This window comes from Lactobacillus sp. UMNPBX1 (genome assembly GCF_002554085.1).
Taxonomy (GTDB): Bacteria; Bacillota; Bacilli; order Lactobacillales; family Lactobacillaceae; genus Lactobacillus; species Lactobacillus crispatus.
The window spans coordinates 1-57,671 of sequence record NZ_PCZI01000003.1 but is presented as its reverse complement, the minus strand read 5'-3'; the positions used below and the strand labels follow the sequence as shown (position 1 = coordinate 57,671).

Here is a 57,671-nt window from a genome sequence, read left to right as displayed (position 1 = left end):
ACGACATATCTAAGTGATAAGAGAGTAGCGAGACGGGACGACCATAGTTTTCTCAAAGATGATTACGAGATGGTCGTCAAGGAAAATAAGGAATTACGAAAAGAAAACGAGAGACTCAGAAAGGAGTTAAACGAGAATGAATGATTTTTGGGCTACATTTTTAGTTAAGTGTGTTGGGTTGCTACTAGGTTTTGTATTTACTGGCGTAGTAGGCTATTTTTCTAAGCACCACATCAAAATCAAGTTACAAGGTCAAGAAATTGATGCTACACAAGCCATTCAAACTGCTATTGAATTAGCGGTTAAGTGGGGCATTCACAGCGCCGACACTAATCAAAATTGGTCAAGTCAAGACAAGGAAAAATATGTCGAGAACTTAGCTGTACACTTCCTTGAAACTTTACCAGTGCCTGTTAAAGATGCTGACAAGTATCGTCCTGAAATTCGGGCTTGTATTGAAGCAACTTTAGCTGGCGTTAAGTTAGCTAAGAGTGAAGCGAATGCGGCCAATGCTACACAACCTATGCCTGAACCAGCTAAGGTAGACGGTAATATTGAAGCTGTAACCGATGAAAAGCCTGCTACTGATACAAAGGGTGATAAATAATGACTCTAAATATTGTTGATTTATCCAGCAATAATGGCCCTGTAAATCTAGCTACTTTAAAACATGCAGGCTGTGATGGCGTGATTATCAAAGCTACCGAGTCAAACTATTACGTTAATCCTTACTTTGCTGGGCAGGTAAAGCAAGCTGCACGACTAGGCATGCTGATTGGTGCATATCACTACTCAGATGGTGGCAGCGTATCAGCAAACATTAACCATTATTGGAATACAGTTAAGCCTTACGCTAAGTACATTGACTTGCACATTCTCGATTATGAGGGACGCAATATTGTTCGTGGCAGTGTTGGTCATGCTAGTGCTGCATTAGCTATGCTTAAAAAGCTAACAGGAAAGACACCTATGATTTACATGGGCTTATCTGATGAAAATTCTTATAACTGGTCAAGTGTGACTGCCTATCCATTATGGGTAGCACAATACAATGACATGAACAATCATTATGGATTTCATCCTCGTTCACTGTATGGAAGTTTGCGTCACTGGAAGAATATGGCGATGTTCCAGTACAGTGCTACGTCTTACATTGGCGGTATTGGCCAAGTTGATGTGTCTGTTTACTATGGTAGCAAGTTGAGTTTTAGCAACAAAGGAAGTGTTGAAATGGCAGAACATTGGAAAGCACCGGTTGAGTTTGATGACTTGGGTGCTTTTAAAGTAATGCAAAAAGAAGCTACATTTTGGAATGATGCCAACAATGATAAAAAAGTTGGCACAACTAACGCTGGCAAAATTTACCGCATTACAAAGGAAAAGAATGGCTTTTACAAGATTGCAAATCATGATATGTGGCTAGATGGTAGAACAGGAGACTTCCATGCCAATCCTGTTGCCTATAGTGACAAAATTCATGCCAAAATCGTAGTTGTAAAGCCAACGTCAGGTCATAAAGACCTAACTACTAAGGTAGTGGGCAAAACTTTCAAAGTTGGGTCAACTTGGAAGATGTTCGGCTATAAGACTTTTAAATCTGCGTCAGGTACTACATGGCATTGGGCACAGGTTGGAGCAGGAGATAACAAGTACATCAACTTAGATAAGTGCCGTGTACTTGTTTAAGTAATTAATATATTGGACAAAAGAGCCACTCGAGGAGAAATCCTCGGGTGGCTCTTTTTTGTGTTATAATTATTCATGAGAAGTTTTTAATTCAAAGAGGTAGAATTAATTGCTTATAACTTATTGCTCGTAACTATTGGCGTAGTTACGGGCTTTTTTTGTGTTATAATGATAAGGAAGTTGCATAATCATGCAATCGTATCATTGCGATACGTGGATTGAAATTCTTTTTAACCTTGAATGCAAATTCAAAGAGAGCCTCTTCGGGGGCTTAAACCAAATGATAGCTTATATAACTCTAACAAAGATGTTTTGAAAAAACAAAAAAGGGAGGAACTACTAAAGTTCTTCCCTTAGATTTTTCCACTGAAATTTCACTGAAAAAGCACTGAATAAAATGATATATTATTCTGTGTTATTGATCTTTTTAGCCTGTGACAAGCCTATCCTATAGACTATAAAACACTATTGATATTACCTTTCCCTCCTCCTTAGAAGTGATAAATACCATTTTCTTCATTGATAATCTTGCTACATATTGCAGTGACGCTGTATTTGTGCCGCTGCTTTTTTGTTATTATTGGTAATAAAATACGTAAAAAGTACGTAAAGTTTTTTCGATTAGCATTTAACAAATAACTTAAATAGAACTACCATATAGGTGGCTGGACGAGAATCTTCTCTCGTAGAAGCAATTAATAAACCAATTTTCTTCATTTATAATCTAACCGAAAAGGACAGGGATGCTCAATTGCATTGCTGTCCTTTATTTTTGATAATCTTCGCCGTAAATATAACGATGTAATTTTAGGTATTGCTCATATAATCTGCGTTCATTTTGATTGTCTTTTGGAAAATAATATTGTTTGCCTTTGAGTCCCTTGGGCATATAATTTTGCTTGGCGATTTGATGCGGAGCTTGAAAAGGTGACTCAGCTAGGCCAGCTCCCGTGATTTCTTTAGCGTGTTTATAATGAAAGTCACGCAAACTATTAGGCATGGGATACCGATTGGGATGATCACTATCTTGATCAAGTCTTTCCCAAATTTCCTCAAATGCTCCTGATTTTGGCGAAATACACATTAACATTGTTGCAAACATTAGTGGATATTTAGCTTTAGGCATTCCTATCTTTTCAGCTTGATTAGCTGCAGTAACAATTTGAGTTACTTGTTGCGGATTAGCTAAGCCAATATAAGTATATGGAATCTCACGCAGACGCCGTACAACCGAAGCTAAATCTCCATTTTTTAGCAAAATAGCAAGATAATAAAGTGCAGCATCTGTGTCAGAGCCAGCCATAGAGTCAGAATATGCAGCTAAATAATCGTAATGTTTAGTGGCTTTCTTATCATAGCTAAAGAATTGCTGCTTAGTAAACGATTTAACATTTGCTAAGGTGATCTTTTTAGGATTAAGTGCATGAACAGTCTCTAAAATGTTTAAAGCAATTCGTAGGTCGCCATCAGCTGCAGCTGCTATCAAATTTAACGAATTTTTTTCAACTTGGTGATCTACTAATTTAAGGACCTTAGTACATGCCTTGTTCAAAACAGCTGCAATATCGTCTTCTGTTAGAGGATTGAACTCAAAGATTTGACAACGTGACCGCACAGCTGGCACAATCGACATAATTGGATTTTCAGTGGTAGAGCCAACAAGTAGAACGTGACCATTTTCTAAATAAGGTAATAAAAAATCTTGTAGATTTTTGGTCATACGGTGGATTTCATCAATTAAAAGAACGAAGGTCTGATACTTATAAGCATTAATAATGTTGTTCAACTGTGCTTTATTATCAATTGAAGCATTAAAGGAAGCAAAGGGATAATCATTCTCTTTAGCAATAATTTGAGCTAAACTTGTCTTTCCGGTACCAGGAGGCCCCCAGAGAAGTAAAGAAATATTAACATGCTGCTTGATAATATTTCTTAAAGCCTTTCCTGGTCCCAGCAATTCACTTTGGCCTACCATATCCGCCAGTGTTTGCGGCCTCATTTGTTCGGCAATTGGTGTTTTAAAATTCATCAAATTCCTTCTTTCAGTAAGGTAAGTATACTATTTTCTACAATTTTTTTGTAAAAATAGCTTGCACTATCAAAAAGTAAGTTATACAATAGAACTAATGTACGAGAAGTTAACGAGTTTTTTTAGAAAGAGGCGTATTGTATGATTACTCTTTATATGTCAACAAGTAGTGCATCTTCACGTAAGGCGAGAGCATGGCTTAACAAATATCATCTTTCTTTCAAGGAAAAGAACGTCTTTAAGGAATTATCTAAAGAAGATGTCCTTCATCTGTTGTCTTTAACTGAAAATGGAACTGAGGATATTTTATCTACTCGTTCACAGTCTTTCAAACAATTAAAGAATAAGTTGAATGAAGACTTGTCATTGTCTAAAATGGTTGATCTAATTACTCAGAATCCAGGATTATTAAAGAGACCTATTATTGCAGACGACCATCGGATGCAGGTGGGCTATAATGAAGAAGATATTCGTCAGTTCTTGCCTCGTGATATCAGAAAAGCTGAATTAATTGAGGCACAACGGATTGCTGATGCTGCTTAAATAAGACAAAAAACGATGAATTTACCTTTGTGGGTGATTCATCGTTTTATTTTGCTCTAAATTTTTATTTAGCTGAACCTGGGCGTTGCTTCTTGGCTACTTTTTTACCCATAGTCATGTTGTCATTATATCCCCATACCCAAACTGCAATAAATGAAACTATAATTGAAACAGCACTGGCAATTAGGAAAGTATAGAAACTATTTAGTTGAGTAGGATGGGCCGGGTTGAAAAAGCTTGAGAAGCCAATTAGACCACCGGTAAAGCCATACATAGTACCATGCATTAAACCAGTAACTAGGCCACCGAAGGCTGAGCCAATACAACCTGAAGCAAAGACCTTCTTATATCTTAAGTTAATCCCATAAATAGCGGGTTCAGTAACACCGCAGAAGGCTGAAATAGCTGCTGCAATTCCTAGCTCTTTTATGTCTGCTTTCTTTGATTTGATTGCGACTGCAAGAACAGCTGCACCTTGAGAAACCATTGTTGCGCAGATAATTGCGTTTAATGAGCTTTGACCAGTTGAGGCAATTTGTTGAGCAACTAGTGGCACAACGCCCCAGTGAAGACCAAAAATAACCAATAACTGATAAAAGGCACCGATTATTAAGCCGCCAACCCAGCCAGATGCAGATACTAGCCAGTTAATAAAGACTGCGATACCATTTGCGGCTCCTTGAATGATTGGACCGGTAATAACTAATGTGATAGTTGAAACTACAAGGATAGTAATTAATGGGGTAAAGATCATTTGCAAGTAACTAGGCAAAACTTTCTTTAACCACTGTTCACATTCTTTAGCTAGCCAAGCAGCTAAAATCATTGGAAAGATAGAGTAGGAATAGTTTAAGAATTGGAAGTTCCAAGATCCAAGACTAAACATTGTCGTCATACTCTTGCCCCAAGTAATCATTTGTGGATAAACTAAGAAACCGCCAATTACTGCAGCAATCATTGGATCGGATCCTAACCGCTTAGCGGCTGCAAATCCTACTAGAACTGGTAGAAAGAAGAAAGCAGAGTCGGCCATAGCACTAACTGTGACATAGACCGGACTCTTGACGCTAAGTAAAGCACCAAGTTGTGGAAGGGTGAGTAGTGCAAGTAAGCCTTTGATGATACCCGATGCTGCAATAACACCGATTACAGGACTCATTGAGCCGGTAATAAAACCAATTAGATTACTAAAGGCTCTAGAAACAGGATTTTTACCATCATCCTGATTATTAGTTTGAGGTGCAGGATTGTCACTAAGACCAGGCAATTGTTTCATAACTGCATCGTAAACATTGGTAACCTCATTACCGATTACGACTTGATATTGACCACCAGCATGCATAACGTCAAGTATGCCACGTTGATTTTTTAAAATATCATCATTGGCTTTAGACTCATCTTTCAAATAAAAGCGCAAACGTGTGATACAGTGAATCAGGTTATTTATATTATCTTTACCACCAACATTCTTAATAATGAAAGTAGCTAATTCATCATACGAAAGTTTCTTGTCTGAACTATCTTCTTTTGACTCCTTTAAATAAGCTCGAGCAACTGTATCGCCAGCTTCTGCTTTACCTTCAGTTACATCTAAGCCATCAAGTTTCATAGATGAATTGGTGATTAAAGTCATAATCGTAGTATCAAGATCTTTTGCTTTAATCATCTCTATATTCATCGTGGCAATTTGGTCACCAGCTTTAACTTCCTGACCATTTTTAATTACTACATCAAACGGTTCACCTTTAAGTCCAACCGTATCAACTCCCATGTGGACCAATACTTCTAGACCATCTTTAGTAGTAATTCCGATCGCATGCTTTGTTTCAGCAATCATTGAGATAGTGCCGCTAACTGGTGCAAGAACTATATTATCAGTTGGTGTTAAACCAAAACCATCACCCATAGTTCCTTTGCTAAAGATAGGATCACTTGTTTTACTTAGTGCAATTACTTGACCATTAGCAGGAGCAAGTAATGCAATTTCGTTTTTATTCATAAGTGTTATTCTCCCTTTCCTATAAAAGCGTTTTCACAAAATTCATTTATTATGATATTCCTGTACGTACAAGTTGTCAATAGATTTTTATGAAAATGATTACATGCCTGCAATATAGTTTTTAGATATATCTATTGACATGTACGTACATCAAAAATATAATGAACATGATTTTAAGAAAGGACAAGGTCAAGATGACTAAAGCAAAATCTGAACTGATCGCTCAAGACTTAGCTTCTAAGATTAAACATCAACAATTTAAGGAAGGCGAGCGCTTGCCTAGTGAAAATCAATTGACAGAGCTTTATGGCGCGTCACGCGAAACAGTCCGTAAAGCTTTGCAGCAATTGACCTCGTTAGGATTAATCCAAAAAATCAAGGGCAAAGGTTCGATCGTCCTTAATTTGGAAAAGTTTTCGTTTCCTATTTCAGGAATTTCTAGCTTTGCGGAATTAAATAAATCATTAGGAATGAATGCAAAAACTAAGCTACTTAATGATGAAATGGTTGATGATTTGCCGGCAATTTTCAAGAAATTCTTCCCTGAACAAAAGAAGCATGCAGGGATCTATGTTGAACGTTTAAGAATGATTAACGATGAACCAGAAGTGCTGGACTGTGATTTCTTATTTAATCCACCAATTACTGAGCTTCCGTCAGAAGAAGCAGAAAAATCAATCTACAATTATTTAGAAAATAAATTAGGGCTAGATATATCCTATGCAACTAAGGCAATTACGGTAGAAGAAATCGATGCTGATTTACAAGAGAAATTGCAATTGGATAGTAAGGAAGCAGTACTAGTAGCTAGTCATAATTTTTTAGCAGATACAACGCTGTTTCAGTTAACTTTATCCTTTCATAATCCTAAAAAGTTTAAATTTATTGACTTTGCTCGTAGACAGAAAATTAAGTTATAGGAGATAAAAATGACAGATTTAGGCAAAAAAGTAATTTACCAAATTTATCCCAAATCTTTTTATGATTCTAATGGCGATGGAGTAGGTGATATTCCAGGGATCATCGCTAAAATCGATTACATCAAGAAGCTTAACGTTGATATGATCTGGTTTAATCCCTTTTTTGTATCCCCTCAGAATGATGGCGGTTATGACATTGCGGATTATTACCGAATTGATCCTCGCTTTGGCACAATGTCTGACTTTGAGGAATTAACTAAAAAGCTAAAAGAAATAGGCGTTGGCGTCATGTTGGATATGGTGCTAAACCATTGTTCAACCGAAAATATATGGTTTAAAAAAGCTTTGGCAGGAGACGAAAAGTACCGCAAATTCTTTTACTTAAGGAAAGCTAAGCCTGACGGCTCCTTGCCTAATAATTGGCAAAGTAAGTTTGGTGGACCAGTTTGGGCAAAATTTGGTGATACGGATTATTATTACCTACATTTATATGATCCAACTCAAGCAGATCTCGATTGGCATAACCCAGAAGTTCGTCAAGAATTGTTCAAAGTAATTAACTTCTGGCGTTCAAAGGGAGTACATGGTTTCCGTTTTGACGTAATTAACGTGACCGGTAAGGATGAAAAGTTAGTTGATTCAACTGGTGATCCAAGTCAGGAAAAGAGTCTTTATACTGATACAGCAGTAGTGCATCAATATTTGAAAGAAATGAATCGCTCTACTTTTGGTCAAGATCCTGACTCAATTACGGTGGGTGAAATGTCTTCAACTACTATTGCTAATTCGATTGAGTACTCTAAGCCGAGTGAGCATGAATTGTCCATGGTCTTTACTTTCCATCATTTAAAAGTCGATTATAAAAATGGTGAAAAGTGGTCTAAAGAGCCGTTTGATTTCATGAAATTAAAGCACTTATTTACTGAATGGCAAGAAAAAATGGATCAAGGTGGCGGTTGGAATGCTTTGTTCTGGAACAATCATGACCAGCCGTGGGCCCTTAACCGTTTTGGTGATACTGGTAAATATCGAGAGAAATCTGCCGAAATGCTTGCTACTGCGACACATTGTATGCGCGGAACTCCTTACATTTATATGGGCGAAGAAATAGGAATGATGGATCCACATTATTCTTCAATTCATGATTATGTAGATGTTGAAGCTAAAAATGCTTTTGCGGCATTGAAACAAAAGGGAATAAGCGATGATGAAGCATTTGCAATAGTAAAAACTAAAGCACGAGATAACTCTCGTGTGCCGATGCACTGGGATGATAGTAAATTTGCTGGCTTTAGTGAATCAAAGCCATGGCTTTTACCAACAGATCAAGATAGAATTAATGTTGAAAAAGAATTACACGAGGGTGAAATTTTTGCTTACTATCAAAAATTGATCAAGTTGCGTAAGCACGAACAACTGATTTCTGACGGTCATATTAGAATGTTTTTAAAAGATGATCCACAAATTTTTGCCTATGAACGTTTTTTGAAGGATGAAGCTAAAAAAATATTAGTTTTCACTAATTTCTATGGTACTGATCATGTAGCACCATTGCCTGAACAATATCAAAATAAGAATTATCAACTCGTATTGAGCAATTATTCTGCACAAGATGGCAAACTAGGAGAGAATATCTCATTGAAGCCATATGAAGCTTTAGTAATTACAATTAATTAGACTAGTATAATTAATTGTGTTAAGGTAAAAATGTTCGTGAAGATTTCGATTTACGGACGAGGAATTCGCGAGAAGTCATGATTTTCAGGTCATGGCTTCTTTTTTTGCATAATAAGCAAAATTATGTAAAGTAATTGACAGCTTGCTTATAATAGATAGTAGAGAGAAGGAAAAACGATGTTAGTTGATTCTGATAGTTTTATTTCAGTTGAAAAGAAGCTAGTCAAACAAGGCAAGTTGCAAAAATTTGAAAAAGAAAATGGTCCAGTTACCAGTTTAATGATGATTAGTAAAGGAAGAATTGCGGACGATATGCGTTATCAGTTAGTCGAGAACTTGGCACATCATCCATTACATATAGTCTACAAGGCCTCATTTGATCAATATGATGAAACCCTGAATTGTATTTTCGATCGACAAACTAAAAAGCCAATCACAGGTTTATGGTACACGCCGCAAAGAAGAGACTTTACTGAACCGCCTAAGAAAATGGTCCAGCTTTTTATCAGTGAAATTGTAAATAATTTGACTGATTCAACAGGAATAGATTTGCCAATCTGGGTCTTTATCAATGATAAGGCACATTTGGCAGTTACTAAGAAAGATTTGAGTTAAGAAAAAAATCAGTGCGAACCCTATGTGAACATAAAAATGTGGGAGTTTCGCACTGATTTTGTTTTGTATTTTATGTGTTAACTCTTCTTTATATATTTTTGACATAGTATAATAGTTGATGAAGCCAAATATTTAGGATTGGATTTTATCCTAGTACTAAATATTGCGGTCGCACTCTATGTGAGTGCTTAAATTAAATTCAACTCTTGCAAATGCAAAAAAGCATCCCTAATCCAAATAGAGAAGGGGGATGCTTTTTTAATATCATTATTGACGCCAAGCGCTATCTAATTTTTGTTGACCAGCCTTAATTTGAGCATTAACATTTTGATGCTTATTTGCAGCAATTAAAATATTTTCCATAATTTGATTCATACCATTATAAGCAGAGTCAGAATTCTTAGCTACAGGAACACTGTAGAGATGCTTCATTGAATCCTTTAAGACACTTGGCAATTTCATCTTGCTGTCTAAGTATTCCTTACTATTTAAGACATTATCGTTAACAGGAATATAGCCAGTCTCATTAGCCCAAGTTAATTGGCTAGATTTGCTAGTCAAAAACTTCATATATTTCATGGCAGCATTTTTTTGTGCTTTTGAAGCATGGTTAAAGACATAAAGATCAGTCCCTTGAGAAATAGTGTATTCACCGGGACGAGGAGCAACGCCGTACGTAAACTTGTTGCCTACACCCATCTTAGTGTAACTTTCACCAGCTGAAGTACCGATGTACATTGCGACTTTTTCATTAGCAAAAGGACCGGAGAGGTAACGTTCACTACCAGCAGTTCTAAAGTAGCCATTGCGTACGCCATCTGCGTAGAAGTTAATAACTTTCTTAGAGGCAGCCGAATCTAACTTGATTGAACGACCAAAAGTTTGTCCTTCATTCTTGAGACCTAGAACATAGTAGTTGGCTAAGTTATCAAAACCAGCACCAACAATTTTATGGTTGGACTTTTCATAAATTGCTTTAGAAACAGACTTAAGTTCTGCCATTGTTTTAGGTACCTTTAAACCATATTTCTTAAGTAAGGTCTTGTTATAAGTCAAGACTTCAATAGATTTGTTGAAGGGAATACCATATTGAACGCCATTAATTTGCGCACCCTTCATTAATTCAGGACGAATATTAGATTTGGCTACTGAGCCCCAACCATAAGTTGAATTATTAATGTATGGAGTCAAATTGACCAACATCTTATTTTGCGCAGCTTGATAAAGCCAACCAGGATAAGCTTGAGTCATTGTTGGTAAGTTATTAGGATTTTGTTGAGTAGAAGTAATTTTCCCTTGTAACTGAGGGTAATTACCTTGATTTTCTAGCTTAACTTTGATGTTAGGATTTTCTTTTTCAAATTTATTAGTCAATTGTTTCAAAGTTTTTTGTTGTGCACCATTCATTGCGTGCCACATAGTAATTTCTGTCTTACTATTTTTAGCAGATGTAGTGCTCTTTTGATTTGAACAAGCTGCTAAAAATAATGCTGCAGTAGTTACTGCACCAATTGATAAATATTTTGTTAAGCCTTTCTTTGTCATCGAATTCTCCTCACTAAAAATAACATTAATAAAAATGAAATTTAAAATATATTTTTATTTTAATAAGCACAATATCTTGTATCACTTATTAACTAATGCAAGATAATATACTACTGGCTAAAAAAATAAAATTCAACCCTTGACTTTTTGCCTGCATTTATAAGCATTGATATATCAACGACTGTTTACTTAATAAAAATATTAGTAGCAAAAGAAATTGAATTAAAAACACATTTTATTAAATACAATATCTTGTGTATGATAAATGTAAGAATCAATTAAGCTAAGGCAAAATAATAGCTATTTTCTAGCAAATAGCTTATAATTAATAATGAAGTTAAGAAAAGAAAGGTCGAATTTTATGAAAAAATTAGATACTACTAAGCTTACTGATGAACAAATTGAATTCTTTAACTCACACTTACCATACATGGCAACTGTGAATGCTAACGGTGTGCCACAAGTTGGTCCTAAGGCTTCACTTAAGGCAATTGATGCTTCAACTATTCAATATCTTGAAAAGACTAAGTCAACTGCTTATGCAAACTTGAAGAATGGTTCAGTAGCAGCTATTGTTGTCGCTGATGTTCCTACTCATAAGGCATTTCGTGTTTTAGGACATGCTGAAATTCATGAAGGCGACGATTACGCTAAGAAGATCGTTTCAGGCACTGATACTCCTGAAGCATTCGTAGTTAACATTAAGATCGAAGAAATCGACGCTTAATTCAATATTTTATCGCAATGAGGCATCCCTAGCAGGGATGCCTTTTTTGTTGGTATAATGATGAGTAGTTAAAGTGAAAATAGATTTTTGAAAAAGGTAAATTGTGATTACTAGTAAAAAGAAGCCAATTCTTTGGTTATTATCAGATACACATCTAATTGCAGATAGTTTACATGATGATGGTCTTGCTTTTCAGCATATGCGCAACACTAGTGCAGGTAAAGACTTAGATTATCAGGAGATTGCTTTGACCGCGTTTGTACGTAAAGTAATCCAAGAGAAGCCCACTGCAGTGATAATTACTGGTGATGTAACCTTTAATGGCGCTAAAATATCAGGAGAACGTTTAGCTAATATTTTTAAGCCATTAACTAAAAATAAAATTGCATTCTTAGTTTTACCAGGAAATCATGATATTTTTGACGGCTGGGCTCGCAAGTTTAAAGGTGATCATGAAGATTACACCCCGCAAATTAGCCCAGCTATTTGGAAAGAGATCTTTGCTGATTCTTATCATTATGCTTTACATGAAGATCCTGATTCACTGGCTTATAGCGTTAATCTGAATAAGCAGTATCGACTAATATTAGCTGACTCAAATATTTATGGCAAGCAGGAATCACAAACTCATCCGATTACTAACGGTCGAATTTCAGAATCTCAAATGAACTGGATTGAAAAAGAATTAATCGATGCGCAGCAAAAGCAGCAACAAGTGCTATTCTTTATGCATCATAATCTGTATCGCCATAATAAAGTAATCTATCAGGGATATATTCTTGATAATGCACTTGCACTGCAAGGTTTATTACAAAAATATAATGTAAAAGCAGTCTTTTCTGGCCATATGCACGCACAGAATATTATTGGTCCGTTTGCTAATCGACCAATTGCGGAGGTAGCAGGAGCTTGTTTTTGTATGACTAAGCAGGAATATGGTCAGCTATATTTAGACGAAGCGGGGATGCAATATCAGGTGCATTCCTTCAAAATGGAATCGTGGTTAACTGCAGAAGAAAAGCAAAAAGTGCCAACAGATTTTTCGCAATATTTGAAGCATTTGTTTTTTAGTTTGGATGAAAAGCAACTAAATCAGATTGCGCAAGCTTTATCAGATAAAAATGATGCTAACGTGGTCATAAAATTTATAGATCAATTGAATTGGAACTTTTTTGTAGGTGAAAGTAATTATTCTGCAGCCCAAAAGAAAGAAATTGTTAATTCACGAGAATATCATTTGATTGCCAAATATTTACCTGGTTTTAAGCGCTACGTTGATTCATTTTTACAGGTAGAGCAAAGTAGCCATAAACTGAAGCTTAAGTGGTAGTGAGATTAGTTGCTGTAAAACGGAAACTTCTATTATGAAAAACGATACAGTAGAACAAATTACACCGAGATCATCCTCTAAGTCTGTTTTACCAGCAACCGGTAGGCAAGATAGTGATCTTTCATGGTTAGGGTTATTACTGTCTGGCTTGAGTTTAAGTGGATTATGGACTCGTAAGAAGAAAACAAAATAAAATCGAAGGAGATTGAGACACTGGGTTTCGATCTCTTTTTTGATAGGCTCAATATCAAGGAATAAATAACTATAACTGCTATAATGATGATATGAGTACTAACTGATCAAATCTTAACTGCATTTATTAGATCGAAGGTTCATTATGAAAATCAATAAAAAACTTATCTTAATTTCTACTGCGTTATTGGCTGTGTCTCCAATTGCCGCAGCACCACTAACTTCAAACGTTCAAACATCAGTTGCCGCAGCTACTAAAAGCAATGCAACTGGTTCCTTAAAAGTCATTGATTCACATATTATGTTGTACAATCGCTCGGGCAATTATTTGGATCATATTTCTGCACCTAAGAAAGGCAGCACGATTAAATACTATGGAAAACCATTTTTTAAGACGGTTGATCCAGGCGACTACAGTGCTGGTGAGTTATACTATCCTTTACGCAAGAATGTTTATATTTCTTCAGATTATGTAACACCAATATCTGGCCCTGCTTATTTAACGGCGATTTTTAATGCCAATATTTACAATAAGTCTGGCAAAAAAGTTGGTTTTGTCAAAAAGGGTAGCGTAGTCAAGTACGTTGGCAAACGGAAAATCACTAGTGGCAAAGCAAAATACTATTATGAAGCTACCAAAAATAAGTATCGCATCCCTTACACTAAGATTAAGGGCAAAGATTACTACTATTTAGGCTCTGGTCGTTACATCAAGGTCGCAAATATCGGTTACGTTGATGGCTATCGTCTAATCACTCAAGCCCCAATTACTGTGACCGTTAATAAGAACACTTCAACCATCACAAGATATGTTAATTCAACAGGTTGGGGTACAGATCCTAATAATATTGAATTAAAGAAGGGACAAAAGATCACAGTCGATTATGCTGGGCAATTCCCACAACAATTGACCGACTTTGATCATGATCACTATTCATACTACCGGATCAAGGGCACTAATTATTGGGTATCAGAAGATGATCTGAATTTGCCACAAGCTTTAGAGAATCATTCAGATCTTGAATTGGCCGATTCTACCAAAGTTGTCTTGGATAAAAAGATTCCTTTGTACAATATTGACGGTGAAAAGACAAGTCAAGAGCTATCTAAACAGTTCTATACCAATACGGTTGAAGAAACTGCAATGTATAGCAACCACAAAATTAATGAAGCACTCTATCTTTGGGTACCAAGTGAAAAGAAAGCCGAACTTTTCTACCATACAACAGGTGAAGTTAATGCTAAGACTAATAAGTTAGATAATGAAGGCTATATCTTAGCTAGTGATGTCAAAAAGGTTGAAGGTGTGAAGCTTACACCAATCAACACAGCCGGTGAAGCAGAATCACAAAGCAAGGTGGCAACTAATAAGTCATCATTGTCTACTGCAATTGCCACTGCAGAAAAGGTTCAAAAGACTGATCGCTATAAATTAGCTGACTATGATAAAAAGATACAGTTCTTGACTTATTTGCAAAATGCTAAAACTGTTGTTGGTGAGACAAATGCCAGTGAAGTTGCGGTTAGTCAAGCTGACGAGTTTTTAACTAATACGACTAAAGTACTTGATGGTAAAAAGTTGCTCGTTAGACGAACTGATCAGTTAACTACTTATGAGGTTCAAAAAGTGATGAACCTGATCTACAACTATTACCAGCCTCAAGTTACAGGTGAGCTTGACGTTCAACTTTATAACAGCAAACGTAATTGGCAATATCCAACAACTCGTCCAGTATGGGATGTTACCAAGAAGAGTCCATTTTGGTTTGGCTATTCTTCAGATACCATTAGAAAGCGCAAAGTCGATATTAGCCCATTAATCACTGATGGCATTACTGTTGGCAAGAAAAAGAAATTGCAAAGTAATGCATACGTTTATACCGCTGCAGGTGTGAAAACTAGAAAGCTGTTGAAGAAGAATACTTCTTATAAGATTCAAGCCATTACAACTATTAAAGGGCAAAAATATGTCAAGATTGGTGCAAATAAATACGTTAAGTATGGCAACTTCGAAGCATCTAAGCTAAAAGTGGTCAAACGTTACTACACTGTGCAAACTGTAACACCTGTGGTAAATGCCCAGGGTAAAAAAGTTGACGAAATCAAGTCAAAGAATACCAGGACAAAGAATTATGTCCAAACTTATGGCACCAAGAGGATCAAAGGCTATGATTACATTAAGATAGGTAGTAATCGCTATACCAATATGTTGGGATTTGAATATGTTTTGGCGAAGTAGGGTTCGATTGATTATTTAGTTTATGTTAAAAGAAGCACTGTGTTGGTGCTTCTTTTTTTGTACCTACACTACTTGTTATTAAATGGGGCTTCGGGGTAGAATAAAACTATATTTACTTTAATATTTAGAGGAAAAACAATGTCTAACTTTGAAACTTCACAAAAAGATTATCAAGAATACGCAAAATTGGCTTCCAGCGCTGAAAGCTTAATTTACTCTGATCCTAGAAGTAGTTTGACAGTTTTCGGAACTTTTGGTGAGCAATTAACTAAGGAAATCATGCATTTGGATGATTTAGGTGATTGGGAATTAAACCAAAAACAACGAATTGAAAAAATGGCATATTCTAAGAATGAATATCCACCTACTGTTTTGAATGCTCTTAATTTGATCAGGTTAAGACGGAACAAGGCAGCGCATGACGATCATTTTATTGCTACCAAAAAGATTGCGCTTGAAATTGATCAGAGTGCTTATTTGGTATGGAAATGGTTTTTAGAAGTTTATTCTCTGGATGAAGTTGCAGATTATGTTGAGCCACAAGATCAAAAAGCTTTAATTAAAACTCAAGAAGATAAAATCAAAGCTCTCGAAGAAAAGATAAAGCAATTACAACAAAATAGGGTGCAGGAAGTCATAATTTCTCCTGAAGAGCGTGAACGCAGACGCCAGATTAACGTTCAGTTTGCTAAAAAACATGAGTTAACTGAAGCAGAAACACGTCAGTTAATTGATCAACAATTGCGAGATGCGGGCTGGGAAGTAGATTCACAAAAATTGAACAATTGGACGCAGAAAACTGAACCGCAAAAAGGTCACAATATGGCAATTGCTGAATGGGTTCTACCTAATGGTCAGCGAGCAGATTATGCATTATTCAAAGGTTTGAAGTTCTACGGAATTGTTGAGGCCAAAAAGTGGGACCAAGATATTGCAGGGCAAATGGCACAGCCTAAGGAATATTCTAAAGAGGTACCGTTTAGATCAGATTATCGTCTAGTTTCAAATGAAATGGGTGATTACAAAGTTCCATTCATCTATACTGCAAATGGTCGTCCATATCTTAAACAATATCAGGAAAAATCTGGTATTTGGTTTTGGGATGCACATAATCCTAAAGAAAGCGCATATGCTCTTGAGGAATTTCATAAGCCAGAAGATTTATCGTTGAAGCTTTCTGCTAAAAATAAAGAAGAAGCAAATCAAGACTTGGTAGATGATCAAGATTTTCCTGATTTTGCACATCGTGAATATCAAATCGCTGCAATTCAAGCGATGGAAAATGCCATCAAAGATGGAAAAAAGCGTATTCTGCTTGCCATGGCAACAGGTACTGGTAAAACTAGAACGGCAATTGCTTTAATGTACAGACTACTTAAGCATAAGAGAGCTAGACGTATTCTTTACCTAGTTGACCGTAATTCATTGGGAAAGCAGACTGCCAATGCAATTAAAGATAATAAAATAGGTACGATGTCAATTTCTTCCATTTATGGATTAAAGGAATTGAGTGATAAGGCACCTGAAATATCAACAAAAATTCAAATTGCAACGGTTCAGGGGATGATCAAACGCCTATTTTTCAGTGAAGACAGTGATGATAAGCCATCCGTTGGTCAATATGATTTCATTATTGTTGATGAAGCTCACCGTGGTTATGCAGAAGATAAAGAGCTCAGCGATAAAGAATATCAATTCTATAGTCAAGAAGATTATGTTAGTCAATATAGACGTGTAGTTGATTATTTTGATGCGACTGCTATCGGAATGACTGCTACGCCAGCTTTACAAACGATTGATATTTTTGGCAAACCGGTGTATTCGTATAGCTACCAACAAGCTGTCCTTGATGGGTGGCTAGTGGACCATGATGCACCAGTAATTATTCAAACTCAATTATCTCAAGAAGGGATTCATTTTAAAAAGGGTGCCGAAGTTAGTCTTTTTGATCAGGATGAAAAAACTATCAATAAAGAAAAATTACCTGATAATATGAATTTTGATGTAAAAGACTTTAATAAGAGAGTTATCACACGTAGCTTTAATGAAGTAGTTTGTGATGAATTAGCTCAAAGATATCTTGATCCAAGTGATCCAAATTTAGGTAAAACTTTAATCTTTGCGGCAACTGATGAACATGCTGATATGGTTGTTGACTTATTAAAAAAAGCATTCAAAAAAGTGGGTAATCCTGTAGATGACGATGCTATCGAAAAAATTACTGGTTCAATTCGGCATCCTAATCAAGAAATTAAAAACTTTAAGAACGAAACCAACCCCAATATTGCAGTAACTGTAGACTTGCTAACTACGGGAATTGATGTACCACAAATTACTAGTATTGTCTTCTTAAGAAGAGTTCAATCAAGAATCCTCTATGAGCAAATGTTGGGACGGGCAACGAGACTTTGTCCCGAAATTAATAAATCCAAATTTACGATTTATGATGCTGTCGGAATCTATGAAGCAATGAATAAAGTGACAAACATGAAGCCTGTTGTTAAAAATCCAGGACATAATGTTCACTACTTCTTAAATCACAAGGATGATTTCTTTGAGACAAATGAGGATTCCGCTCAGTATCAAGTAGATATGGCTGGTGCAGTTGAGAGAAAAATTAAGCGCTTGGATGCTACTAAACGTGATGAGTTCCAACATCTGGCTGAAATTAATTCGGTTGATCAATGGGCCCGTGAATTAAGTAAGTTAGATAAGGCCCATTTTTTAAAGCAATGGCCTAAGTTTGAGCAGTTAGACCACATTAGCCCAGTCAAATCCAAGCAAATAATATCAGACGCAGTAGACAAGGTAGTTAATGTAAGTCGAGGTTATGGGCATGGCAATCAAAAACCAGCGGATTATATTGAAAACTTCAATAAATTCGTTAAGGAAAATGTCAATACTATTCCAGCCTTACAAGTTGTAGCTACTAGACCGAAGGATTTAACTTTTGATGAACTCAAAAATATTAAACTTAAGCTAGAGCAAAATGGTTTTAAAGAAAATGATTTGCAAAGTGCATGGAAGAACGTTAACCATGTTCAGACTACTGCTGATATTATCAGCTTCATTAGACAAGCTGCGGCTGGATCTGAGCTAATTGATCATGACGTCAGAATTCATAATGCTATGCAAAAAGTTTATGGCTTAGCTGATTGGACTATTCCTCAAAAGAAATGGTTGAAGAGAATTGAGAACCAATTAATTTCATCTACTGTATTGGGGCCAAATGCTGAGAAAGCCTTTGATGATAACTATTTCTTTAAACGTCACGGGGGTTATAAGCAAATTAAGAAGATCTTTCCAGAAAATGCTGATCAGATTATTTACGTGTTGAATGAGAATTTATATGTTTAAAAATGCCATTACTGGCATTTTTTTGCTTTTAATCACGAAAAGTTGTGATAAGAAAGGGCGTGTGCTAAACTTAAATTAACACGGAGGAATACAATATGTTAATCGAGTTCACTGTTAAAAATTATGCTTCTTTTAAAGAGCGCACTACCTTGTCTGCAGAGACAGGCAATAGACTACGTAAATTGAAAGAAACTAATACTTTCTCAAGTAAAAATCCATCATTATTAAAAAGCTTACTGTTATTTGGTCCAAACGGTTCAGGTAAGTCTCAATTGATTCAAGCTTTACAAACAATGGAAGGAATAGTAACACGTCCAACTCAAGCCGTAACTGATAAGTTAAATTATTATCCTTTTTTGTTTGATGAAAAGTCCAAGATTGAAGATACTTACTTTGAAGTGAAGCTTGAGTTAAAGAACAAGATCTATGACTATTCATTTAGTTACAATCGGGAGAGCATTACCAGTGAAGCATTAACCTTAATTAGTGGTAATAAGGAAAAAGAAATTTTTTCTCGAAATGGAAATGACATTCAAATTTCTAACAAGCTTTTGGAAGACAGCATTCCTAAGCTTAGAGATAATTCTTTATTCCTATATTTAGCACAATCTGAAAATGATGCAGATTGTATTGCTATCTATAAGTGGTTTGCTGATGATTTGCTATTTATTCATGATAATCTTGCAATGTTTAATCAAGAAAAATTTTTGAGCCAACTGGAAAATAAAGCCTTTAGAAAAGAAATCGTATCTTTTCTAAATTTTGCTGATCTTAATATTTATAATATTAGACTTAAGGATGAGCCATATCATTTATTAAAAAGAATATATATAGTTCATAAGATTTACGATCATAATAAAATTATTGGTTTAAAAGAAATTAAACTAGCTAATGAGTCTACAGGCTTACAGCAAATTCTACAAATTGTATTAAGTATAGTATTTGCTCAAAATGAGGGCAATGATAAAACTATAATTATGGATGATTTTAGTAAAGCATTTCATATTGAACTAGCTAGTGCATTAGTAAAGATCTTTAATTCAAAGGAAAGCCTGAATCAGTTTATAGTTACTACACATAATGTACAATTAATGGATAATGATTTAAGAATTGATCAAATCTATTTAATTGATAAAGATTTTCATGGGATAAGTAATCTAAAATCAGTTTTTGATTTTGAAGACGCACGCAATATAGGTCGACATGATATTTCTTTTGCTAAAAGATATTTACAAGGAAAATTTGGTGCTATGCCTGTAATAAATATAGATGGCCTGTGTAGCATATTAAGTAAATAAAAGTTATGTAGTCCAAACTAATATTTGGTAAAATAATAAAATTGATACAAAACAAAGGAGCAAACCCAAGTGAAAAATCAAGAAATCGTTCAAAAGTTGTGGAATGAGTGTAACGTCCTGCGGGATGATGGTGTTAGTTACCAAGACTACATTACTGAATTAACTTATATATTGTTCTTAAAAATGAGCAAAGAACAAGGTGAAGAGAACGATATTCCAGAAAAATACCGTTGGGATAACCTTGTTTCAAAGGACGGCTTAGAATTAAGTAACTTCTATAAGCAATTGTTACTTGATTTAGGTAATCCTCAAGTTGTTAAAAGTTCTAGAATTAACGCAATCTATGCAGATGCATCTACTTCAATTCATAAGCCAGCAAGTCTAGAAAAGATTATTAAAGATATTGATGGCCTAGATTGGTGGTCAGCTAGAGATGAGGGTTTAGGTGATCTTTATGAAGGCTTGATGGAAAAGAATGCAAATGAAGTTAAGTCCGGAGCTGGTCAATACTTTACACCACGTGTATTGATTAATATGATGGTAAGAATGACACGGCCTAAATTAGGAGATCGTTGTAATGACCCGGCTGCTGGTACCTTTGGATTTATGGTAGCAGCTGATCAGTATCTTAAAGATAAAAATGATGACTACTCATCTTTATCTGAAGAAAAAGGTGAGTTTCAAGTTAATGAAGCTTTCTCAGGAATGGAACTTGTTGAAACTACCCACCGATTAGCCTTAATGAATCAGTATCTTCATGGTATGAATGGGCGATTAGATTTAGGGGATTCTTTATCATCTAATGGTAATTGGATGAAGAACTTTGATGTAGTATTAACGAATCCACCATTTGGTACTAAAAAAGGTGTTGATAACGATAAGTCCGCAACTCGTGACGATATTACCTTTGAGACTTCAAACAAGCAACTTAACTTCTTGCAAATTATCTACAATTCACTTAAGCACGATGGTAAAGCTAGAGCAGCCGTAGTTGTGCCAGATAATGTATTGTTTGCAGATGGCGTTGGTGAAGCAATTAGAAAAGACTTGCTCAACAAGTGTAATTTGCATACTATTTTGAGATTGCCTACTGGGATTTTCTACGCTCAAGGTGTGCAGACAAATGTATTATTCTTTACTCGTGGTGAAAATGACAAGGATAATACCAAGGAAACATGGATTTATGATATGCGTCACCAGATGCGGTCATTTGGTAAGCGTAATCCATTGAATGATAAGGACTTTGCGGAATTTGAGAAGTTATTCTGTGTTGATGATCGTTCAAAGAGAAAAGAAACTTGGGATAAAGATAAAAATCCTAATGGTAGATGGCGCAAGTTTACGATTGATGAAATTTTGAAGCGTCCTAATACTAGCCTTGATATTTCTTGGATGAATGATGAAGAAGAGCATGATGATCGTTCATTGAAAGAAATCTTAGATGAGATGAACGATAAATCTAAGGCGATTAGGGATGCAATTGCAGAACTTAATAAGGCATTAGAAGGAATTGACGATGAAGACTAATACTTTAGATTTTGATGCACAGGCTTTAAGAGAAAAAATCTTGGATTTGGCCATGCGCGGGAAACTGGTACCACAGGATCCCAATGATGAGCCAGCTAGTGTATTGCTTGAGAAGATCAAGGCTGAAAAAGAACAGCTAATTAAGGAAAAGAAGATTAAGAAAAGTAAGCCGCTTGCTCCGATTACTGATGATGAAAAGCCCTTTGATATTCCTGATAGTTGGGAATGGGTTAGGTTTGGGGATGTAGGTTTACTAAAAAATGGAAAAACTCCCAAGAAAGAAGACATAAGTAGTGATAATATTTATCCATACTTTAAGGTTAAAGATATGAATAATAATAACTTATATATGGAAAACGCGAAAAATTGGGTTGGAGAAAAATATAGCCGACAAGTAATGCCTAAAAATACAATTATTTTTCCTAAAAACGGTGGAGCTATATTAACCGCAAAAAAAAGAATTTTGACTCAAGATTCATTGGTTGATCTTAATACTGGGGGATTAATACCATACAATGACTTAAATCACAAGTTCATATTCTATCTATTTTTAAGTTTGGACATAAAAGACTTTGTAAAAGGATCTGCTGTACCAACAATTAATTCAAAAAAGTTGAAAGAAACTCTTGTTCCACTTCCACCACTTGAAGAGCAAAGTCGAATCGCTGCTAAAATAGCGCAGCTATTCGCTTTGCTTCGCAAAGTCGAATCTTCTACTCAACAATACGCAAAACTTCAGACTTTGATGAAGTCGAAGGTGCTGGATTTGGCAATGCGCGGAAAATTAGTCGAGCAAGATCCCCATGATGAGCCAGCTAGTGTTTTGCTAGAGAAGATTAAGGCTGAGAAGCGGAAGATGATCAAGGAAAAGAAGATCAAGAAGAGCAAGCCGTTGCCTCCGATCACTGATGATGAAAAGCCGTTTGATATTCCTGATAGTTGGGAATGGGTTAGATTGGGGGACATAGGAGCTATTACCTCGGGTGGGACACCTAAAACTTCAGAAAAATCTTATTGGATAAATGGAACAATTCCTTGGATAACCCCAGCAGTTATGGCCAAGTGTAAAGATCAAATGATATTTAATAGTGAAAGTGTTAAAAGAATTAATAATTTAGGACTTGAGAAATCGTCAGCTCACTTAATACCTAAAAATTCTTTAGTCGTTTCAAGCCGTGCACCTATAGGCTATGTAAATATAGTTCCTTTTGAATATACTACTAATCAGGGATGCAAATCTGTATCTTTATATAAAGATATTAGTGAAGAGTTTATATATTTTGCTCTAAAAAATTCCGTATCAGATATGAATAATCGTGCGTCAGGAACAACATTTAAAGAAATTTCAGGTACTAAGTTTAGCCAAACAATTATTCCATTGCCTCCTTTGAAAGAGCAAACTAAAATTAGTCAAAAAATAAGAGTATTAGCTACTATCATTCATAACTTTTAGACGTTAGTATAGACTGTAAAATGGTATAAAAACTATATCTAGGAAGTGAAAAATATGAAACAAGGAAATTTAAATGCAAAAGACGATGCATATGTACCTTTAATTTATTCCCAAAAATTAGATGAATTAATTAGTGATCCTAATATTAAAAATATAGCAGTAACAGCACCATATGATTCAGGTAAAACTACTATCTTAAAAAGTTATTTCAAAAAACGAGAATTACGATATAAATTAGGCATTCGGTATACTAATCATTTAATTTTTAAATTAAATAAAATTAAACAGGACCTATTTTTTAGACCTAATTTACTATCAGCTATAAAAGATTATGAGTTTATAAATATTCCTAATTTCTTTAATATTACTACAGATATAACTGGCAAAGAAGATAGTACAGAATATAATGATCAATCAGTAGAGAAAGCAGAACTTGAAGCACAGTTAGAAAAAAGTATAATTGAACAACTCCTTTACAAACCTAATTATAAAAAGTATCCTGATTCTAATTTAAATAGACTAAGGACCCATAGTTTATTGTCTATATTGATAAGCTTTGTGTATTTTGTATTTTTATTTGGTTATATTGTGCGGATTTATGGAGATAAATCTAAATTTAGGTGGTTGAATTCATTATGGATATGGAATAATCATTTTTTTCAAAGTATTTCATTTCTTATACTTAGTATTGGTAGCTTCATTTTATTTAGTTTTTTGATACGTACTTTGGGAAAGATTAAATTGCATGCTACTACTAAAATGGGACCCTTAGAATTAACAGGTGATTCTGAGGAAAAAGATGTAGAGGTATTAGATTTATTTAATTATTATGGTGATGAATTACAGTACTACTTTAAGCAGAATAATACCAGAATTGTGATTTTTGAAGATTTAGATCGATTTAAAAACCCATTAATTTTCCAAAAGTTACGTGAATTAAATAACAACCTTAATAAAGACGGCGCTAATATAACTTTTATTTATTCATTAAAAGATAAGGTTTTTGATGTTGAAAATTCTGATACTAATCCGGCCGCACTTAAAGCAAAATTCTTTGATTTTATTATACCAATTTTTCCTATTCATAGTTATCGTGATTCAAGTAAGACTTTTATTTATGAAAGTGAACAATATAAGCTAATAACTAGCAATAATAAGAAAGTAAATTATTTTAAAGAAAGAGATAACGAATTAGAGCAAAAGAAAAATAAAAATATAAAAATAAAAGAAAATTACTTAAGAGGTATAGGTTTATATATTTCTGATACAAGAGAAATAAAAAATATAATATCAGAAACTTATTTTTATTTTTCTGAATTACCATTAAAAATATTTGATCCAGATCAAGGTGGTACTCCAAATGCCATTAATAAAGTACTTGCTATGATTGTATACAAAAATGAATTTCCAGAAGACTTTGATAATTTGGCGTCGGGGAAAAAGTCAGGTATTGAGTGTTTTATTAATGGTATTGATGATTTTAGATTAGAACTTTTGAATAAAAAAACAGAAGAGAACAATAAAAAGATAGATAGTTTAAATTTTGATATAAAGCAACTAGAATCAGAATTAATTACTGATGTAGATATACTTATGCAAATTAGGCTTAAAGAACTAATAAATAACACTACTAATCATGTAGTTAAAGAAAATGATACATATTATGATGCTGAAGATGGAATTGATAATATTCATGAATTCTGGAAGGAAGCCTTTGATAATGAACTTAAATATGAAGATTATTGGGGGCATTCACACGACATTAAAAATTTAAATGAAATTGAAAAAAGTATATTTCGGTCTTATTTATTAAAAGGTACTACTGGTAATGAAAGTCTTTTAAAATGGAAAGAATCTAAAAAGAAATTAGAAAATAAAAATGAAAAAATTCAAGAAGAAATATTTAGTTTAGAAATCAAGGACTTATTTGTAGAATACCTAAACAATAATGATGAAATTACTAATGCAAATTTTAAATTCATCACAGATCATCCAGTTTTAGAATATTTAGTAAAACAAGGACTTATTGAATTTGATTATACAGACTATATTTCTCCCGATCCATATAGTCTTACTAGTGCTGAAGAACATTTTGTAAGGATAGTTAATAATCATCAAAGTATAAATACTCCTAATTACCGTTTACTACGAGTAAATAGAGTTATTAAAGAAATTAATTTACTTGATGACTCCGTTAATACATACCAGTATGCATATTCTCCTGATGTACTCGCATTTTTTGCAATAGAAAATAATAAAGTGGAATATTTAGATGTACTGGTCAAATCAGCTTATAAGAAAGATCAGCCTCAATTTATTTTGACTACTATAGAAATTTTAGTTGGAAAAAGTGTTAATTTAGATGCATTATTTACTAGTATTTCTAAAAGCTGGAAGACGTATTATAAAGATGTATTTAGCAGTACAGATGGTGATCTAAAAAAACAATTAGCACGTCAACTTTTAAGTTGCTTAGCTAATCCAGATTTCTCCACTGAAATATTTAACCCTTTAAAAGAACAAAAAATTTTTGAAAATAAACAGTTTGAAAATGAACTTTTAGTTTTAGCCGAAGATAAATTGATACAAATTTTTAAGTGTCAAACAAAATATGACTATCCTAATCTATTATTTGTTGCAAACTACTCTATTGAAAAGTTAAAACAATTCATTATTTATAAATGGTATCAGGAAAATAATATTAATTTTAAAATTATTTTTACTAGCCTAGCTAATCATAATCTATCCCTGTTTTTAAATAAGGTAGTAGCTACACTTTCTATTTCTAAGGAATATGTTAAGCAGAATATTTTTGAATATTATTCTAATGAAAAAAATGCTACTTATGATGATATAGTATCTCTTACTGAGCTTATACAAGAACAGAAAAAAGAAGATGATTTAGATCCAGAAAAATATTTAAAAGTATTAAATGTATATTTAGACACCAAAGAAGACTTTAATAATCAAGTTAAAGAAAGATTATTACTTAAAGATTTACATTTAGTAGATTTAATTAAAGAAAAACAGTTTGATAATAATACATTTTTACATCAACTTTTAAAGAATAAAAAAATTATTTATAATGATCAAATCTTTGATGCTTTATATGATAATTATCGAGATATGGCTAAAAAATATGCTTTAAAATTTGAATCCATAAATACTATCCCTTACTTCTTTTACAATAGGCAATGGAGTTTTGTTATGTCTTGTGTTGAAGATACAAGATTTATTAAAAAATGGGTTGAACTTATTGATGAGGATGCAAAAAAAACTGATCCTCAAGTGGGATGGAGCCAGGTTGAAATTTCAAATAAAGTATTGAGCTTACTGGCTAGATATACCTCAAGTGTAAACGTAATACGGGAAGTTATAGCAGTGGTAAATAATTTGGATATCAAGGCGATAATTTTAAAAACTATATTTAGTAAGCCACAATTTAAAAATCAGTTTACCAAACAAGAAATTAGTAAAATGCTATTTAACGATTCCGATTTTATTGATTCATGGAAAATCGATGGTAAACACCAAGTATCTAACCAAGAATTGAGAAAAGAATATGGAGCCGAATTAAGGCAGCTGTATGATGCTGTACCACAAACATTTAAGAAAAAAAGAACTCAAAAGTATATTTTTCTAAAAAGTTTTGATAATTGGTTTAAAAAGAGTGAGTAATATTTAGAATACTATTTGTTTTATGTAAAATGATAAGTTCTAAAATATTGCAATTAAATCACGGCTAATCGAATGCCTTCTACATGTATGCGATTAAATAACACATTATCTTTTCCTGAATCAATTCGGCCACTAGAGTAAATCAAGTACGAAGGCATAGTTTAAATATTATAAAAAGTAACTGATATGAAAAAATAAATTTCAAGCCAAAGTTTAACCTTAGAAAGGACCAATACTCATGCAATTCCACAATCCTAACGATACTATCCATGTTCCACCACAAGATATTTTTGAAGACTTACTTGATCAGGTCGAAAAGTTGCAAACGCAAGTGGACGAACTCAAGCGGCTTCAATATAGTAATTCCAGCAACGCACGTGACGTTTTTCTATATGGTTGTGAATTAGCTGGTAGTCAGTATCTTGATCTAGCGGATCATGTTGTGCCAAAGTTGCATGAAAATGATCCGCTAGCTTTAATGCGTGAGCCCAATAATGAATTTGACGAACACGCAATTAGCGTATACACAACTGGTGGACTTAAGCTAGGGTACTTACCTAGAAGCAACAATTTGATCTTAAGTCGTTTGATGGATGAAGGTAATCTTTTGTTTGGCAAAACCAAGACTTTTCATTGGGACGGCAAGCGTTTGTATCTTGTAGTGAAAGTTTACATGAGAGCATAATAAAAGAGCATCACATTGAAGTGGTGCCCTTTTTGCTTAAGCGATTTGTCTAGGATTTACATCATTCGCATATTCTTTTAATTCGCGCATGCTATATTTCTTGCCGAAGATGCTATCTTTATCAGGAAGCAAACGATAGCTATTCTTTAACGTTCTCATAAATTTATTGGTAAAAACCTTTTTCTTTTGACCGTAAAGCGTATGTTGATTCAGCCATTGCTCTGCTTGATTTCTTGATAGATATTTCATGAAATCTTCCTTCCCTTTATTCGATTATTTAGAATTGCAGTTACTTTGGCTATACTCCTGTACATCCCTATTGTAGTGCTTAAATGACTGAAAGTATAATGAACTAGAAACATTTTCCCCGAACACTTTTTGGAGGCTAAATAATGATAAAATATTGTTGATTAGAAAGTTGAGGATGAAATGAAAAAAATCGGGAAACTATCGTTAGTTTTATTAGTGGGCTTAGCTTTGACGGGATGCAGTCAAAACTCTAAGCAAAATACTGCACCAAAGAAAAATGCAACTATAAAAACTGCTAAAAATAATCAAAAGCCTACAAGAATGGGGCATTTATCTGCTCAGGACTTAACTCCACAAAAAACTGTTGCAGTTGTAGTTGCATATGCAGGTAATCGTTACTCTGGCAGTTGGAATAAAGTCTTGCTTAATGGCAAGCAAAATGGGATCGAAGTTGATTTGAAGAATCAATCAGATTATTCATATATGAATGAAGGTAGCGGAGTAGCCTACATGGTTTCAGAAAATGCAGGATATACTCTGAAACAAATAAATGGTAAAAATATTTATTATCTCTTTTTAAATGGTAAAAAGCTAGAATCAGTTACTATGAAAGAAATGATTGCTTATTTGAATAAACGGGATTCAGATAAGTTGGTGAATAGCTTGGCTAAAAATGCCAAAGTTAACGATGAACGTTCAGATTCTAATAATGCTTCTCCGAATTCTACTGGTAAAAAATCTAACTTGCCTGGAGATGATGGACTATTAAATGTCCCAAAAGAACTACAAGGAACTTGGTATACTTATCCTGCTGATGATGACAAACTAGAAACTATTAAGATTAGTCAAAATAAAATCAATGATGGCTACAGTTCACTAGAGTTACATAAAATTAACGTTAAATTTGCTAACGAGCATTTATATAGCGACATGTCCAAGTCTTATAGAAATGCTACTAAGAATTGGGGCATGGCACAGATGATAGGGAAGAAGATCCATAACATTGATTACTTGAATGTCCGTACCTGGATGCAAGGTGCTGGTGATGGTATTTATTATGGTGCTCATACTGAAAACGGTCAGTCAGTTGTAGTTATTGGTGAGGGTGCAGGACTATGGACAAATAGTGTTGCTTGGAAGACACCGCAACTTGCACAACAGTATAAACACAAGAAATTTAGAGATTTATTCTATCAGGATGACCAATAAAATGAAGAAGATACCTTTAATCTTAATGCTAGGACCACAAGCGTCTGGTAAATCTAGTTTTATTAAGATGAATAATTTACAAAACTATACTATTTCTGGAGATGAAATTAGAATTCGCCTAAATGGGATCAATTCTAATAATGGTCACACTCAGATAAATTTTGTCCCGCAAACAGAATCAATTGTATGGCATATTTTTTATGAAGAACTAGACACACGTTTGCAGAATAAGTTGCCAACTGTCATAGATAATACGAATCTGGCTGGTCATGGATTCAATCCAATCAGCGATATTCTGAAAAGAGTGCCAGTCGATTATCAAGTATATGTCATTGATTGTTTTAAGCCATTGCTGAATTCTAAAGATCCATTCAGTGAAAAGTCTTTGAATCATGCCTTAAAAATTCTTGCACAGCGCAATCATGATCGAGAATATTCGGTGAATATGGATATAATTAAACGATTTGTTGATTATCATAAAGATTTTAAAATACCAGATAAAGTCAAAGTGATCAGTTCTGCAGATTTGCAGCAAGCACAGGATATAATCGATATGGTGTTAAATTATCGATAAACATGTTTTTCAGAGATTTTGATATAATCAGGACAGAATAATGGATGAAGACGATAAATTCCAAAAATCAAATAAATTATTAGATATAGGCGCTGAGGCCTACCGCAATGGTGATTACCTAAAAGCACAAAAATATTATGAATATGCAGCAAAGCTAGGTAACACTCAAGCTATCTGTAATTTGGGCTATATTTATGAATATGGTCGTACAGGGAAGCGTGATTACAAGAAGGCGTTTTACTGCTTTAAGATTGCCGCAGATGACGGTAGTGCAGAAGCCTGTTATAAAGTAGGAGATAGTTACTTCTATGGAGATGCAATAAAACAAAATTACAACTTGGCTCTTGAGTACTATATCAAAGCAGAAGATTTTGCTAATAAATCTGGTATTGATGATGATATTAAATCAGATATTTATTATCGTTTAGCGCTATGTTTGTACAAAGGGTATGGTACAGATGAAGATCCATTATCTGCATTAGAATACATAAATGAAGCTGAATATTACTCTTATTGTGACCGCTTTGAAGATAAATTCATGTGGCAATCAATAGCTAAGAGAATTGAATCACTAAGAGCTGAGATTTTACAAAGACTAGATGAATATTTAAAAAATTAATAACATCGACGAGTCGCATCCCTAAACCGGACGCGGCTTTTTTAATCTGAAATTTTATTAAAAATAAGACCAAAGCTTTTGTGTTATGTTTCATTGATACGATAACTACAAACAAGATTATAATAACAATTGCTAGATAATGATGTGAAAAATTTATTAATACATAAGGAAGAATGATTGATATGACTTTGACATGAAAGAAAACACTGAAAAATAAATTACAGCAAAATGCGGATCAAGTTCAGCATTTTGGAATACGTAAATTATCTATCGGTGTCACTTCAGTGTTGTTATCAACTTTGTTTTACGTTGGTGCGATTAATACAAATACTGTACAAGCAAGTACGGTAGATAGCGGTGTGCAAACTGCGAAAGTAGTACAGAAGAAAGCAGATTCTTCTGTGTAAGCTGGTTTAAATAAAGATAAAACAGATGATGTTTCTGGTAAGGCTGCTGAACCAACTTCTCAAGAAAACGATAATACTGCAGATAATTCTGTTGAAAATCATACAGAAAATAATTTGACAGTCTCTAAACCCGAATCAACTATTAAAGCTAGACAATTAGCTGAAAGCAAAGTAAAAAATTCTAATGTTCAAACTCAAAATGGGGGTAGAGCAGCCTAGTGCAACTGCTAAGCCAATCGAAGTTCAGCCTAACCAGGATGCCAATGCTAATAAGGCAGAAATCGGTCAAGGCCAAGCTGAAGAAACTAACCTATCATGATGGTGACTTTATCATCCCCGCAGGTTATGAATTAGTAAGTATGTTACCAACCAGCTATAAATTTAAAGCTTCTGACAATGATCCAATTGATATTCATTTGAAGCATAAAGTAATAGTTATCACACCAAATGATCCAAAGCAGTCAACTGATAAGTTGCCAGATAATCCAAGTAAGAATTATCTAACTGGTGTTAGTCAAAATGATTTAAACGAAATGATCAAACGTCAAATTACGGTAGTCAGACCTGATGGCAATACCATTGATGCTAGTCAATTGATAACGCTAACGAGAACTGCGACATTAGATGAAGTAATGCTCATGTACGGTAAAGAAGCAAGCAACCGAAAACAATAGATAGACCGCCAGCACTACACTATTCCGAACCAAAGACCAAAAGATAAGCATTTTGAGAAAATCTAAACTTTTGGATTTTCCTACAATGCCGACTACGGCGGAATCCCTCCCACTCCTTATATATTTCTTTCTGTATACATTGAATTTGTATTTAGTAAAATGCAGACAACACCACGGATCGGCTTTTGGCTGGACAATTCCAACCAAACACCGCAGCAGACAGTAGAAACCATTCTGAACGTTAGGAAGCCGGTATGATTGTTACATATAAGGGGAAGAAAAATTTCTTTTAGATACTTGTTTTCCTAAAACTGATGTGATATAATTAATTCAATTCCAGAAAAGGAGTAAAAAATATGCGGCAAGGTATTCTTAAATAAAACTATAATCAAATAGTGGGAACAAAGGATTATGATAGTCCCTTTTGTAGGGGCTTAGTTTTTTGTACCCAATTTAAGAATACTTTTGCCTTATCAATTTTGACATACACATATACAGCACTCACAAACAGGTGTATGCTGTATATGTGTATGTCCGCAAATTATCATCCCCAGTGGTAAAAGTATTTTACTGCTGGGGATTTTTTTATGCCCTTCGGGGCAGTAAAGGGAGGACAATCACATGAAAATAATCAATATTGGAATTCTTGCCCATGTAGACGCTGGAAAGACGACCTTGACGGAGAGCCTGCTATATGCCAGCGGAGCCATTTCAGAACCGGGGAGCGTCGAAAAAGGGACAACGAGGACGGACAGCATGTTTTTGGAGCGGCAGCGTGGGATTACCATTCAAGCGGCAGTCACTTCCTTCCAGTGGCACAGATGTAAAGTCAACATTGTGGATACGCCCGGCCACATGGATTTTTTGGCGGAGGTGTACCGCTCTTTGGCTGTTTTAGATGGGGCCATCTTGGTGATCTCCGCTAAAGATGGCGTGCAGGCCCAGACCCGTATTCTGTTCCATGCCCTGCGGAAAATGAACATTCCCACCGTTATCTTTATCAACAAGATCGACCAGGCTGGCGTTGATTTGCAGAGCGTGGTTCAGTCTGTTCGGGATAAGCTCTCCGCCGATATTATCATCAAGCAGACGGTGTCGCTGTCCCCGGAAATAGTCCTGGAGGAAAATACCGACATAGAAGCATGGGATGCGGTCATCGAAAATAACGATAAATTATTGGAAAAGTATATCGCAGGAGAACCAATCAGCCGGGAAAAACTTGTGCGGGAGGAACAGCGGCGGGTTCAAGACGCCTCCCTGTTCCCGGTCTATTATGGCAGCGCCAAAAAGGGCCTTGGCATTCAACCGTTGATGGATGCGGTGACAGGGCTGTTCCAACCGATTGGGGAACAGGGGAGCGCCGCCCTATGCGGTAGCGTTTTCAAGGTGGAGTATACAGATTGCGGCCAGCGGCGTGTCTATCTACGGCTATACAGCGGAACGCTGCGCCTGCGGGATACGGTGGCCCTGGCCGGGAGAGAAAAGCTGAAAATCACAGAGATGCGTATTCCATCCAAAGGGAAAATTGTTCGGACAGACACCGCTTATCCGGGTGAAATTGTTATCCTTCCCAGCGACAGCGTGAGGTTAAACGATGTATTAGGGGACCCAACCCGGCTCCCTCGTAAAAGGTGGCGTGAGGCCCCCCTCCCCATGCTGCGGACGTCGATTGCGCCGAAAACGGCAGCGCAAAGAGAACGGCTGCTGGACGCTCTTACGCAACTTGCGGATACTGACCCGCTTTTGCGCTGCGAGGTGGATTCCATCACCCATGAGATCATTCTTTCTTTTTTGGGCCGGGTGCAGTTGGAGGTTGTTTCCGCTTTGCTGTCGGAAAAATACAAGCTTGAAACAGTGGTAAAGGAACCCACCGTCATTTATATGGAGCGGCCGCTCAAAGCAGCCAGCCACACCATCCATATCGAGGTGCCGCCCAACCCGTTTTGGGCATCCATCGGACTGTCTGTTACACCACTCCCGCTTGGCTCCGGTGTACAATACGAGAGCCGGGTTTCGCTGGGATACTTGAACCAGAGTTTTCAAAACGCTGTCAGGGATGGTATCCGTTACGGGCTGGAGCAGGGCTTGTTCGGCTGGAACGTAACGGACTGTAAGATTTGCTTTGAATACGGGCTTTATTACAGTCCGGTCAGCACGCCGGCGGACTTCCGCTCATTGGCCCCGATTGTATTGGAACAGGCATTGAAGGAATCAGGGACGCAACTGCTGGAACCTTATCTCTCCTTCACCCTCTATGCGCCCCGGGAATATCTTTCCAGGGCTTATCATGATGCACCGAAATACTGTGCCACCATCGAAACGGTCCAGGTAAAAAAGGATGAAGTTGTCTTTACTGGCGAGATTCCCGCCCGCTGTATACAGGCATACCGTACTGATCTGGCCTCTTACACCAACGGGCAGAGCGTATGCCTTACAGAACTGAAAGGGTATCAGGCCGCTGTCGGCAAGCCAGTCATCCAGCCCCGCCGTCCAAACAGCCGCCTGGACAAGGTGCGCTATATGTTTCAGAAGATAGGGAAATGACTATGAGTAAACTTCTCCCCTATGAAACAATCGTCAAAGCCCATGAGGGCGACCCGGACGCAATCGACACCATTCTTTCCCACTATGCCGGATATATCCGCTACTGTTCCAAAGTACACGGGAAAGTCAACGCCGAAGTTGAGGAACATATAAAGCAACAGCTCATTGCCGCCCTGTTCAAATTTCGCTTTGACCGATAAACAAAGAACAAACACTGGCTGTCATTAGCGGTTTCACTCCAGCCAGTTTACAATTCATCTATTCCTAAAGGAAGCAGGTCATAGTATAATAGAACCAACGACAAATATACTTTTAGGGGAGATATAGCAATATGAAAAGTAATAAATACTTAACTATTGGCTTATTAACAGGATTTATTGTCGGTGGTTGCATAGGTGTGTTGGCATGGGCGTTTTTGCAAAATCTTTTTGCTATTTCTATTTGTGCAGGTATCGGAATGTTGATTGGAATTGTTATAGGTACATTGATTGATTATGAAAAAAATAATCATCAAGAGAAATAGAAAAAATGCACAATGCCTTAAAGGGAAAACAGGAATTTATTGTGCTATCCATCATCGGGCCAACCTGACCTGAACTTTCAAAACTGAATATCCACCGCCCATCGGCGGCCAGCGAAAGCAGTAAGTCTGAAAAAGATTTGCTGCTTTTTTCTTTATCCGTTTGGCAAAATCGCAAAGTCATCCGTAGTAGGTAGGTGAAGCCGGAAACAAAAAATTTTCTGCGGCGGTAGCCAAATCTGCATTTTCTGTATTTCTAAGGCAAAGGAAAATTTGAGAAAATTCCCGGCAAGCGGGTAGCTGGCGGCCTTTGAAATGTATCTTTAGCGGAAAGAAAGAACTGCGGGTAAAAATCGCCCCACGCCGTAAGATTTTTGCAGAAATCCGGCCAAAACAGGCGGCAGCTATACGAGTAGTAAGTGCAAGGGGAAATCTACGGCTTACTTAGAGCAAGTTTCTACCACGGTGCCAAAATCCGCAATTCTGCGGTTTTGCCCCTCGCGGGAAACTTGTTGGGGAGTGCCTTCCCCAAACCCTGCTATGCGGCTTACGCCGCAAAAATATTTCTGTCCGGCAGACAGGAAATGCCCCGAAAATAGCTAACAGACCAGCCCATTTTTTGTGATAAGTGAAAGGAGGTTTACAGCCCATGCCGAAGCGATACAACACCCCCCACCGCAGCCATGTTGTGAAAACCCGGCTGACCGATGAAGAATACGCCGACTTCACAGAACGGCTTGCGCCCTATGGTATCAGTCAGTCCGAATTTCTCCGGCAGGCCATCCGGCGCACTACCATACGCCCCGTACTCCATGTGTCGTCAGTCAATGACGAGCTGCTCTCCGCTGTCGGGAAGCTCACAGCCGAGTACGGCAGGATTGGCGGCAATCTCAACCAGATTGCCCGCACCCTCAACGAGTGGCATAGCCCCTACCCGGCTATGGCAAAGGAATTGCGGGAAGCGGCCGCCGACCTTGCCGCCCTCAAGTATGAAGTCCTAAAGAAAGTAGGTGACGCCGTTGGCAACACTCAAGCATTTAGGCTCTAAGAACGCCGACTACGGAGCCGCCGAACAATACCTGCTCTTTGAGCATGACGAATTTACTATGAAGCCCGTCCTTGATGAAAACGGCAGGCTTATCCCCCGTGAGGATTATCGCTTGTCCACGCTGAACTGCGGCGGCGAGGATTTTGCCGTTGCGTGTATGCGCTCCAATCTCCGCTATGAGAAAAATCAGCGGCGGGAGGATGTGAAAAGCCACCACTATATCATCAGCTTTGACCCACGGGACGGGCCGGACAACGGCCTGACCGTAGACCGGGCGCAGGCGTTGGGGGAGCAATTCTGTAAAGAGCATTTCCCCGGCCATCAGGCCCTTGTCTGCACCCACCCGGACGGGCATAACCACAGCGGCAACATCCATGTGCATATCGTCATTAACAGCCTGCGGATAGAGGAAGTGCCGTTCCTGCCCTACATGGACAGGCCAGCGGACACGAAAGCCGGGTGCAAGCACCGCTGCACCGACGCAGCCCTACGCTACTTCAAGTCCGAGGTCATGGAGATGTGCCACCGGGAAGGACTTTACCAAATCGACCTCTTGAACGGCAGCAAGAACCGTGTCACAGACCGGGAATATTGGGCGCAGAAAAAGGGACAGGCCGCACTGGACAAGCAGAACGCCCCCATGATTGCAGGCGGTATCACGCCCCGGCAGACCAAGTTTGAAACGAACAAGGAGAAGCTGCGGCAGACCCTACGGAAAGCCCTTGCCACCGCTGCCAGCTTTGACGAGTTTTCCTCTCTGCTGTTGCGGGAGGGTGTGACCGTCAAGGAGAGCCGGGGGCGGCTGTCCTACCTCACGCCAGACAGGACGAAGCCTATCACCGCCCGGAAGCTGGGCGGCGACTTTGACCGCACCGCCGTCCATCTGCTGGAAAACCGGGAGTACACTGGCTGTCTGGTAAACTTCAAGACGGAGAAGCCCTCTTACAAGGTCAAGCACAGCGTTGAGAACCCCATCGAGAAGCAGGCTATCTTCCCAAATCACCATGAGCCGATTATCGACACGGAAACATGGGAGCGTGTGCAGGAGTTACGCAAGCAGCGAAAACGCCCGAACCGCTATGATGAAGTGGGGCTGTTCTCTGGTATGCTGTTCTGCGCCGACTGCGGCCATGTGCTGTATCAGCAGCGGTATCAGAACAAGAACCGCAAGCAGGACGGTTATATCTGCGGCAGCTACAAGAAGCGTACCCGTGACTGTACGGCACACTTTATCCGCACCGACCTTTTGACGGCGGGCGTGCTTTCCAATCTCCGGCAAGTGACGGAATACGCCGCCAGGCATGAGAGCCGCTTTGTAAAGCTGCTCATCCAGCAGAACGAAATCGGCGGCAAGAGAAAGACCGCCGCAGCCACGAAGCAGCTTGAACAGGCCCAGACACGCATTGCCGAAGTGAACCGCATTATCAAGCGGCTGTATGAGGACAATGTAAGCGGCAAAATCAGCGACGAGCGTTTCATGGAGCTGTCGGCGGACTATGAGCAGGAGCAGCGGGAACTGAAAGACCGGGCTGCCGCTTTGCAGGAGGAACTTTCCAAGTCGCAGGCCGCCACCGTCAACGCCGAGAAATTCATGGGGATTGTGAGAAAGCACCTTGCTTTTGAAGAATTGACCCCCACCCTCTTGCGGGAAATGATTGAGAAAATCGTCGTGCATGAGTGCAGCTATGACGAGAACGGCACCCGCAGGCAGGACATTGAGATTTATTACAGCTTTGTCGGCAAGATAGACTTGCCGGAAGCCTAACGCCTGACCTATCCGACACAGCCCTAAGTGCCGGATAGGAACGGCAAATTTTTTTACACTTCTATTACTTCTTTATCGCACATTAGCAAACAGGGAAGGTGATTAAGTATAGTAACTGGACAATTGGTAGTTTTAGTGAATACAATGCCCCAGAAATTCAAGGTTATACTCCAAATCGAAATGCCAAAGCTGTTGAAGTTGTTAAACATGGTGATCACTTTGAACCTATTAAGATCACGTACATTTCACTAGGTTCAGACACTGATGATACGAAAACTGGTGATTATCCAGGAAATACAACAGGACTAGTTGGTACCCCGATTAATGCTATTTTAGACTATCCAATGGGGACTAAAGCTGGTTACGTTCTGTTTAATGATCCCAAAGTTAATGCACGATTTAGAAATATCCTTAATTATTGGGGAAGATATTTACAATCGGAAGATTCAACTTATGTGTTGAATACTTCAGACAAGGGTTGGTTATCTAATACTGCACTAAATGAGATGGCTAAAGAAGCTAAAGGTGACGATTTCTTAGATTTATTTAACTGTCGATCAAATGATGTAAAGCAAAAACTAGGTTTTAGATCATGGGATGACTTTTTCACTAGAACTTTTAAAAACGACGTTAGACCAGTAGTGAATGCTGATGATCCAAATGTAATTGCCAACGCGTGTGAATCTGCTCCATTTAGAATTGCTAGAAATGTTCCTTTGAAAAATAAGTTTTGGATCAAGGGGCAACCATATTCCTTGCTTGATCTACTTCATAATGATCCTTGGACTTCTAAATTCGAGGGTGGCACTATTTATCAGGCATTTTTAAGCGCCTTAAGCTATCACCGTTGGAACAGTCCAGTTAGTGGTAAGATTGTTAAAGCATATCACATCAATGGTAGCTACTATGGTGAAGCGTTAAGTCAAGGTTTCGAAAATCCAAATGGTGCTGATCCAGTAGCTGCTAATGACTCACAAGCCTTTTTAACTTCAACTGCAACACGTGCTGTAATCTTTATTCAAGCTGATAACCCTAAGATAGGCCTGATGTGCTTTGTAGCCGTAGGTATGGGAGATGTATCAAACAACGAAATTACTGTTCGTATTGGACAGCATGTCAAAAAAGGTGAGCAATTGGGCATGTTCCACTTTGGTGGTTCAACACATGTCTTACTGTTTCAACCGACAGTTGATTTAGACTTTAATCTTCACGGTCAAAAACCTGGCATCGATTCAAGCAATATAAAGGTTAGAGACGAAATAGCAGTAGTAAAGTAAATAAATGTGATAGAGGATTGGACTTATATTTAATTGCTGTAAGTTCAACCCTCTTATTTTGATTAAATCTTTGATACAATAGACATGATTAAATAAATAGGGTGTGATCTAAATTCTAAAATCTAAACGGCATTTCATGTTTCTAGGAGTTGCAGGAATTATCTATTATTCTTGGCTCTTAATCGTTCTATTTATCGCCTTTATTTTGGGCTATGAAGGGAACAAAGCAATTAGTATACCTGGAATAGTAGTTGGTATCATTTTCTTACTTTTAGCAGTTTATACTTGGTCCTTTTCTTACTTGCAAAAGGGTGGAGACAAAATATTACTCAAGTTGCCATATCGTTCAAAAGTAAAAATCAATCAAATGACTTTGCTTTCAAGTTGGCGTAATTTTCAAGTTTATCAACTAAAAAGTGATTACCAAAGCTATTCTGTTTTAATGATGTCTAGAAAGAAGAATAAGCAATAATGAAATCAGATATTGAAATCGCACAAGAAACCAAAGAATTACCTATTAATGAAATAGCCGCTAAGGTAGGCTTGAAAGAGGAAGACTTAGAACCTTATGGTCATGATAAGGCTAAGATTACTTGGCAAGCCATTAACAGGACTCGTGCTAGTAAAAAGTTAGGTAAATTAGTATTAGTAACCTCAATTTCTCCTACTCCCGCTGGAGAAGGTAAGTCAACGATTACAATTGGCTTGGGGGATGCAATTCACAATCAGTTGCACCAGAATACGATGATCGCCTTGCGTGAACCTTCGATGGGACCTGTTTTTGGATTAAAAGGCGGTGCTACAGGTGGTGGGAAAGCACAAATCATCCCTATGGAAGATATCAACCTACACTTCACAGGAGATATGCATGCTTTAACTGCTGCAATTGACACACTTGCAGCTTTAGTTGATAACTACATCTACCAAGACAATAGCCTAAATCTTGATCCTGACCGAATTTTACTTAAGCGTGGGCTTGATGTTAATGACCGTGCTTTAAGAAAAATCACGGTTGGTCAAGGCTCTAAATTCAATGGTGTTGAGCACCAAGCTAGTTTTGCTATTACTGTTGCTAATGAATTAATGGCAATTCTCTGTTTAGCAACAGATATCAACGACTTAAAGAGTAGAATTGGTGATATGCTAGTTGGCTACACTAAAGATGATGAGCCGGTTTATGTTAAACAGTTAGGATTCCAAGGTGCAATTGCTGCACTATTGTCTAATGCGCTGAAGCCTAACTTAGTACAGACCTTGGAACACACACCAGCATTAGTGCACGGGGGGCCTTTTGCTAATATCGCGCATGGAGCCAATTCCGTCATTGCGACAAACTTGGCTTTGCATTTAAGCGACTATGTATTAACTGAGGCCGGCTTTGGTAGTGATCTTGGTGGGCAAAAGTTCATGGACTTTGTCTCAAGACATCTGGACAAGACGCCCGATGCTGCAGTAGTTGTAGCAACTGTTCGTGCATTGAAGTATCAAGCTTTAGGCTCAACTGATCACTTAGATGAAGAAAACCTAGATGCTTTAAAAGAAGGTTTTAAAAACCTCGAGCGTCATATGAACAACATGCGTTCATACAATGTACCAGTAATTGTCTTGATCAATCGTTTTGCTTCAGATACTGAACAAGAACTCGCTTTACTTAAGCAATTAATTGAAGAACAGGCCGTTCAAGCTCAAGTGGTTACTTACCATGGTGAAGGTTCAAAAGGTGGCATTAAAGCTGCTCAAGCTGTTGTTGATTTGGCTAATTCTAATGCAGCAAATTTAACTCCAACATACGCAGATAATGACGATGTTAAAGATAAAATTAAAAAAGTCGCCACTAAGATTTATCATGCAGCCGGAGTTGAATACAGCGAAAAAGCTGAAAAACAAATCGAAGAATTAAGAAAGTTAGACAAGGCTAACTTACCTGTAATTATCGCTAAAACACAATATTCATTCACTGATAATAAGAATGAATTAGGTGCTCCAACTGATTTTAAGCTTCATGTAAAGGGAATTAGTTTAAAAAATGGAGCTCGTTTTATCGTAGTCACTACTGGTCACGTGCTAGATATGCCTGGTTTACCTAAGCATCCTGCAGCCTTAGACATTGACGTTGATAACAATGGTAAAATTAGTGGATTATTCTAAAAAATATGCAATTTTTATATTTAATTATTTCATTAGTTGTCGTTCTTGCTGATCAAGGACTAAAAAATTATATTGTTGCTCATTATGCTATAGGAGAAGTACACCAGATTATTCCTGGAATTCTTTCTTTTAATTATCTACAAAATAATGGCGCGGCTTGGAACATTTTAACTGGTCAAATGTGGCTTTTTTACATTATCAGTATTATTGCCATTAGTGTTTGCTTGTATTTTCTTTTTAACAAAAAGTACAAGAATACCTTGTTTGATGTGGGTTTAGCCCTCATCTTAGGTGGAATTGTTGGTAATTTTATTGATCGTTTGCATTTAAAATATGTAGTTGATATGCTTCAGCTTGATTTTGTTCACTTCAACATTTTTAATATTGCGGATTCCGCAATTACTGTTGGAGTAATCCTTGTGTTCATTTACTTAATTTTTATTGAAGGTAAGGAAGAACAACATGACTAAAGAATATTCACTTGAAGTAAAAAACGAAAAGGGACGTTTAGATAAGTTTGTTTCAGAACAAATTCCTGATCTATCTCGAACTAGAGTTAAAGAACTGGTTAAAGACCAAAATATCCTAGTTAATGGCAAAGTCGAAAAAGTATCTTATAAGATTCAGGCGGGAGATAAAATCGAAGTTAATATTCCAGCGGTTAAACCGTTAGATGTTATACCCGAAAATATTCCACTTGATATCGTGTATGAAGACGATGATGTCATTGTAGTTAACAAGCCTCAAGGTATGGTAGTGCATCCCGCACCAGGTCATCCAGATCATACTTTAGTAAATGCGTTGTTATATCACACCAAGGCCTTAGCACAATCACCAGAAGGATTTCGTCCTGGAATTGTCCACCGGATTGATAAAGATACATCTGGTTTATTAATGATCGCTAAGACCGCCAAGGCTCGTGAATCATTAGAAGATCAATTGGCTCATAAGACTAACAAACGTCTTTATTGGGCAATTGTTCATGGTAATTTTGCGGAAAAAAATGGGGTAATTGATGCACCAATTGGTCGCAATCCATATGACCGCAAGAAAATGGCGGTAGTTGAAACAGGCAAAAAAGCTATTACTCACTTCAAGGTGCTTGAGCAGTTCAAGGATTATAGCTTAATTGAGTGTCAGCTTGAAACTGGAAGAACCCATCAAATTAGAGTTCATCTTGACTATATTGGACATCCGGTTGCAGGAGACCCATTATACGGTCCACGTAAAACCTTGAAAGGTCATGGTCAATTTTTGCATGCTAAAGTATTAGGATTTAAACATCCAAGTACTGGCGAATGGCTAGAGTTTAGTGTAGAACCACCACAAATTTTTCAAGAAACGTTGGCTCAACTAGAACAAACAAGTAAGTGATAATATGAAACGGTATTTGATTTTAGAAGATGGCAGTTCATTTCCAGGTGAAGGAATTGGTGCCAGTATTATTTCAACCGGTGAATTAGCAATTCAAACGGCTAATTTTGGCTACCAAGAAGCATTAACAGATCCTACTAATGCTGGTAAAATTTTGGTCTTTACTTCACCAATGATTGGTAATAACGGTATTAATGCCATTGATTATGAAAGTATTGATCCCGTAGTTAAAGGGATTATTGCTAACGATATTGCATTAAATATTTCAGATAGTGAAAATTTTGAAGATTTAAGTTCTTTTTTGAAAGAAAAGAACATCCCTGCAATTTTCAAAGTTGACACTCGTGCTTTAGTTCATCGTCTAATGGAAGAAGGTACAATTAAGGCTTCGATCATGGATACTAATGACGAGCATGCCTTTGATCAGATTAAAGCACTAGTTTTACCTAAAAATAAATCTGCGACTGTTTCAACTAAGAATGCATATGCATCCCCTAATGTTGGACGAACTGTAGCTGTGCTAGATCTTGGGCTAAAGCACTCAATGCTGCGTGCTTTATCTTTACGAAAAGTAAATACGACAGTTTTACCATACAGTGCCAGTCCGATTGATATTGAAAACTTACGTCCTGAAGGAATAATTATTTCAAATGGGCCAGGAAAACCAGAAGAAGTAATTAATCAGCTAACGCCAGTTTTAGATCATTTTTATGGTAAGTATCCAATTTTAGGAATCGGATTAGGTTTTTTAACTTTGAGCGATTATCTCGGCTTTGAACTGGTTCAATTACCACAAGAATTTGATGGTATTAATTATCCAGTGATTGAACAAAATAGTAATGCTATCTGGCAAACAGCGATGAATATTGACCAACTAGTGTTGCCTGATAGTGTGAAGATGAACATGAATCGTGAATACTTTGATCTACACAGTGAACTGATGGCGGGCTTCTGGAACAGTAAGGACAAATTGATCGCCACTGCTTTTAATCCTGAAGGAGCACCAGGCACTAATGATGCAGATGAAATTTTTGATTATTTTTTACAGATGATGGGGTAGTTATATGCCATTAGAAAACGATTTAGATAAAGTTTTAATTATCGGATCAGGCCCTACTTTAATCGGTAGTGTAGCAGAAATGGATCTTATGGCAACAGAAGCAATTGATGCTTTGACAGAAGAAGGCATTCAAGTTGTGCTAGTCAATCCTAATCCAGCTACAATTTCAACTGATAAAAAACCTGGTGTAACAGTCTATCTTGAACCGATGACTCTCGACTTCCTGAAAAGAATTCTACGGATGGAAGAGCCAGATGCAATTATGACAGCTTATGGTTCAACTAATGGTTTAAAGGTTGCACATAAGTTATTACAAGATGGCATTTTAGAACAAATGGGAATTCAGTTACTAACATTGAATTCGCGTGCTCTACAAATGGGGAATCAACAGAAAAAGACAGAGTTGCTTACTAAGCTACATATTGATACCGGGCAATCTTGGGAACTTAATCAGAGTATTCAGGATAATTTAGATAATGCGCTAGAAAGCATTAACGATAAAGTCACTTTTCCCGTATTAGTTACTAAGTACAACCGTTTTGTACACAACGAACATTTGCAATTTGCAAATCCTACCGATTTAATCAGTTACTTTAAAGAAGAAAAGCAAAATGATAATTTTACATGGAAGAATTATCGCTTAACTGAAGACTTATCTAGTTGGGAAGAAGTAATTGTTGACGTGATCCGTGATAAGGATGGCAATTTAGCTTTTATCAATTTTGCGGGATCTATTGAAGCTGTAGGTATTAATTCAGGTGACTCTGCAGTTGTGATGCCATCATTAACCCTAAACAATGATCATATTCAAGAGTTAAGAATAACCGTTAGAAAAATCATGTCTAATCTTGATCTCATTGGATTTGCTAGTTTTCATTTTGCGATTAAACACCATGGAACTCAAATTCGATCTAAGCTTTTGACAATTCGTCCGCGTTTGACGCGAAGTTCTGTTTGGGCTCAAAGAATTGGAATGTATGATGTGGGATATGTCGTTAGCAAAGTTGCTATCGGTTATCGACTGAATGAGATTACCGATCCTCTATCTGGACTTAATGCCTCAATTGAACCCACCTTAGATGCAGTAGCAATTAAAATGCCATATTGGTCATTTGCTGAATCCGGTTATAACCACTATTTGCTAGGAAGTCGCATGCAAGCAAGTGGAGAAGCAATGGGTGTAGGTCGTAATTTTGAAACTGCTTTTCTGAAAGGCTTAGATGCAACTATTAATTTAGAACTGGGTTGGCATGCTTTTATAAAAGAAAAAGAAAAATCCACTGCAGATATTTTGAATGATTTGGCACATCCTGATGAATTGCATTTAGTTAAATTATTAGCCGCAATTGATCAAGATATTCCATATTCTGAATTACAAAAAGTAACACATTTGCATCCGGTTTATTATCAGAAATTGCTTCACATTGTAAGACTTGGCAAAAAGTTATTACAAGAGAAGGAGCAGCCTTCGCGTGATTTGCTGCAAGAAGCTAAAGACTATGGATTCTTTAACCCATTATTAGCTAAGATTTTACAAAAATCAGTTACTGAAGTTCACTCTTTGATTAATAAAATTGACTTGCAGCCATCATATTTGAAGATCGACGGCTCAGCAGGTGTATATAAACCTAATGTTTGTGCTTACTACAGTGCATATGATGTTCAAAATGAAGCACAAGCTTTAAATGCTGAAAAAAAGATCTTGATTTTGGGCATGTTGCCGCTTCAAGTTTCGGTTACTAGCGAGTTTGACTATATGATTGCTCACGCGGCCGATACTTTACATAAGTATGGCTATGTTACTGTGCTTCTATCAAATAATGACGAATCGATTTCATCAAGGTATAAGAATATTGACCGAGTTTATTTTGATTCCATTACAGTTGAAAATATTCTAACTGTTGCTAAAAGAGAAAATATTTCTGATGTATTAGTTCAATTTTCTGGCAAAAGAATCAGTGCATTGAGTAAAGAGTTGGAAAAATGTGGTTTGCACGTTATTGGGCAAAAGGCAAACGACGATCCACGGGATAAGATTACTACTTTGCTTGATCAACAATTTACTACCTTAAAGCGAGTCCCGGCATTAAATAAAACAACTGATACAGACCAGGTTTTCGCTTTTGCTTCTAAATATGGTTTTCCACTTTTAATTGGTGGTATGAATAAAGAAAACAAGCAAAAATCTGCAGTTGTTTATGATGTTCCTGCAATAGAGAAATATTTAGCAGAAAACCAACTTGATCAAATAACTATTTCTCGCTTTATTGAGGGACACAAATATGAGGTAACGGCTATCTCTGATGGTACCAATGTAACTTTGCCCGGTATAATTGAACATCTAGAGCAAACAGGTTCGCATGCCTCTGATTCAATTGCAGTGATTCAGCCGCAAAATTTAACCGAAGAGCAGCAAAAAAAGATTGAGCAAGAGTCAATTAAATTAATTAAGCAGCTGAAAACAAAAGGCATTTTTAATCTGCACTATTTATTCGTTGATAATGACCTATATCTATTGCAAATTAAACCATATGCAGGTCATAATGTAGCATTTTTATCAAAATCACTAGATAAGGATATCACTACTTGTGCTACAGAAGCTTTAATTGGCAAAAATTTAGCAGAGCTAGGATATCCTAATGGTCTATGGCAAAACAGCGATTTTATTCATATTAAAATGCCAGTATTTTCATTTCTTAATTATTCAAGTGGTAATACTTTCGATTCAAATATGAAATCCTCAGGTTCTGTAATGGGTCGAGATACTCAACTAGCTAAGGCTTTATACAAAGGATATGAAGCAAGTGATTTACATATTCCAAGTTATGGAACAATCTTTATTTCAGTCAGAGATGAAGACAAGAATCGCGTGACCCAACTAGCTCGCCGATTTGATCGCTTAGGTTTCAAATTAATTGCGACCGAAGGAACAGCTAATATGTTTGCGGAAGCTGGGATTACTACTGGAGTAGTGGAGAAGGTTCATAAAGACCCTAGAAATCTACTAGATAAAATTCGTCAACATAAGATCGTCATGGTTGTTAATATTACTAATTTGTCTGATGCAGCTAGCGAAGATGCATCGCGCATCAGAGATGAAGCGCTGAATACACATATTCCTGTTTTCTCAAGTATCGAAACAGCGGAATTGATTTTAGACGTTCTAGAATCATTGGCTTTAACTACTCAACCTATTTAATAAGCAAAACAAAATGCAAAGTCGATATGACTTTGCATTTATGAGAATCATTGAACTAACTAGTTCGATGATTTTTATTTTTCAATTTTTTTATTCATAATTTCCTTTTCTTCAGGAGTTACTTCAATTGAATTTTGTCCAGTGTAGATTACAAATCCTGGTTTAGCACCATTAGGCTTTTTCACACGCTTGTCTTGCACATAATCAACTTGTACGTGAGCGGAATTTTTAGCCTTAGAAAAGTAAGCTGCAATCTCAGCCGCTTCTTTAATATCTTGATCAGTAGGCTGATCATCGCGTAAGATCACATGTGAGCCTGGCATATTCTTAACATGAAACCAGTAATCAGATTTATTAGCTTTTTTAAGAGTAAGCCAATCGTTTTGATAGTTGTTTTTACCAACCAATACGTGTTTACCAGATGAAAGTTTAAATTCATTTAAATTGCGTTCAGTGATTTTCTTCCTACGCTTATTTTTCTTTTGTTTACGTAAATATCCTTGATTAATCAATTCATCTGTAATTTGATCAATATCCTGTGGATCCGCATTGTCAATAGCTGTTTGAATTGAATCAAAGTAACGAATATCATCCTTAGCAATACGAAGCTGTTCATTAATGTGCTTAATAGAATCACGTAACTTTTTGTAACGAGTAAAATACTTTTGCGCATTACGAGCAGGGGAGAGAGCAGGATCTAATTTAATCTCTAATGGAGCATTATTTTCGTAATAGTTAGGTAATGAAACTTTAGTCATTCCAGGTTTTACTTGAGCCAAATTTGCATTTAAAATTTCGCCTTTAATTCTATAGCCCTCTGAATTTTCAGCAAGATCTAATTGCTTCTCAAGTTTTTTAACTTTCTTAGTTAGTTTCTTTTGCTCATTCTTAACTACACGTTCAACTTGTCCTGCACGCTGCTTAACCCAATCACGTGTTGCCTGATATTCATAAAATTCATCTAAGCCAGCATTCAGATCTGGATTAGAGCTTTCTTTCTCTAAATCTAAATGATAGGGCAAATAACAAAAAATCTTACGCTTATTTCTAGGTGTTTTTAAAATAAAAGCACGCGGATTGTCAAACTGATTAAAAAAGATCTTAAAAGATGAATAAGTGTAATCGTCTTCAAGATAGCCTAATAATTCAGTTCGATCATCTTTATCTAAGCCATCCATTTTTTGAGCAATTTCATTAGGCTGGTTTTCACTACTTAATTGTTTAAATTCACTTTCTGATAGAGTCAACCCATTTAATCCTGGTTTTAGTGGGGGCAACTCATATTTTGCTTTTGGCAGTAAAACACGCGCTCTATTTTCATCAGGATTAATTCGCTTAAGTAAATCAATAATGTGATTGTCTTCTTGATTATAAAGGATGACATTACTATGACGTCCCATTAATTCTACAGAAAGCATGAGCTTGACTTGATCACCAAGTTCATTTCGATTACTAAAATGAAAGTTGACAATTCGACCTAAGCCAACTTGCTCAATCGATTGCAAAACTGAACCTTCTAAGTATTTTCTTAAAACCATGACAAAAATAGGTGCTTTATCAGGATTTGCAATGTTTTGTTTAGTCAAATACATTCTTGGATATTGTGCATTGGCCGAAATTAAAAATTGATAATTCTTTCTATCTTTTCTAAAAATTAAGACTAGGTCTTGATCAAATGGTTGATAAATTTTTGATAAGCGACCACCTACCAGAGTAGGGACTAAGTCTTTTAATAAACTATGGATAAATAATCCATCAAATGCCATAAATATCACCTCAAAGTTCGTGTAATATTATATCAATTTTTAGTCAGATTCTAAAATGATTATATTTATAAGTTATAGCTAATCATAATTGAAGCCTACAATACAGTAGTAAATGTTTCACGCTAAGTCTGCTATATCATTCAGTTGTATATTACAACATAAAAGTGCATTGTATTATACAATATTGCTGATAAATTAGCCTTTTGGTATTATCAAATGTAATATTAAATGATAAAATACAAGTATATAGTAATCTACATTGGAGAAAAAGGACTATACGAATGGATGTATTATTTTTTAGTACGATCGCAGATCAAGTGAAAAAAGAAATAAATCACAAATGTGGCTTAAATATTTCACAAACTCGAATTTTGCTATTTTTTGATGAAAACAAAAATCAAGCATTAGCGATGGGGAAGCTGGCAGAAGCGCTTAATATTTCATTATCAACCTTAAGTCGTCAATTGCAGCAAAAGAAGACTATGAGCTTTATTAATATCACTAGATCGGAAAAAGATTCAAGCAAGATTGTGAATCTAAGTGAAGCTGGCGTGACTAAAGCTAAAGAACTTAAAAAAACTCTGACTAAGATTGAGAATTTATTATTTGTCTATTTTGACAGAGATGCTGCTAATTTATTTATTAAGCAATTAAATCAAGTCGCTGATACTTCTATGACCCTAGAAAAAATGGAATAGGGTGCGTGATAGGTGCCTTTTATGCTATAATTTTTCTATGCTAAATTAGATATGGGAAGGGTTAATAAATTGAAAATTGCATTAGTTACTGACAGTACTAGTGTCTTAACTGATCAAGAAGTTAAAAATAATGATATTAATGTAGTTCCTATTCCTGTCATCGTAGGTGATAAGGAATATTCAGAAGGCGTTAATATCACTTCCACCCAGCTTTTTGAGATGGAGAGACAAGGTGCTGCTTTTCCTAAAACTTCACAGCCCAGCATGGGTCAAATGATAGAATTATGTAATAAATTACACGGAGAAGGCTATGAAGCTATTATCGCTATCACTTTGTCCAGTGGTATCTCAGGCTTTTATCAAAATATGGTAAATATGGCACATAACAATCCTGAATATAATTTATATCCATACGATTCTAAGATGACAGTTAGATTGCAAGGCTACTTGGTGTTAGCTGCCGCAAGAATGATAAAAAATGGTATGGAACCAGAGGCTATCTTAAAGAAATTAGATGAGATACGTAAGACAATTGATGAATTCTTTGTAGTAGATGATCTTAAAAACTTAAGTCGTGGTGGCCGTTTAAGCAATGCCGGTGCTTTTATTGGGACAATGCTTCAAATCAAGCCTTTGTTAACTTTTAATGATGAAGGAAAAATCGTTGCTTTTGATAAGATCAGATCATTAAAGCGTGCTGTTTCTAAGGTAGAAAAATTAACTTTAGATAAGACAGCAAATTTGCCTTATAAAGATAAGCTCCGCTTGTTTGTATTTCACTCAAATGATTTAAAGCAAGCGGAGCAAATTAAGCAATTTGTTAATGAAAACTTTCCAGATAAGCCAGTTGATGTAGCTGAATTTAGTCCAGTAATCGCTACACACTTAGGAGAGAAATCAATTGCAATTGCATGGATGGTTGATATTGATAAGCTCGAATTAAAATAAGAACAAATAGCCATAGGCCATAGTACAAACTATGGTCTTTTTTGTTTACCCTTTTTGCGATAATAGATTTGTAATTAAAAATTACAGTTGAGATACTAGTGCTGAATGTCATAGTAAAATTGCTATAATAGGCAATAGTAATATAATTATCGCAAAAATATAGGAATTAATTTAATAACTGTTTTACTATAGTGCTTATTTTAATGTTCTTTTTATGTTACAATCATTTTTAAATCAAATTATAGAAATTCGAGGAAATGCATATGTCTGCAAGCATACTTATTAAGCCATTAGTTACAATCAACGTTAAATTAAACATAAGGAAATTACATCAAATTGAAAAATATCAACAATAATCAAAACTTAAACTTTACTCAAGTTAAAGATATCTTAGCTCAACAGGCAATTACTATTGCTGCCAAAGAACAATTAAGTTCCGCCCAACCAAGTAGCAATTTACATAAAGTAGAACAACTGCTTAATGAAACAGAAGAAGCCGTGAAGATTTTGAAATTACGGCAGCACATTCCTTTTGCCAGTTCTGAGGATATCGAGCATTTAATTACTAAAGCTGAAAAAGGGCTAATCTTAACTCCTGATGATCTAGAAAAAGTAGCAGAATTTTTACGAGTAAATCGCCTACTACAACGCTTTTTAGCCAGACATGAGCAGCTAGCACCATTACTCAATGCATATGTCCAAGACATGACGCTATTGCCAGACATTGAAGATGCTATTTATACTACTATTGAACATGGTCAAGTACGCGATGAGGCAGATCGTGAACTAGCAAAAATGCGCCGCAACTTAAAGAAATCTGTTACTGAACTCAAAACTGCATTAAATCATTTTTTGACTAGTAAACCTAATCAAAAAATGATTAGAGACGCAATGATCGTTGAAAAAGAGGGCTACGCTACCATTCCAATTAAAGCAAACTACAAAAATCAATTGTCAGGGACTATTGTGGCTGTTTCTAATGGTGGACAAACCGTCTACTTTCAACCTGCTAAGGTTGTTCGTCTAAATCAGCAAATAACCAATTTAAAGGCACAAATACGTAATCTAGAACTAGCAATCTTAGGTGCTTTAACTGCAAAAATATACGACGTGAAGGATGATATTAAGCGTAACATTGAACTAATCACTTTACTAGATATGATTTTTGCTAGGGGAAAGTTTGCACAAAAATATAATTGTATTAGGCCTAAAATTAATCGTGAAAATTCTCTTGTTTTACGTGCAGTGCGGCATCCCTTGATCATTAATCCTGTTCCGTTAACCTTAGAATTAACCCAAGAAAATAGTGTTCTAATGATTACAGGACCAAATGCTGGTGGTAAAACCGTCGCGCTTAAAACTACTGGTTTGATGATTTTAATGACCGAACTAGGTCTGTTTTTACCAAGCGATAAACCATGTGATATTCCATTAATGGATGACGTTTTTACTTTAATAGGTGATCATCAGGACCTAGATAATTCTCTGAGTACTTTTTCAGCCGAAATGAAAGATATTGCCATGATTACCAAATATGCTCAATTCCATAGTTTAGTATTATTAGATGAATTAGGGACAGGGACAGATCCAAATGAAGGAAGCGCACTCGCTATTGGAATTCTACAAGAGTTGTATTTACGTGGCTGTTTAATCATGGCCACAACACACTACAGCTCTATTAAGGATTTTGCTAAGCAGCATGATGGTTTTATCACAGCTGCAATGGATTTTGACTTAAAAAATCTGCAACCTACTTATAAGTTAAAGATAGGAAGTATTGGTAATAGTCGAGCACTATGGATCGCCAAAAAATCAGGTATTCCAGAAAATGTTCTGCATCAAGCAGAAGCCATATTAGCGGGCAATAATTTACCTTTATCTTTAAAAAAACGTTTCGTTCACCAGCGGAAAAACAAAAGCAACCTGGTTGTTAAAAAAGAATTTCATAAAGGTGATATTGTATATGCTACCAATTTAAAAGAAGAAGGAATCTTTTATAAATATCTTCCTACCCAAAATGCAGCAAAGATATTTGTGGCAAAAGAATTTGTAGAAGTACCACTCAGACGTTTACAATTAAGACGACTAGCTAAAGACTTGTACCCAAAAGGATATAACTTAGATTTACTCTTTGTTAAAGACTGGCAAGATTATAAGTTTAATCGTGATCTAGATCGTGGCTCCAAAAAAGCTTACAAGAAATTGAAACATTAATAAAAAACGAGTTTGGAATTGAATAGCCAAACTCGTTTTTGCATTTAATTTGATTAATCGTGATTTTCTTTTGAGATCTCATTGAGAGCCGCACGCTGTTTTTTCTGATCAACATGAGTATATAGATCGGTGGCTGAAGTGCCTTTTTGACCTAGCTGTTGTGCTACAAGCACTTGATCTTTAGTTACTTCATAGAGCTCAGAAGCAACCGTATGACGTAACTTATGTGGGGTAAGGGGATGACCAAAAGCTGCAGAATACTTATTGATCATTTTTTCAATTGCGTTAGTTGTAATTCGCCGCGTTTGACCATGCCATTGAGTTAAAAAGAATGCCACTTGCTTACTATCTGCATGATAGCGTTCATTACGAATACCTTTATATCGCTTGATATAAGGAAGTGTCCATTCTGCAATTGGTACACTATCTTTTTGTCCGCCTTTTCTAGTTACATCTAGTACAGCATCCTTAAGGTTTAAATCACTCAAATCAACGCCAGCACATTCAGACACCCGAATGCCGGTACCTAAGATTAATGCAGCAATTGCCATGTCACGTTCTTTGTTTTGCTTAAAACCAATCTTTGCTTGCTTATTACAATGGTTAATATAGTCCTGATCAATAAAAGTCAAAAATTCAAATTTTAACTTACCAGTGTACATGTGGCTTTCAAGTACATGAGCCCGATAATTAAGTGTTTGCGTATCATTTAAAGAATTAATTTTAAGCATTACATTCCGCTCAAAATATGGCTCACCATGATTATTGTCGGCAGTAATGGTTAAAAACTTAAATAGGGAGCGTAAAGCATTAATTGAGCGATTAATCGTAGTGGGGGAGTTTAGTCGGCCTTGCTTATTACGGGTATGTCCTAAATAATCAATATACAGCATTATGTCATTGCGACGTAAGTTGGCTAATGTATCCGTAGTAACATGAGCATTATCTGAAGCAGAAGAAATATTTTCTTGACGTAGCCAATCGAAGAAGCGTCGAATTTCAGTTAAGTACTGGTAAGTAGTAGTTAATGAATGATTAGTACCAAGATTAAATTGCTTAACAAAATCAGGCAATTTATTTACTTCAATTTGGATCAATTCTAGGTATTTAGCAGTTTCCATATCTGCTCCTTTCACGAACTAATGTTTATATTATATCATACAAATACGTTAATCATAAAAAAATCACCTATTCTCAGGAATAGGTGATAAAAAACAGTCTAATTTAAAATTACTGCGCTCATTCGAACGTGAATATCTATAGTACTAACGTAGAAAAATGATTGCAACTAAATTTAACTTAGATAATCATGTCACTATAACTAGAATACCAGCAACGCTTATAGAAAACTCTTAGCATTCTAATTATAGCAACAGTGATTGCTCGTCAGTAAGTAAGGGCAAATTACATTTAGTAATTCAAACATTACTTACAAACATATGTTGTTTGTATGGTACAACACTTTTCAATCGTTTATTTTATGCTCTTTATTGCTAATGTTCAAGTAAAATATAACATTTTTTATAAAGAATCGAAAAAAGCTTATTTTCCTTGTTTAGTCGTATTTTTTGGCTAAAAATTGTACAATAGATGAAAATACATTATGTGAGATGAGGAAAAAGTATGACAGAAGAAATTAGTGTAAACTTCCAAGCTAAAAACCCTAGTGGTATCAAATTACTGAATCGTCTATATGATGGTCACTTAGTGTTAAACGACATTGGCGTTCGTTTAGATGAACAACTTAATAATGAAGATGAAGAATTGACTGTACCAACTCAAGCAGATGTAGATAACTTGAGTGAGACTTTTGGTAAAACTGTCACAGTTTTCAGTGATATTGCCGATGCATATGGGGATGTAAATAATTTTGCGGAAAACTTTGGTGGCACCACTAAGATTTTTGCTCAAAAGTTAATTACTGAACTAGTAGATTTCAATAATGGTATTGCGGACATTGGAGATTCCGAAGGCGGTTTAGAAAACTACGATAACGATAAGCTTAATGACTGGATTAATCAAGTAATGAGCGACATCGTTGAAACTAATGAAGCATTTAATGCATTAATTGATGATAAATAATAAAAAGTGTCAGTCCTTAAAATGAGGATTGACACTTTTTATCGTTAATTGCTTTTTAAACTGGACATTGGATAAACTGTGTAATCAGCACGGTAAACAAATAGACGATGACCATCAATCACAAATTGAGTTGCATTCTTCATATCACTCTTATGAATTGAGACGTGATTTCCAATAAAGACAGCAATCGGCATTCCTAATTGGCTTCTAATCATTACTACTCTTGAGCTACCATTCCAATCGTTTTTAAAATTCTGATACATTGTATTTAACAGAGGAACAGAACGATTTTGATCGTCGATCTTAACTTTTTTGTTAAATGCATCCTCGTAGTTTTTCAGTCCTTCATAGGCAATCATAGTAGAACCAACGTGAATCATTCGATTATTGCCATAGTCAACATCAATTACGCTAGAATGTTCAGTGCCATTACTACTTTTCTGTGACATCTTTTTATCAGTATGAATATTAACTGACTTAGCTTTGATCTGGTCGATCTTTTGTCCATTAGAATCATACGTTGATACTGTTAAGGGCAATGCCCCAATCTTAGAGCGCATAGATAATTCCCAGTTTTGAAAATCACTACAACCAGTCAGAGAAAGCAATAATACTCCCAGACCTAAGAATAAAGCTAACTTCTTTTTAAATTTCATCCTTATCTTATCCTCGTTTCTATATAATGCCTTAATTTTAACATGGGTAAAAAAGGGATGCAGATAAATAAATTGGAAATGATTCGTCAGTTCATTTACGTTTTAGGGATGCATCAAAAAAGCAGCAAATATTTGCTGCTAAAAATAAATTAGAACTTGTCTGCTTTAACGTAAGCATTTTTACCAATTCGATAGTAAGCTTCATTATTGATGTAATGTTTAGGGCCATAAGTCTTGATCGGTGAACCGGATTTTTTAGTAGACCATTTTGTATTAATGGTGCCATCATTTTTATACACTTTAGCATCAGCTTTAAAGACGCGTGAATTGCCTAGTACGTTACTTGCCATCACATACTTGTCTTCACCGACACGAATCATTGATTTGCCTTTAATTCTCACCTTATTGTCATAATAAGTAATAGAGCTGTAAGCATTATAAAAATCATTTGTCCGGTTGCTATTTTTGTCATAAACATATGACTTGTACATAACTGTAGCTGTTTTCTTGGTATTGGAAGCCTTAGGAGCCTGTGAGACTGCCGCGTTACCTGCGATTGATAATGGCAAGACTGTAATATTGCCATCAGTATTCATTCCGCGCCAATTATCTGTGAACTGCCAGATTGCGACACCATCCATTGAAGGGAAGTATTTAAAGTTGGGTTGGTCTACTCGGCCTGAAATCGCATATGCGGCTACCCAGAGTGAATTAGGATACTTGTTCACGATAGATGGAGTATTAATATTGTTTTGCAAAACGGAAGAACTAGCATAGAGAAGTGGTTGATAGCCAGCCGCCTTAATTTGATCCATAAAGGCAATAATAGCCTTAGCTGTTACATTTTTACCATTAGTAATGATATTGCCCTGACCAGTTTCATAATCGCAGGCTAAGTATGAGCCAGCTGGTAATCCCAACGCCTTAGCAGAAGAAATTGCGTATTGCGCTTCGCGCTTAGCGGCCGATGAACTTGAACTAAAAGTTGCAAAATGATAAGCCATCGGCATCATATCATTAGCAATAGCAGATTTAATCTGATTGGCTGCCTTAGGGTTGCGATAACTGGTTCCCTCACTAACTTTAACGATTGCAAATTGAGAACCAGCCTTGGCATGAGCAGTTAAATCTGCGCTTTGGTAGCTGGCAACATCAATTCCAAGGGCTTTAGCAACAACTGATGTTGATGAAGCTTGCACAATGCTCTCTGAGTCAGAGAAACGAGTCATTTGAGATAAAAGTGTGACACCTGCATTCGTTAACATAGTTGCACATGCTAATTTAATAATTGATTTCCTTTTAAACAATTTATGTCCTCCATACTTAGTGGAGAGAATCTTATCTATATCTCTCACATAATTTATACTTTATAGACTACAGATATAGTTCTCAAAAGGCAATAGATGAGATCATTTATTAATATATCAGTAATCAAACCGAAAAAAATTGAAATCAAATTGAGATATACAATAGACAAAAAATAAAGAATTAGTCGTGGCAAGAAATATGCCCCAAATCTAAAGAAAAGTATAAGACAGTCAAATAATATATTTTAAAAGTGACAAGAAATAGTTCATTCGCTTAAAATAAAGATAGTTAAAGAAAGCGCTTTGTTTAATCAGAAATGTGATAAGATATTTTGCAAGAAAGCAAAGGTGATCAAAATGCTACATTGGATTTGGGTATTAATTGTTGGTGGAGTAATCGGCTTAATTGCAGGTGCTTTAACTGGACATGGTAAGTCAATGAACTGGATTGCTAATATTTTAGCAGGATTGGTTGGATCTTCACTAGGCCAAGCCCTTTTAGGGGAATGGGGACCGAAGGTTGCGGACATGGCAATTGTACCGTCAATTTTAGGTGCAGTTATCTTGGTAATCGTCGTTGCATTCATTATGAATAAAATTAGACCTGCAACAGATTGATTTTATTCAGATTTTTATTCTAGCTAGATAAGCAAAGAGCCTGATTGGACGAATTATGTCTGATTTCGGCTCTTTTTTCGTCTTCCCTGGTCAGCAGAGGAGGGGAGATAGAGGTATAAGGGTTATAATAATGTATTAAAATGTTGCTTGTTTGTATAAAGATTGAGTAACCACGATAAATTAATTCATTAAAAAGAAATCTTAGAGTAATTCTCAGCATTTTTTGAAGATTGAAACTTTATTTAGATGTCTTATTCATGTAAAAACACAGATTTAAGTAGCGACTTGAGTCATGAGTTTAGTAGAATTATCATTTTTACCGCTTGATTATTTATTTAATAATATTTCAAGTAACTTTAAGAGCAGTTAATAAGAAACTGTCAAATCTTTTGTGTAAATAGATCTTTCTCGTAAATTGATTTTTTAATTATTTATTTAATCAAAGTAGGATTCTAAGGTGTCCTGAACCTGACCAAAGCCTTTATGAATTCGATTGAAATAACGGTCATTGTAGCTCATTGCCTGAATACCAATAAAAGCATCAAGCGACTGTTCAGTTGGAAACTCTGCCTTAGGCTTAGCTTTGCGCTTGATCACATTGTTAAATGATTCAATCATGTTAGTCGAATAAATTGAAGCTCTGATCTGCTTGGGATAGTTATAAAAGACCAGCAGATCTGGTTCTATGTCTTTCAAGCTTCTGATAACATGGCTGTAAACCTTGCCCCATTTGGTATAGAAGTCATGCAGGACAGCTGTGGCTTCTTCTTTGTTTGTCTGTTGATGCACCTGTTTGAATTCGTTCATGATCTTTTCACGATCGTCGACGCGTACTTTAGCGCAGATATTGCGCATGACATGAACCAAACAGCGTTGAAAATGAGCTTTAGGATAAGTCCTGGCCAAGGCTGTTTTCATGCCAACAACACCATCAGAAAGAAAAAGCTCAACTTGCTTTAAGCCTCGGGATTTCATGTTTTGAAGCATATCTGTCCAGACTTCAATGTTCTCGCTAGGCGCAATGCAGTAGTCAATGACCTCCTTGTGCCCATTAGGCTTGATGCCAATGGCAATATAGACTGCTTCACGCTCAAATGTTTCTCGGCGCAAAGGAAGGTATGTCGCATCCAAATAGACGCAGAAAAACTTGTCGCTTAGCTTGCGTTTGTGGTAAGCCTCAACCTTTGGAATCATCTGCTTGGAAATATTTGATAC

Annotated in this window: 47 protein-coding genes and 2 pseudogenes; 40 read left to right on the top strand and 9 right to left on the bottom strand. The window is 36.3% G+C overall.

The features are described from left to right. Window positions 1-136: 136 nt before the first annotated feature. Both CP352_RS03130 and CP352_RS03125 read left to right on the top strand, forming a co-directional pair. Window positions 137-607 (top strand): hypothetical protein, encoded by a 471-nt coding sequence (locus CP352_RS03130; RefSeq protein ID WP_089150518.1) that lies wholly within the window; start codon window positions 137-139, stop codon window positions 605-607. Next, a complete protein-coding gene (locus tag CP352_RS03125) occupies window positions 607-1,686 on the top strand; it encodes a glycoside hydrolase family 25 protein (RefSeq protein WP_089150519.1) in 1,080 nt (359 codons plus the stop codon). Before CP352_RS03130 ends, CP352_RS03125 begins: the two co-directional genes overlap by 1 nt. Window positions 1,687-2,452: 766 nt before the next feature. Here the strand turns inward: CP352_RS03125 and CP352_RS03120 are convergent. After that, a complete protein-coding gene (locus CP352_RS03120) occupies window positions 2,453-3,715 on the bottom strand; it encodes a replication-associated recombination protein A (protein ID WP_005727739.1) in 1,263 nt (420 codons plus the stop codon). Window positions 3,716-3,856: 141 nt separating this feature from the next. Between CP352_RS03120 and spx the strand changes: the two genes are divergently transcribed. Then, the gene (spx, locus tag CP352_RS03115; protein ID WP_054832959.1) at window positions 3,857-4,258 is read left to right on the top strand and encodes a transcriptional regulator Spx; all 402 of its coding nucleotides are present in this window, start codon (window positions 3,857-3,859) and stop codon (window positions 4,256-4,258) included. A 64-nt stretch (window positions 4,259-4,322) separates the two neighbouring features. Here the strand turns inward: spx and CP352_RS03110 are convergent, their stop codons facing one another. Then, the gene (locus CP352_RS03110; RefSeq protein ID WP_089145389.1) at window positions 4,323-6,257 is read right to left on the bottom strand and encodes a PTS glucose transporter subunit IIABC; all 1,935 of its coding nucleotides are present in this window, start codon (window positions 6,255-6,257) and stop codon (window positions 4,323-4,325) included. A gap of 194 nt (window positions 6,258-6,451) precedes the next feature. On the opposite strand from CP352_RS03110, the gene treR reads away from it, so the two are divergent. The 3 genes from treR (at window position 6,452) to CP352_RS03095 (ending at window position 9,469) form a co-directional block, all read left to right on the top strand. After that, entirely contained in the window at window positions 6,452-7,177 is a 726-nt protein-coding gene (gene treR / locus CP352_RS03105) for a trehalose operon repressor (RefSeq protein ID WP_005726728.1), read from the top strand. A 9-nt stretch (window positions 7,178-7,186) separates the two neighbouring features. Further along, window positions 7,187-8,854, top strand: a complete 1,668-nt coding sequence (gene treC, locus CP352_RS03100) for an alpha,alpha-phosphotrehalase (RefSeq protein WP_089145388.1) — start codon at window positions 7,187-7,189, stop codon at window positions 8,852-8,854. 177 nt (window positions 8,855-9,031) lie between these two features. Further along, window positions 9,032-9,469 (top strand): hypothetical protein, encoded by a 438-nt coding sequence (locus tag CP352_RS03095; RefSeq protein WP_023488760.1) that lies wholly within the window; start codon window positions 9,032-9,034, stop codon window positions 9,467-9,469. A gap of 267 nt (window positions 9,470-9,736) precedes the next feature. Here the strand turns inward: CP352_RS03095 and CP352_RS03090 are convergent, their stop codons facing one another. Next, a complete protein-coding gene (locus tag CP352_RS03090) occupies window positions 9,737-11,014 on the bottom strand; it encodes an extracellular solute-binding protein (protein WP_005723055.1) in 1,278 nt (425 codons plus the stop codon). A 361-nt stretch (window positions 11,015-11,375) separates the two neighbouring features. Between CP352_RS03090 and CP352_RS03085 the strand changes: the two genes are divergently transcribed. The 10 genes from CP352_RS03085 to CP352_RS03040 all read left to right on the top strand — a co-directional run bounded on the left by CP352_RS03085 (window position 11,376) and on the right by CP352_RS03040 (window position 27,500). Beyond that, complete coding sequence (locus tag CP352_RS03085; RefSeq protein WP_005722407.1) at window positions 11,376-11,741, top strand: pyridoxamine 5'-phosphate oxidase family protein; 366 nt, start codon at window positions 11,376-11,378, stop codon at window positions 11,739-11,741. Between the two features lie 103 nt (window positions 11,742-11,844). Beyond that, a complete protein-coding gene (locus CP352_RS03080) occupies window positions 11,845-13,071 on the top strand; it encodes a metallophosphoesterase (RefSeq protein ID WP_035443748.1) in 1,227 nt (408 codons plus the stop codon). A 34-nt stretch (window positions 13,072-13,105) separates the two neighbouring features. Then, window positions 13,106-13,264, top strand: coding sequence for an LPXTG cell wall anchor domain-containing protein (locus tag CP352_RS03075; RefSeq protein WP_013086351.1), 159 nt, complete (start codon window positions 13,106-13,108; stop codon window positions 13,262-13,264). A 144-nt stretch (window positions 13,265-13,408) separates the two neighbouring features. Further along, a complete protein-coding gene (locus CP352_RS03070) occupies window positions 13,409-15,502 on the top strand; it encodes an SLAP domain-containing protein (RefSeq protein ID WP_089145558.1) in 2,094 nt (697 codons plus the stop codon). 138 nt (window positions 15,503-15,640) lie between these two features. Then, entirely contained in the window at window positions 15,641-18,859 is a 3,219-nt protein-coding gene (gene hsdR / locus CP352_RS03065) for a type I restriction-modification system endonuclease (RefSeq protein WP_089143506.1), read from the top strand. Between the two features lie 95 nt (window positions 18,860-18,954). After that, complete coding sequence (locus CP352_RS03060) at window positions 18,955-20,157, top strand: ATP/GTP-binding protein (protein WP_089150623.1); 1,203 nt, start codon at window positions 18,955-18,957, stop codon at window positions 20,155-20,157. Window positions 20,158-20,226: 69 nt separating this feature from the next. Continuing rightward, window positions 20,227-21,684 (top strand): N-6 DNA methylase, encoded by a 1,458-nt coding sequence (locus tag CP352_RS03055; RefSeq protein WP_089143620.1) that lies wholly within the window; start codon window positions 20,227-20,229, stop codon window positions 21,682-21,684. Further along, the gene (locus CP352_RS03050; protein WP_089147427.1) at window positions 21,674-23,137 is read left to right on the top strand and encodes a restriction endonuclease subunit S; all 1,464 of its coding nucleotides are present in this window, start codon (window positions 21,674-21,676) and stop codon (window positions 23,135-23,137) included. Before CP352_RS03055 ends, CP352_RS03050 begins: the two co-directional genes overlap by 11 nt. A 54-nt stretch (window positions 23,138-23,191) precedes the next feature. Further along, window positions 23,192-26,815: a hypothetical protein gene (locus CP352_RS03045; protein WP_098034853.1), complete on the top strand. Its 3,624-nt coding sequence runs from the start codon at window positions 23,192-23,194 to the stop codon at window positions 26,813-26,815. Between the two features lie 238 nt (window positions 26,816-27,053). Beyond that, window positions 27,054-27,500: an HIRAN domain-containing protein gene (locus tag CP352_RS03040; RefSeq protein ID WP_089143422.1), complete on the top strand. Its 447-nt coding sequence runs from the start codon at window positions 27,054-27,056 to the stop codon at window positions 27,498-27,500. Between the two features lie 36 nt (window positions 27,501-27,536). On the opposite strand, the gene CP352_RS03035 is transcribed toward CP352_RS03040, so the two are convergent. After that, complete coding sequence (locus CP352_RS03035; protein ID WP_089143421.1) at window positions 27,537-27,749, bottom strand: hypothetical protein; 213 nt, start codon at window positions 27,747-27,749, stop codon at window positions 27,537-27,539. Window positions 27,750-27,929: 180 nt separating this feature from the next. On the opposite strand from CP352_RS03035, the gene CP352_RS03030 reads away from it, so the two are divergent. The 19 genes and pseudogenes from CP352_RS03030 (at window position 27,930) to CP352_RS02945 (ending at window position 46,167) form a co-directional block, all read left to right on the top strand. Continuing rightward, window positions 27,930-28,958, top strand: a complete 1,029-nt coding sequence (locus CP352_RS03030; protein WP_089143420.1) for a hypothetical protein — start codon at window positions 27,930-27,932, stop codon at window positions 28,956-28,958. Window position 28,959: 1 nt separating this feature from the next. After that, window positions 28,960-29,532 carry an AAA family ATPase gene (locus tag CP352_RS03025; RefSeq protein WP_089143423.1) on the top strand — a complete coding sequence of 191 codons (573 nt, stop codon included), beginning with the start codon at window positions 28,960-28,962 and terminating at the stop codon, window positions 29,530-29,532. A 40-nt stretch (window positions 29,533-29,572) separates the two neighbouring features. Further along, the gene (locus tag CP352_RS03020; RefSeq protein WP_061204713.1) at window positions 29,573-30,151 is read left to right on the top strand and encodes a tetratricopeptide repeat protein; all 579 of its coding nucleotides are present in this window, start codon (window positions 29,573-29,575) and stop codon (window positions 30,149-30,151) included. A 206-nt stretch (window positions 30,152-30,357) separates the two neighbouring features. After that, on the top strand, window positions 30,358-30,558 hold the full coding sequence (locus tag CP352_RS03015) for a YSIRK-type signal peptide-containing protein (RefSeq protein WP_081096727.1): 201 nt from the start codon (window positions 30,358-30,360) through the stop codon (window positions 30,556-30,558). A 184-nt stretch (window positions 30,559-30,742) separates the two neighbouring features. Beyond that, the gene (locus tag CP352_RS11445; protein ID WP_255404449.1) at window positions 30,743-30,877 is read left to right on the top strand and encodes a hypothetical protein; all 135 of its coding nucleotides are present in this window, start codon (window positions 30,743-30,745) and stop codon (window positions 30,875-30,877) included. Next, window positions 30,822-31,232, top strand: coding sequence for a hypothetical protein (locus CP352_RS11110; protein ID WP_167309361.1), 411 nt, complete (start codon window positions 30,822-30,824; stop codon window positions 31,230-31,232). Before CP352_RS11445 ends, CP352_RS11110 begins: the two co-directional genes overlap by 56 nt. Before the next feature lie 621 nt (window positions 31,233-31,853). Beyond that, window positions 31,854-33,776 (top strand): tetracycline resistance ribosomal protection protein Tet(W), encoded by a 1,923-nt coding sequence (tet(W), locus tag CP352_RS03000; RefSeq protein ID WP_089143419.1) that lies wholly within the window; start codon window positions 31,854-31,856, stop codon window positions 33,774-33,776. 2 nt (window positions 33,777-33,778) lie between these two features. Beyond that, a complete protein-coding gene (locus tag CP352_RS02995) occupies window positions 33,779-33,976 on the top strand; it encodes a helix-turn-helix domain-containing protein (RefSeq protein WP_001909500.1) in 198 nt (65 codons plus the stop codon). 131 nt (window positions 33,977-34,107) lie between these two features. Then, window positions 34,108-34,299, top strand: a complete 192-nt coding sequence (locus CP352_RS11260; RefSeq protein WP_000841357.1) for a hypothetical protein — start codon at window positions 34,108-34,110, stop codon at window positions 34,297-34,299. 646 nt (window positions 34,300-34,945) lie between these two features. Further along, a complete protein-coding gene (locus tag CP352_RS02985) occupies window positions 34,946-35,344 on the top strand; it encodes a plasmid mobilization relaxosome protein MobC (protein WP_001126628.1) in 399 nt (132 codons plus the stop codon). Next, window positions 35,316-36,234: pseudogene (locus CP352_RS11540) on the top strand (relaxase/mobilization nuclease domain-containing protein); the annotation flags it as partial. The gene CP352_RS02985 and the pseudogene CP352_RS11540, both read left to right, overlap by 29 nt. Continuing rightward, window positions 36,216-37,109: pseudogene (locus tag CP352_RS11535) on the top strand (DUF4368 domain-containing protein); the annotation flags it as partial. The pseudogenes CP352_RS11540 and CP352_RS11535, both read left to right, overlap by 19 nt. A 98-nt stretch (window positions 37,110-37,207) precedes the next feature. Next, window positions 37,208-38,386, top strand: coding sequence for a phosphatidylserine decarboxylase family protein (locus tag CP352_RS02975; RefSeq protein WP_223845429.1), 1,179 nt, complete (start codon window positions 37,208-37,210; stop codon window positions 38,384-38,386). 136 nt (window positions 38,387-38,522) lie between these two features. Continuing rightward, window positions 38,523-38,858: a hypothetical protein gene (locus CP352_RS02970; protein WP_005719623.1), complete on the top strand. Its 336-nt coding sequence runs from the start codon at window positions 38,523-38,525 to the stop codon at window positions 38,856-38,858. After that, window positions 38,858-40,534 (top strand): formate--tetrahydrofolate ligase, encoded by a 1,677-nt coding sequence (locus CP352_RS02965; protein ID WP_089143488.1) that lies wholly within the window; start codon window positions 38,858-38,860, stop codon window positions 40,532-40,534. Before CP352_RS02970 ends, CP352_RS02965 begins: the two co-directional genes overlap by 1 nt. Window positions 40,535-40,539: 5 nt before the next feature. Continuing rightward, on the top strand, window positions 40,540-41,004 hold the full coding sequence (lspA, locus tag CP352_RS02960; protein ID WP_013086376.1) for a signal peptidase II: 465 nt from the start codon (window positions 40,540-40,542) through the stop codon (window positions 41,002-41,004). Continuing rightward, window positions 40,997-41,908 carry an RluA family pseudouridine synthase gene (locus tag CP352_RS02955; protein ID WP_089143487.1) on the top strand — a complete coding sequence of 304 codons (912 nt, stop codon included), beginning with the start codon at window positions 40,997-40,999 and terminating at the stop codon, window positions 41,906-41,908. Before lspA ends, CP352_RS02955 begins: the two co-directional genes overlap by 8 nt. A gap of 4 nt (window positions 41,909-41,912) precedes the next feature. Then, window positions 41,913-42,968, top strand: coding sequence for a carbamoyl phosphate synthase small subunit (locus CP352_RS02950; protein WP_013086377.1), 1,056 nt, complete (start codon window positions 41,913-41,915; stop codon window positions 42,966-42,968). A gap of 4 nt (window positions 42,969-42,972) precedes the next feature. Continuing rightward, window positions 42,973-46,167 carry a carbamoyl phosphate synthase large subunit gene (locus tag CP352_RS02945; RefSeq protein WP_089143486.1) on the top strand — a complete coding sequence of 1,065 codons (3,195 nt, stop codon included), beginning with the start codon at window positions 42,973-42,975 and terminating at the stop codon, window positions 46,165-46,167. A 74-nt stretch (window positions 46,168-46,241) separates the two neighbouring features. Here CP352_RS02945 and CP352_RS02940 read toward each other — a convergent pair whose 3' ends face one another. Further along, a complete protein-coding gene (locus CP352_RS02940; RefSeq protein WP_089143485.1) occupies window positions 46,242-47,933 on the bottom strand; it encodes an NFACT family protein in 1,692 nt (563 codons plus the stop codon). 281 nt (window positions 47,934-48,214) lie between these two features. Here CP352_RS02940 and CP352_RS02935 point away from each other — a divergent pair, with 281 nt between their 5' ends. The 3 genes from CP352_RS02935 (at window position 48,215) to CP352_RS02925 (ending at window position 51,793) form a co-directional block, all read left to right on the top strand. Beyond that, window positions 48,215-48,631 (top strand): MarR family transcriptional regulator, encoded by a 417-nt coding sequence (locus CP352_RS02935; protein WP_005719632.1) that lies wholly within the window; start codon window positions 48,215-48,217, stop codon window positions 48,629-48,631. A 69-nt stretch (window positions 48,632-48,700) separates the two neighbouring features. Continuing rightward, entirely contained in the window at window positions 48,701-49,579 is an 879-nt protein-coding gene (locus CP352_RS02930; protein ID WP_013086380.1) for a DegV family protein, read from the top strand. 336 nt (window positions 49,580-49,915) lie between these two features. After that, entirely contained in the window at window positions 49,916-51,793 is a 1,878-nt protein-coding gene (locus CP352_RS02925; RefSeq protein WP_089143484.1) for a DNA mismatch repair protein MutS, read from the top strand. A 53-nt stretch (window positions 51,794-51,846) separates the two neighbouring features. Here the strand turns inward: CP352_RS02925 and xerS are convergent, their stop codons facing one another. Continuing rightward, window positions 51,847-52,914: a tyrosine recombinase XerS gene (gene xerS / locus CP352_RS02920; protein WP_057726712.1), complete on the bottom strand. Its 1,068-nt coding sequence runs from the start codon at window positions 52,912-52,914 to the stop codon at window positions 51,847-51,849. Between the two features lie 502 nt (window positions 52,915-53,416). Between xerS and CP352_RS02915 the strand changes: the two genes are divergently transcribed. Continuing rightward, window positions 53,417-53,875 carry a hypothetical protein gene (locus CP352_RS02915; RefSeq protein ID WP_005722391.1) on the top strand — a complete coding sequence of 153 codons (459 nt, stop codon included), beginning with the start codon at window positions 53,417-53,419 and terminating at the stop codon, window positions 53,873-53,875. A 44-nt stretch (window positions 53,876-53,919) separates the two neighbouring features. On the opposite strand, the gene CP352_RS02910 is transcribed toward CP352_RS02915, so the two are convergent. Together CP352_RS02910 and CP352_RS02905 are read right to left on the bottom strand one after the other, a co-directional pair. Continuing rightward, window positions 53,920-54,531 (bottom strand): DUF5052 family protein, encoded by a 612-nt coding sequence (locus tag CP352_RS02910; protein WP_005719642.1) that lies wholly within the window; start codon window positions 54,529-54,531, stop codon window positions 53,920-53,922. A gap of 149 nt (window positions 54,532-54,680) precedes the next feature. After that, window positions 54,681-55,838: a GH25 family lysozyme gene (locus CP352_RS02905; protein ID WP_020993030.1), complete on the bottom strand. Its 1,158-nt coding sequence runs from the start codon at window positions 55,836-55,838 to the stop codon at window positions 54,681-54,683. Between the two features lie 357 nt (window positions 55,839-56,195). Between CP352_RS02905 and CP352_RS02900 the strand changes: the two genes are divergently transcribed. After that, window positions 56,196-56,456, top strand: a complete 261-nt coding sequence (locus CP352_RS02900) for a GlsB/YeaQ/YmgE family stress response membrane protein (RefSeq protein ID WP_005727307.1) — start codon at window positions 56,196-56,198, stop codon at window positions 56,454-56,456. 435 nt (window positions 56,457-56,891) lie between these two features. Here the strand turns inward: CP352_RS02900 and CP352_RS02895 are convergent. Beyond that, window positions 56,892-57,671 (bottom strand): IS256 family transposase (locus tag CP352_RS02895; RefSeq protein ID WP_098034852.1); only part of this gene is annotated, 780 nt, incomplete at its 5' end.

Coding starts and splice junctions, on each gene's coding strand:
- CP352_RS03130 (WP_089150518.1), top strand. CDS start 137: ATGAATGATTTTTGGGCTACATTTTTAGTTAAGTGTGTTGGGTTGCTA.
- CP352_RS03125 (WP_089150519.1), top strand. CDS start 607: ATGACTCTAAATATTGTTGATTTATCCAGCAATAATGGCCCTGTAAAT.
- CP352_RS03120 (WP_005727739.1), bottom strand. CDS start 3,715: ATGAATTTTAAAACACCAATTGCCGAACAAATGAGGCCGCAAACACTG.
- spx (WP_054832959.1), top strand. CDS start 3,857: ATGATTACTCTTTATATGTCAACAAGTAGTGCATCTTCACGTAAGGCG.
- CP352_RS03110 (WP_089145389.1), bottom strand. CDS start 6,257: ATGAATAAAAACGAAATTGCATTACTTGCTCCTGCTAATGGTCAAGTA.
- treR (WP_005726728.1), top strand. CDS start 6,452: ATGACTAAAGCAAAATCTGAACTGATCGCTCAAGACTTAGCTTCTAAG.
- treC (WP_089145388.1), top strand. CDS start 7,187: ATGACAGATTTAGGCAAAAAAGTAATTTACCAAATTTATCCCAAATCT.
- CP352_RS03095 (WP_023488760.1), top strand. CDS start 9,032: ATGTTAGTTGATTCTGATAGTTTTATTTCAGTTGAAAAGAAGCTAGTC.
- CP352_RS03090 (WP_005723055.1), bottom strand. CDS start 11,014: ATGACAAAGAAAGGCTTAACAAAATATTTATCAATTGGTGCAGTAACT.
- CP352_RS03085 (WP_005722407.1), top strand. CDS start 11,376: ATGAAAAAATTAGATACTACTAAGCTTACTGATGAACAAATTGAATTC.
- CP352_RS03075 (WP_013086351.1), top strand. CDS start 13,106: ATGAAAAACGATACAGTAGAACAAATTACACCGAGATCATCCTCTAAG.
- CP352_RS03070 (WP_089145558.1), top strand. CDS start 13,409: ATGAAAATCAATAAAAAACTTATCTTAATTTCTACTGCGTTATTGGCT.
- hsdR (WP_089143506.1), top strand. CDS start 15,641: ATGTCTAACTTTGAAACTTCACAAAAAGATTATCAAGAATACGCAAAA.
- CP352_RS03060 (WP_089150623.1), top strand. CDS start 18,955: ATGTTAATCGAGTTCACTGTTAAAAATTATGCTTCTTTTAAAGAGCGC.
- CP352_RS03050 (WP_089147427.1), top strand. CDS start 21,674: ATGAAGACTAATACTTTAGATTTTGATGCACAGGCTTTAAGAGAAAAA.
- CP352_RS03045 (WP_098034853.1), top strand. CDS start 23,192: ATGAAACAAGGAAATTTAAATGCAAAAGACGATGCATATGTACCTTTA.
- CP352_RS03040 (WP_089143422.1), top strand. CDS start 27,054: ATGCAATTCCACAATCCTAACGATACTATCCATGTTCCACCACAAGAT.
- CP352_RS03035 (WP_089143421.1), bottom strand. CDS start 27,749: ATGAAATATCTATCAAGAAATCAAGCAGAGCAATGGCTGAATCAACAT.
- CP352_RS03030 (WP_089143420.1), top strand. CDS start 27,930: ATGAAAAAAATCGGGAAACTATCGTTAGTTTTATTAGTGGGCTTAGCT.
- CP352_RS03025 (WP_089143423.1), top strand. CDS start 28,960: ATGAAGAAGATACCTTTAATCTTAATGCTAGGACCACAAGCGTCTGGT.
- CP352_RS03020 (WP_061204713.1), top strand. CDS start 29,573: ATGGATGAAGACGATAAATTCCAAAAATCAAATAAATTATTAGATATA.
- CP352_RS11445 (WP_255404449.1), top strand. CDS start 30,743: ATGTTCAAACTCAAAATGGGGGTAGAGCAGCCTAGTGCAACTGCTAAG.
- CP352_RS11110 (WP_167309361.1), top strand. CDS start 30,822: ATGCTAATAAGGCAGAAATCGGTCAAGGCCAAGCTGAAGAAACTAACC.
- CP352_RS02995 (WP_001909500.1), top strand. CDS start 33,779: ATGAGTAAACTTCTCCCCTATGAAACAATCGTCAAAGCCCATGAGGGC.
- CP352_RS11260 (WP_000841357.1), top strand. CDS start 34,108: ATGAAAAGTAATAAATACTTAACTATTGGCTTATTAACAGGATTTATT.
- CP352_RS02985 (WP_001126628.1), top strand. CDS start 34,946: ATGCCGAAGCGATACAACACCCCCCACCGCAGCCATGTTGTGAAAACC.
- CP352_RS02970 (WP_005719623.1), top strand. CDS start 38,523: ATGTTTCTAGGAGTTGCAGGAATTATCTATTATTCTTGGCTCTTAATC.
- CP352_RS02965 (WP_089143488.1), top strand. CDS start 38,858: ATGAAATCAGATATTGAAATCGCACAAGAAACCAAAGAATTACCTATT.
- lspA (WP_013086376.1), top strand. CDS start 40,540: ATGCAATTTTTATATTTAATTATTTCATTAGTTGTCGTTCTTGCTGAT.
- CP352_RS02955 (WP_089143487.1), top strand. CDS start 40,997: ATGACTAAAGAATATTCACTTGAAGTAAAAAACGAAAAGGGACGTTTA.
- CP352_RS02950 (WP_013086377.1), top strand. CDS start 41,913: ATGAAACGGTATTTGATTTTAGAAGATGGCAGTTCATTTCCAGGTGAA.
- CP352_RS02945 (WP_089143486.1), top strand. CDS start 42,973: ATGCCATTAGAAAACGATTTAGATAAAGTTTTAATTATCGGATCAGGC.
- CP352_RS02940 (WP_089143485.1), bottom strand. CDS start 47,933: ATGGCATTTGATGGATTATTTATCCATAGTTTATTAAAAGACTTAGTC.
- CP352_RS02935 (WP_005719632.1), top strand. CDS start 48,215: ATGGATGTATTATTTTTTAGTACGATCGCAGATCAAGTGAAAAAAGAA.
- xerS (WP_057726712.1), bottom strand. CDS start 52,914: ATGGAAACTGCTAAATACCTAGAATTGATCCAAATTGAAGTAAATAAA.
- CP352_RS02915 (WP_005722391.1), top strand. CDS start 53,417: ATGACAGAAGAAATTAGTGTAAACTTCCAAGCTAAAAACCCTAGTGGT.
- CP352_RS02910 (WP_005719642.1), bottom strand. CDS start 54,531: ATGAAATTTAAAAAGAAGTTAGCTTTATTCTTAGGTCTGGGAGTATTA.
- CP352_RS02900 (WP_005727307.1), top strand. CDS start 56,196: ATGCTACATTGGATTTGGGTATTAATTGTTGGTGGAGTAATCGGCTTA.